Below are 56,823 nucleotides of genomic sequence, written 5' to 3' on the forward strand. Positions count from 1 at the left end.
ATTGATATATGAGAAATTTTTAATAATCTTTTCATTAACCCTTCATGAAAACGTGGCTTATATACTTTACTATAATACTTATGAGAGACATAAAAAAGTTGAAATAGCAATCCCCTATGCAAATAAGGTATAATCTACACATAGTGAACCTTTTATGTGATTAAATAAAAGGTTCTTATACTCAAAAATTCATAAACTAGAAGGTGCAACAATGTTAAGTAGTTTTATTCATTCAGTATTAACGTTTTTTGAAGGATTAGGTTATTGGGGCATTATGCTTGGACTTATGATTGAGATTATCCCAAGTGAAATTGTCCTTGCTTATGCAGGATACTTAGTATTCAATGGAAGTATCTCATTTATAGGCGCAGTTGTATTCGGTACAATTGGCGGTGTTATTGCCCAAATCTTTATTTATTGGCTTGGACGATACGGCGGACGCCCTATATTAGAACGTTATGGAAAATATATTTTCATACATAAAAAACAAATAGATGCTGCAGAAGATTGGTTTAATCGTTACGGAACTGGCGTCATTTTTACAGCACGCTTCATTCCAGTAGTGCGTCATGCGATTTCAATTCCTGCTGGTATTACAAAAATGCCATTACTACGTTTCACTACATTAACAGCACTTGCGATTATCCCTTGGTCTATTATTTTCATTTATTTAGGTGAAAAACTAGGTGAAAATTGGGAGAATATTAACGATATTGCTGGTCCGTATGTGAAATCATTCGCAATTGGTGGCGTCGTACTTATACTTTTATACTTCGTTATAAAAAAATGGACAAAAAAGCGTAAAAATCTTACTTAAGAATATAACAAAAACCGCTATAAATTCATTTGGAGTTATAGCGGTTTTTTATTTATATTAATCTTCAGGAATTATATAACACCTTTCCATCTACATTTACATGGATAAGCAACCATTCAATCATTTCTTTCGTATATTATCTCAAAAAGGAGTGATTCCTCTATGCATTGGCAGCAAAAAATACCATACTTAATCGGACGCCCTATCGGTATTTCCTTCATAAATGGACAAGGAACTTCTGGTGTATTATGTTCAGCGCACGATGGTCAATTATATGTGTATGAATACCTTTATCAAGCCCAGTTCGCAATGAAACATTATGATTATAGACAGGTTCAAGATATACATGCATTCCCAAATTGTCCTCACCAAAATCCTCTATACTAAAAAAATCAGAACGGCTCATAGCCATTCCGATTTCTATACTTTATTTCTCAGAATTAAATTTCTGCACTGCTTCATCAAAATAAATCCAACCTTTCCAGCCCAAATGAATTGTATCTTTTAAGAAATACTTATCATATTCATGACCAGAGAAATCAACTACTGGATATCCTGCTTTCTCAACCTGTTCTCGAACTTTTTTATAATACACTTCACGGCGTTCTTTCGGGAAGCCAGTATAATCATACCAAGGCCCATTTACAGGTACAGAAATAAAGAGTGGTTTGACATTTTTCTCTTTAAATAAATCTAAAATAATTTGTAAATCATCGTATTCTGGTGATTCATCATATGTTTCATTTGCTCTAAAGTTTTTTAAACCTTTTAGTTTTTTCTTCAGATTATTCTTATGATAATACGGATTTTCAATTCCGAATGTATTTGTAGTAGACTCCGCTTTCCCTTCTTGTTCTGCGTGTTTACGTGCGTCTTCCCAAGAAATTGAACGCAGTCCGATATTTGTTTTCTCTTTCATCGGTTCGATTTTAAATAAAGAGTTAAATAAATCTCTATGATCTAAAATATTTCGATGCATATAAGCAAGTGGTTTAACTAAACCTGCTTTTATGTTATGTTTCGTATCATTATATACAATACCTTCTAATGAATTTTTTAATATATCATCTTCTTGAACAACTTTATAATCTAATAGCCGTTTCGCGATTTGCTTCTTCATTTCTGGATTTATCTCATCATTAAAAATAAAATGATATGCTTGTTGTTTGGAGAAATTATTAGTGAAATCCCCTTGTGATACACCAGTCTTTGTAAACCATTGTGGTGAAAGAACAAAGACTACTTTTTTACCTTCTAATTCATCCATAGTAGATGTCATATTTAAAATATGAGCTAAACTTTGTGTACCACCAGTTCCAATTAAAAACGGTGTAAAACCAGCTGGATTTACTTTGAAATAATTAGACGGATGATATGCATCCATTCGTAAAAATTCTGATGAACCGTACATCGGTAAATACTGTGAATTCTCTAACATTTTTTGCTGTAAGAAAACACTTTGTAATTTCTCTTTTTGTAAAGAAGTTGCCGCATCTTCTACCTTCTTATCACTAATAAGCGACACTAAACTTTTCGATGGGATTAGAATGATAATGAAAAAAAGCACACACGCTAAAATTATAGGACCAAAAGCATGCTTCATTTTCATCTTCTGTCCCTCTTTCTATCGTTATTAAATTGTAACCCTTGTTTTTGACACGTCATCTTTTCTCTCCTTTTTCTCTATACATGTTCCATTCTATTTATCTATTATATACATGTATGTATTTCCTTACTTGTTCTATTAAGTCCTATATAAATAGCACAAAAAAATGTTTCCATAGAAACACGTTAATTATACAAGATTCTACATAAATTTCACACTGGAATTTTAGTAATAATTTTATTTTTTAACAATGAAAACACATATGAAATGTCTAGAATTCTTTGGATGATGTATGGAGTTCAAAATATGATAATAAGCGCCCGCTATGATCAACTTCATGGGTATATATAAACCCGAGCTTTCGTAAAAGTTTTTTCGAGCTCTCATTTTCTACTTTAACTCTAGCAATTATTCTTGTTACATTCAAAGTCTCTATTGCATATTTGATGGAAGCCTCTGCTGCTTCTAATGCATACCCATTCCTCCAATGTTCTGGGTCAAGGAGATACATAATTTCTATTTCACCTGTTTCATCTACCTTTCTTAAACCACAATGTCCTAAAAGCTTTCCTGTTTCACTATTAAATAACAACCATACTCCGAATTCAAACTGTTCCCAATGTAAGATAAGTTGCCCGATATAGTCATTTGTTTCTTCCTTCGACATTCCTCTTGATTTAGCCAGCCATTTGCCAACAGTATCTTTTTTTAATATGTTATAAAACTGATCAATATCTTCTACAATTGGTTTCCTCATGAATAATCTTTTTGTATAAATTACTTTCTCTTCTTCAAACATAGACATCATTTTCCCTCCAAATACTGTTTACAGACTAATAAATTATACCATGAACTATTTTTCTAACTTTAAATAAGAAAAAACAGACTATCACATACGTGAAGTCTGTTTCCCCATTCTTTTATTTTTGTAAATCTGCCCATTTTAAACTTGTAGCTGGACCAAATTGATGTACATATAAATCTTTCACATATGGTTTTTGTAAGTATGATAATCCGCGCTGGAATACCGGTGCAATTACTGCATCATCAAGTAGCATTTTTTCAGCATCTTGCATTGCTTTCCAGCGAGCCTTTTCATCATTACCTAATTCTGTTTTAATCTTCTTAATTAATGCATCATATTCTGGATTTGCATATTCTGTATTATTGACGCTACTTCCAGAAAGGAATACTTCTAAGTAAGTCATTGGATCCGGATAATCTGGTAACCAGCGTGATAACGACATTTCATATTCTTTCTTCTTCTCAAGTGCTAATTTTTGCGTATGTGGTTGTAATTTCACATTCACTTTTAATCCTGGTAAGTTTTTCTCAAGCTGCTCTTTAATGTACTCTCCAACTTTTTTAAAGTTTTCTAAGTCATAATTTAATAGTTCTAACGTCACTTCATTTGTACCTGTCTCTTGTTTCGCTTTCTCCCAATATTCCTTCGCCTGTTTTACATTTGTCTTATTAAACTCGCCAGCCGTACTTCTAAAATCTTTCTGATCTGGGCCCTTTAAAAATCCTTTTGGTACGTAATAGTTTGCTGCAACCGATCCATCATTTAAAAATGAATCTGCGAGCCCCTTCTTATCAAAAACTGTACTTAGCGCAAGACGTGCATTTTTATTTTTAAGAATTGGTACATTTTCATTAAATCGGAAGAAGTACATAACTGGATCTGTATATTGTTTTAGCTCTTTATTATTTTTATATTTATCTACGAATTCTGTAGAAATAACAGCTCTATCAACTTTATCTGTTTCATATAAATTTACCGCAGTTGAAATTTCTTTTACAATTTGATAGTTTACTTCATCTAACTTCACTTCTTTTTTATCCCAATACTTATCGTTTTTCTTCATTGTAAAGCTAGCTTCATGCTTCCACTCTGATAATGTAAACGGTCCATTATATACCGCTTTATTTGCTTCTAAGCCGTATTTATCACCTTGCTCTTTCGCATATTTTTCGTTAATTGGATAGAAGGATGGTAAAATTAATAATTTCGTAAAATACGGTACAGGGTGTTCTAGCTCTACGACGAATGTTTTATCATCCTTCGCTTTTACTCCTAATTCATCTAGACCTAGTTGTTTTTTATTTATCTTCTCAGCATTTTTTACATCGTACGCAATGTATGCATATTGAGAAGCTGTATCTGGATTAATCAATTGCTTCCAAGCGTATACGTAATCATGAGCGGTTACTGGATCTCCGTTAGACCATTTCGCATCACGCAATTGGAATGTATATGTCTTTCCATCTTTACTCACTTCATATTTTTGTGCGCCGGCTTCAATTACTTCATCATTTTTCGATAGACGGAATAGTCCTTCCATTACGTTATTCAAAACGTTAAACGAGACTGCATCTGTTACTTTCCCTGAATTTAACGACGGAATTTCACCCGTTTCTAGTAACTGTAATACTTTCTTCTCATCTTTCGGCTTTGTTGCAGTTTTTTCTTTTGCGCAACCAACTAAAAATGAAGAAACTAATAGAGTACTAACTAATGAGTAACGAACAACTTTTTTCATTTAAAAACCCCCTCTATTTTTAAGGTAAGTAACGACGAGCACCAGCGTATTCTTCTATATATCCTGGTGTATTTAGCGGTATAATCTCTACCGATCTTTCAGCTCTTGGTGAGTGAATCATATTGCCATCACCAATATACATTGCAACGTGATGGACACTACCTTTCCCTTGATCATGTGCAAAGAAAATTAAATCACCTTTTTGTAGATTTTCTTTATCAACTGCAACTCCTGCTCTTGATTGCGGTCCAGAATCTCGCGGAATTGTAATGCCGTGCGATTTGTAGATTGTATGCGTGAAGCCAGAGCAATCAAATCCAAAACCACTTGTACCAGCCCATATATACGGTAATCCTAAAAACATTTTCCCTGTGTTAATTAAATCATCAGCCGCCGGAGTTGGAATATCAGTTTGAGATTGGTAAACTGTTCCATCATTTTTACGTATCCATGCTTTTTGACCATTTGGCAACAATACACGGTATGAAATTGTGTCTTCACTTAATAGCGGCAGTCTTGTATTATAACTGACTTCAAGTGATTTATGTTTTTCAGAAGGGTTTATATATAAAATCGCTGTTGGTTTGGTTATTAAGACAAAAGGTTCATTTGTTTTATCTGCAAATTCTTGATTATATGTTAATTGTTTTTCAGGTATCCAGCCCGGATAACCTTCTTCATTTCGTGGTGTTGGCTGTCCATGCACTAATACCTTCACCCATTCGCCTTTCTTATCAATAACAGTTACTTCTTGACCGAGTAACGCTTGTGTTTCTAATTTATTTGCATTTGTTAACCATAGTTTCTCGTCAAGTGTCATTGATTTCGTCCATTTCCATAGATCCACTGGATTTGTTGCACTCGGTGTATCGATTGGCCTTAATGAATCAGGTACTGTCCATAACGTTGCAGCAGATACATCTATAAATGCTTTATTATCCTTCTTTTCTTCAGCATTTGCCGATGTAAACGATGAAAATATAAATAAAGTTGTTAAAAATGCAGTTCCTACTTTTTTCATATTTATCCCCCTTAAAAGATAGTTTACTAGTCTCTTCTCCTAAAACTTACTATTCACTGCCGATTGAAGGTTTATCTTTGATCCAGAATAAGTCATTCCTTCTGGCTCTTCCATTAACCAAAGCGGTGCATCAAGATCAAAATAATGAATATTAGGATGCGCTGCCGCTAAATGCGCAACAGCACTAACGGAAAGTGAAGACTCCATCATGCTGCCCACCATACACTTCACACCAGCTGTTTCTGCGATATCTGCAATACGCCATGCTTCACGTATGCCACCACACTTCATTAATTTAATATTAATGAAGTCTGCATATCTTCCTTGAACGAGCTTTAATGCGTCACTTGCTGAAAATATACTTTCATCGGCCATAATTGGCGTTTGCACACGATCTTTGACGTACTTTAACCCATCCCAATCTTTCGCGTGTACTGGTTGTTCAATAAATTCTATATTTAAATTACGATTTTCCATCTCTTGAATGATAGAGACCGCTTCTTTTGGACTCCAACCTTGATTCGCATCTAAACGTAATGTCGTATTTCTTGGTACCACATTTCGAATTGCCTCAATACGTTCCAAATCTAAATGCGCCTCTTTACCCACTTTAATCTTTAATGTTTGAAATCCTTTTTCTATATGTTTCTTCGCTTCTTTTGCCATTAATACAGGTTCATCCACACTCACTGTAATATCGGTATGAATTTTTTTCTTCCCGCCTAACAATGCATATAACGGCACATTTTGATATTGGCAATATACATCATATAAAGCGATATCTACCGCTGCTTTCGCACTTGAATTTCCAATACAACTCATTTGAATGTCCTGTAATAACTGCTGAAACTGAATGATATTTTGACCAATTAAACATGAACGCATCGGTCCTAAAATCGCTTCTTCTATTCCGCTGGTGAAATCCCCCGTAATAACTGGCGTTGCGGCTGCAGCCCCCTTACCAATCACTCCTTCGTCTGTATGAATATAAACATCTATACTTTCAATTTCTGTTACAGTACGAAGTGCGGTTTTAAACGGTGTATGCAGTTTTACACGTCTACGATTTACTTTTACATCTGTAATTTTCATTTTGTTCATCCTTTCGTTCCCCAATGAAGTGAAATCTTAATCCACCGGAGATTTATACCCACGAATTATTAGGTAAACCCATTGGACATTTACTCTTCTATCACTCTACTTTGTTTTCGTTTACTTTTGATGTAGAACGATAATGTGAAATAAAAAAATCCAGCCATAAGAATGATTCTTACGGCTGGATTTTGTCTATGATTGAGTAGACAAAGCAGCAATCTGATTATATTTTTTCTGTGCATCTTTTAGCGCTACAAGTAACGCTTTTTGAGAAGAACCGAAATATCGGTTCTTTACTTCCATTACTAATGCCGGGTCATTTATATTTTTATGTAGAAATAAATATTTAACAAATTGAGATGTTAATGCAATTGTCGCTGAGCAGTCTGCATCTACAATTTCCCCTGTATCCTTAACAAGTATAAATGCTACAAAATAGCTTTTAAACTTTTCAGTAATGGGATTATTTTGAGGTGCTTTCGCATCCCCTACGATATAAATTGTATTTGAAGCGTACACAGCTATCTTCCTTTCTTATACGAGGATAACGGGTTTCTTAATAGTCGTATGAGCGAGGAACTCAACGTTGATTAAAAAATGTATCCGCTTACCTTTTATTATAATATAATTGACAGAATTTTAACAACATTTATTTCAGTGCATATTCCATATTTATGAAAATAGCTTAAACTCTTCATTTCTACAATATGTGATTGTTCCTTGTACCATGACATTCATACATAAAAAACTGCACCCCCAATTGTTAGACGGCGTCTAACAATTGGGGGTGCAGTTCAATAGCTAACTGTTTTTTATTACTTTGGCATCACAAATATAGTTTCATTTGACTTAGAAAATTGATACTCTTTTCTCGCTAACTTCAAAATTTCTTCCTCATCGTCTGTTAAATTTTCTATGTTAGTCTTTAAAGAATCTTTATCTTTCTTTAAAGATACTAATTGTTTCTTTTGATCCGTAATCGTATCTTTCTTTTTATCAATTACTTCTTGTTGTTTCGTTAAAATATATTGAACATATAGAGTAGTTGCCGCAATAAAAAGGACCATTAAAATAAGTCGCCTTAACTTCTTTTTATTTACCCTACGCTTGTCACTAGGTTGTGATAATTGCTCTGGTATATTAGGAACATTTACTCGCTCGAGTTTCCTCATTCAAATCCCCCTAACCCATATTTTTCACTACCATCGGCACGTTTTCTTACTAAACTAAATTCTATTCTTATAAAATAAACTCCTTCACAAAAATATCCCATAAATTAACCAATTAAAGATAGCATTCGACGACATTTCCATATTTACACCGATTTTTTTTATACATGCTGCTATAAAATAGTAGTTTCTGTAATTCTTTTTCTACTATTGTAGAAGAGTTTTTTCACACACAAAATTCCTTCCCCACATATCCATGTTATAACATGCTTACAAGGAGGGGGAATATGCATTACCGCACATTAGGTAAAACTGGAATAACTGTTTCTGAAATAGGTTTTGGCGCATGGGCAATCGGTGGTGATGAATGGGGACCTGTTAACGATAAACAATCTATAACCGCTATAAAAAAAGCAATTGAATGTGGTGTGAATTTTATTGATACTGCGGATGTGTATGGTTTAGGACATAGTGAAAAGTTGGTGGCTACCGCGATTAAAGGACATCGTAATGATATTATCCTATCAACAAAAGGTGGTTTAATCGGACATCACTACGACCTTAATGGAGTTCCTGTATATGATACTCCCGAAAAAATCATCGCCGTATTCGAAACAAGTTTACAACGTCTTCAAACAGATTATATTGATCTTTATTTTTGTCATATTTGGTGGCATAATCGTAGAGAAACAGAAGCATTTCTACGTGCATTTGACATATTAAAACGTGATGGCAAAGTAAGAGCAGTCGGTGTTTCGACTCATGATTTACAATACATTCATCATTTCAATAACAACAACGAAATTGATATCGTACAACTTGATTACAATATATTAAATCGAAAACCGGAAAAAGATATATTACCATTCTTACAAGAGAAAAATCTAGGAGCTGTTATTCGTGGTCCATTAAAAATGGGCATTTTAACTGGAAAATTCACAAATAAAACAATTTTTCCAGATGGAGATTTACGCAAAGATTGGCCAAATGAAACTTGGTTTCAAGAAGACTTACAAACCGTAGAGAAACTTCGGTTGCTCTCAAATAAAAATCAAACCCTAGGGCAACTTGCACTTCGCTATGTACTCTCTCATCCGGCAGTAAGTGTTGTAATTCCTGGTGCAAAAACAGGAACACAAGCACAAGAAAATGCAAATGCATCTGTTCGCCCTATTTTGAGTGATGAAGAGCTTAACTATATTCATTCAATATAAAAAGCCCAATCCGGGCTTTTTATATTGGCAAACTAATATCATACTCCATTCGCTTCGCTGTGTCCTCCGCAACATACACACCTAACAAGTTTTTCACAATATGAAATGCCATATTAATTCCAGCTGAAATTCCGGCAGATGTTATAATATGTCCTTCATCTACAAACTTTACATTTTCTATAACTTCAACATTTTGAAACTCATTTTTAAACTTTTCAATACTAGCCCAATGTGTTGTTGCTTTTAAACCTTCCAGTAAACCTGCTTTCGCCAGTAATAGCGCTCCTGTACAAACTGAAGTCATCAGCTTTACTTCTTTCATTTGTTGGCGAATCCATTTTATTACTATTTCATTTTTTATTTCATATTTTCTAGCACCTAGCCCACCTGGAATTATTAAAATATCCACTGGTGGTAAATTTTCAATACTATAATCTGGCTGTACCTTCAATCCATTCCTTGCTGTAATCATTTCCCCATTCTCGCTAACTGTATAAACAGTAAATGTTTTTTCTTCATTCACCTCAGTTACAGAAAAAACTTCAAATGGCCCTGCAAAGTCTAACACTTCTACTTCATTAAATAAAAATATACCAACACTCCATTTATTCATCATAAGTTCACTTCCTGTTTCAAATGATGTAAAAGGTGATTATATCCTTTTTCTAATGCAATATCATACGCTGTTTTCCCATCATTTTTCTTAATCATCTTATTAGCTCCATTTTTAAGGAGCAACATAATTATTTCTTCATTTCCTAATAATGCTGCTTCGTGGAGTCCTGTCCAGCCACCACTTTGCATAATATTTACATCTGATCCTTTTTCAATTAAGAAAGCGACAAGTTCACTTTGCTTGTTCGCAATTGCCGCTTGCAAAGTTGTATTTTCATTTTCGTTTTTCGCTCTACTATGTATATCTGCACCGCTTTCTAAAAGAAAACTCGCTATTTCTTTCTGTCCAAAATAAGCTGCTAAATGAAGTGGTGTCCAGCCATCTTCACTACATTCGTTAACAATACTTGGACTCGCCTTTATAAACTTCACTACTTTTTCCTTATTACCACTTATAACAGCTTGTGCTATTGATTGTAAATGCTCCATAATAATCTCCCATCCTTCAAAATATTTAAGCATCTCCTTCTACATGTTCTATTAATTATTATATTTTCCTTTTAAAATCTTAAGTTTACATAATAATATTATATATATTACTTTTTTGTGCTTAATGCTGAATAGCAATAATGTTAAAAATACTACCTTTAAACAATGAAGACCATGATTTCATTAGAGTTACTGAAAAAGCAAGCAAAAAACTATACACATAGTTTTCATCATATTTGTTCAGTTGCATGAACTAAAACAGGTAATGTTTATTCTGCTATTTATGCTTTCAACATATCAAATAATATTATTCCAATAAAAAAACAATCCATTTTTAAAATGGATTGTTTTTTTATTTCTGTTTTATGCGGTTTATTTTATTTTTGTATTTTCAATGATGAAATAATTACATTTACAAAAATGAAACGCTACTATCTTAGCCCCTCTTATAGTAAGTTTTTCGTTTGAAAACAAAAACACAATTTCACCTTACGATTGAAAAAACATATGTAAAAGTTTCTAAAACAGCTGCCTTATCATACTAATCTATAGCAATTCTGTCTTCTTCCCTTACCTGTTTCCTTTAACACATACGATTTTAAAACTAGCGCCGTTAATGAATCTGTTAATGTTTTATATGATAAATTTGATAATGCCAATAGATCGTTCGTATATAACATTCTATGCTTCTCTAATAATAATAGTACTAATCGTTCAGACGGTTTTAATGCCTCATCACTTTCTAGTATAAAGTCTATATTTTTCATTTCTCTAATTATTACTCCTTATATAAAAAAATACTTTAGACGCTTATTTAATATAAAAATAATACATAACAAAATTATAAATATATTAAAATAGCACCATCTAAAAACACTATTATACTATAACATAGAAGTAGTGTTTACCCAAATAGGAAATGCTTTTTTATATCGCTTATAACATTTTTGCAAACCTACATAATATTTTGTACCATTACCCGCCAAGTTTTCTTCTAATTTTGCTGGTCATCCCGATGTATTTGTAATCAATGAAGTTCTTCTAAATTTATAAACAAATAAAAAACGGTTCGTCTATCATGCCCTAAACATGAATGACAACCGTTTTCCAGCTTCTTCTTAATTAACATGTTCTATCTTAAATATTTCTTGCAATATGCGGCTTACTGTAATGACTTGTTTCACCGCCACCTACTACTACTTTACCGCCTTTTTCGAAAATTAATAATTTACTTGAACCATCTGCAAGAAGCACTATTACTTCAGCATTATTACTTGTTGCTACATAAATTACATAACCACTCTTTGATATACAAGTTTCCCAATTCGAATCAAATTCTGATCTTACTACACGATTTGAATACACTTGATTTTCAATTCTATCTTGTTCTACGTTTTCCAAATTGATTCCTCCCACTTCACTAAAATAGCATTTATAGGAAAATAACAGCCCTATATAAAATAGTAGCCGACTTTAACATAAATAGTATGTGTAATTAGTAGGAGAATGCTTGGACAACGAAAACGAAATAGACTTCAAAAATTTCACAATTGAAACTTCTCTTTAATCATTTCCGCTACTTCTTTTGCACTCAAATACGTGTTATTAATTTTTATATACTCTTCTTTTTCAATTTCACCATGAAGAGAGTTTAATCTATGCTTTTTCATCGTTTCTTTCAAATTATTTTCAGACCACTCAATATCTCTTTTTTTCGGTTTATGTTCTAATCTATTCGGGCTTTTATTTCGTTCTAATCTTTCATCTAATTCCGCTTCCAGCTCTACAAAATACACTGTCCCACCTTTTGATTCAAAAATACTTTCTACATGATGTATATAATTCCAATCCGCTTGGAGGTCAAATGCCCATATATACGTAAAAATCATTCCAGATAAATCACTTTTAGATACTTCTTCAAATATTTCATTACGAAATAAACTTACTAGTCTTTTTGCTTCTTTCGTACTGTAATCAAAAATTGGACTTACTAAATCAATTGTCATGTGGTTATGAAAAAGTTTTAAACCGGTTAATGTTGCTAATTCTTGCCCCACTGTCATTTTTCCAACTGCTTGTGGGCCAAATATTAATATAAGTTTCATTTATTTCCCTCCAATCTTTCTCTATAAACCATTACATAAAATTAAAAATAAGGCAGCCGATTTTAAATCGATTGCCTTATTTTTTATTCATAGTTTTAGTTCTATTCTTTTCGCATAGCTTCAAAAGTAATCATTTGATTTGCATTTGACGGTTCTTTTTCATAATCATATTCAGCAGAGCAAGTAATGTTAGAGAAACCTATACTTTCTAACAGAAGTTTAAACTCTTCTATTCCACACCAACGTACCGCAAAGCGTTGTAGTTCTGTTTGTACTAACTGTCCTTTACTCCACTTTTCATATTTCAAATATGATACAGTAACTTGGTTCAGCCAATCTATTTCAATTGATTTATTTTCTAATGTGATTCCGTCTCCACTCGGCAAAGAGAAAGTCGATGTATGAATTTCCCCAGTCTTCCAGTCATGCGGAAGCATAATATCTACGATTAATCGTCCATCTGGATTAAGATGTTCATAAAAACATTTCAATGCATTTATAGAATCCACACGATTTTCAATTAAACAAAAAGATCCAGTAGGAATGATAATTGCGTCATATTTATGCGGAAGTGAAAATTGTTGCAAGCTTCCTTCATATAAATTAGGATGTAAGCCTCTCTCTTTACAGCGCTTACGGCAAGAATCTAGCATTTCAGGTGAATAATCTATCCCATCCACTTTAAAACCAGCCTCTAGAAGCGGAATGATGACACGCCCTGAACCTACTGCAGCTTCGAGGATTCTTCCTCTACAATCTTTTAAACGTTCTTTGTAATACTCAATATCACCATTTAAAGAATAACCGACTGGTTTTGTGTAATCATACAGTTCCGTACAAAGTGTACTATAAAAGCTAAACATTTATTTTCTCCTCCGTTTTTACGTACGGAAGATTTCAATTCAACTAATCTTCCTGTACCTCTAATTTTAATGATATTTCGAAAGAGCTGACTGTCATAATATATCACTCACTTTCCATAGAATATAATGATATTGTATTACATAACCTTCCAATTTAAAATATAAAAATTAAAAATTCAGACTACAAATTAAAGAGCTTACTTTAGTAAGTTCTTTAGAAAAAATATTTATTTCACAATCGGCAATGTCACTTCACTTAATTTCACTGTAAGTTTCGTGCCAGCTTTCGGTCTAATTGTATAATCATAATCACTTGCAATTAAAACAACTCCGATTTGATGCCCCACTTTAAATACATAATCATCTGGCTGCATGTCCCATGTAAATGTATAATCTTTGCCCGGTTGAATCGCTGTTGAATTTTCTATACTCTTTAAGTTTTGTGGATCCATCCAGCCTCTCGTTACGATTTCCGGCTTCGCTCCTCCATAGTCAACAAGTAATGCTGTTAAATTTGATACAGATCGATCAATATTTCCTGTAATTGAAATCTTTGGTGTACCACTTATACGCGTATCTTTTTGCAGTACAGGCATTGTATATACTAATCGATTTGCTACTTCTAATTCTGGGTTTGCTACTAATTGGTTTGATTTCATTTGTGCATCATCTAAGACTGAGAAAACTTTATTAGCCGCTCCCATACTTAATGGTAAATTGACTGATTTATTACTTAAATACATACGGATTTTTGAAGGTACAGCCGCTGGATCTGGCCAATTTTTTATCTTTTGCCACGTTTTATTTTCTCGTTGCACATCAACCATTGGTTCATCCATAATTCCATTTTCAATTCCGTACAACCAATAATCTAACCATTTATTTTGTGTTTGCTGCCAGTTATTACTTGATGTCCCACCATGACCACCTTGGTGTAGCCACATTTTACGAGGAACATTATTTTCCGCAAGTGCTTCCCACCATTGCGCGAACTGTTTCGTCTTAACATTCCAATCGTTTAAACCATGAACAACAAATACACTCGCTTTTACATTTTTAGCATCTTTTACATAGTTACGTTTATCCCAAAAATCATTATAATTACCTGTTTTTCGGTCTTGTCCAGCCGTTAATTCTTTTATAACTTGTCCGCAAACTTCAGGATTTTCCCTTGTCAGTACTGCTTCTGCCATATTATCTGTATCTTCTCCTTGATATCCGCCTGGAGCAATGACTGCACCATTTGCACGATAATAATCATACCAACTACTAATTGCTGCGATTGGAACAATTGTTTTTAAACCTTCGACTCCAGTAGTCGCAACAGCATTTGGTAAAGTACCATTATAGGAAACTCCAGTCATACCTACATTTCCTGTAGACCAATTTGCCTGAACTTCCTCACCCTGTTCTGTAAATGCTTTCGCGCGACCGTTTACCCAATCAATAACAGATTTTGTCCCGAGTATCTCTTGTTCATCTCCAGTTGTAGGGCATCCATCTGATTTTCCAGTACCGATACTTTCGCCTAGAATAACTGCATAACCTCTTGGCACGTAATAGTTCCCATACGAACCAAGATTAACCGCTCCATACGGTTTTCCTTCATACGCATATAATTCTTCATCTACATTATATACAGGAACAGCTTTTAATCCAGATCGATATGGACTCATTTCATAAATAACAGGAACTTTCACATTCGGATCTGTCTTTGGACGCATAACTTTTATCGATACTCTATCTTTCTTACCGTCTCGATCACTATCAACTTCTGTCTCTACATATAAATTTTCGATAATAGCTTCATCGAGAGAATAAATCGGCTTTGTCATCCCATTTTCTAATTCAATTTTCGTATTTTTAATCTCTTCCTTCTTCTCTGCATGCACATTCATAGTAAAGCTAGGTATAATTGTTGCAGATAGCATTGCTGACAGTGTAATTGCCATTTTCTTTTTACTCAAAATGTTCCCTCCCCTTATTCGTTCTCTTTTACTATATAACAAAATAACTGAAAATTCAGTTTTATTTTTATATAAAAGTTGAGAAACTCAAAGATTTCTTATTAAGTAAAATTTAATGCAGGTATGAAAGTATTTTCCCGCTTCCTCCTTCTTTATAAAGTAAAACTTTAATCAGCCCTCACCAATTGGGCGTTTACGAGCAGCAGGGTCACTTCTTTGCTTTCGCTGAATTTTGAGGTGGGGTCTTACTGCCCGGCAAATAGCGGGATAAATAGAGAAAAAGACAACCGATATTTCTATCGCTTGCCTTACATTCCATTTATTATTTTTCTAACTCTTTAAAGGTATCTTTCAAGTCTTTATCAGATACCTTTATATCTGCATTTTTAAGCAGTTCTCTAGTAACTTGTTGATGGAATTGAGGATCTTGTATACGTTGCTGTTCTAATTCTTTACGAATATTCTCTTTCTCTTCCTCATACGGTTTAAGCTCTTTTTTATCCGTTAGCTTAATAATATGATATCCGAAAGAAGATTTAACAGGTTCACTCAATTGACCAACTTCTAACTTATACGCAGCATCCTCAAATTCTTTCACCATCATACCAGGTCCAAATTCAGATAGTTCCCCACCTTTTTCTTTAGAACCTGGATCCTCTGAATATTGTTTAGCCAATGCCGCGAAATCTTCGCCACTATTTAATTTTTCTTTAATTTCTTTTGCTGTCTTTTCATCTTTTACTAAAATATGGCTAACTTGAAGCTTTGGCTTATAATGATCTTTAATATCTTTTTCCGTTACGGTTGCTTTAATAGCTTTTTCAAAAGCAAAAGTAAGCTTTAATTTCTCTTTCAACTGATCTTCATTTTTCACACCATTAGATTCCATATATGTATTAAAATTATCGCCCATCTTGTCTTTTAATTCTTTTAGTTGTTTCGTTACCTCTTCATCCGTAACTTTATATTTATCATTTAATACTTTTTCTACTACCATTTCAGATAAATTCTGTTTACCGTAGTTTTCTTTGAATTTTTTGTTAAAATCACTTTCTGAAATGCTTCCTGATTTTGTCGTTACAATATTATCTGATGAACCACATGCAGATAAAGATAACGTCATACCCATTAAAATGCTACCAATTACTAATTTCTTTCTTTTCAAATCTGAATACCTCACTTCATTAAATTCAAATATAACTATGTAAATATAACGTTTTCCTGTGAACTTCACGTGAATTTAATGAAAGTAGAACATTTGCTAATTCTCCATTTAATACATCAATTTTGAAAATTATGGTGATTCATCCTGTATCGCTAATCTCTAAAGCTGCAAAAAGGACTAATATTTTCATTAGTCCTTTTTCACATTTATATAAAATTGAATTTCTCTATCTATAGAGGAAACTCCATATTCAAAACCATGCCTTTCTAAAATACTTTTCACTATCGCTAGACCTAATCCTGTACCTGATTTTTCTTTACTACGAGAAGATTCTAGTACATAAAAAGGCTCCCAAATTTTCTCGATATCCTTAATTTTATCCGTAGGAATGCCATTTTTTATTTGGAAATATATACTTTTATTTCTATCTTCTAATGTAATTATTATGTTTTGATTTGCTGTATATTTTATCGCATTAGAAATTAAATTTTGAAACACCATTCTCATTTTATTTAAATCTGCATAAACGATTGTATCGCCCGCATTACAATTTACTTGCAAGTTAATTTCTTTCGAATCCAATTCAATCTGATGCTTATCTAATATACTCTGGACCAGTGGTTCAATGGGGAATTCTTCTTTTTGTAAAATATCTCTTTCTAGTTTAGAAAATCGTAATAGTTCTTCAATTAAGTTTGATATTTGATCTGTTTGTTTAATAATTGTATCTACATAAGTCCCATCATCTAATCCATCTTTAATCCCCATAGAGTATGCTTTTACTAATGCGATCGGTGTCTTTAATTCATGCGTTATATCACCCATAAATTGTTTTAAATGTTCATTACGATCAGTTAAGTCTTGATGTGCTTCATGTAGTTTTTCACTCATGATATTAATACTATTGGCCAACTCTCCTATTTCATCATTCGTTTTCACTTTCGTTCTTTTAAACTGCAAATGTGAAATATCCTGAGCCACATCACTTAACTCTTTCAGTGGTGTCGTTATTATTTTTGAAAGTATCCACACAAGTAAAATAATAAGAAGGAGCGAGAAACATAGGATATATAAGTAAAATGTATTTAACGTATTTATAATTTCATTTGAATTCGCAATGGAAGTCCCAATTAAAATTATCGTATCATCTTTCGCAATATATTTAGCAAAAAAACTCGCTTTTACCTTTCCTTGATCGTACAGTTTATTCGATTGCCCTTCCGTCTTCACTTTCATAACTTCGTCTTTCGTAATCCAAAGCTTATTTAACGTTACTTTCTTTTTCGTAAGTTGCATGCGTAACGCGTCGTTCATAGCATCTTCTGACTGATTAATTGGCGTATACGCAATTGTAACATTATTTTCACTTTCAATTGTATGAATAACATCTTCTAAATCATTGACTAGCGCATTTTGTATTTGAGTTGTAAATTCATTTAAGTTTTCACGTGTTTTATAAATATTATATTTCGGCAGGAGAAAGTTAATTAATAATAAAGAAATTGTAAATATAAGAATAACGGTTAAAGAAATGCTGAGAAATAGCTTTTTCCCAAGTTTATTCACTTTGTTCCTCCAAACTATAACCCAGCCCACGATGCGTCTTAATAATATTTTCTCCAATTTTTTTACGCAGCCTTCTTACATGTGTATCAACCGTTCTCTCTTCTCCAAAATAGTCAAATCCCCATACAATGTCTAACAATTTTTTACGAGTTAAAATAGTTCCTTTATGATTTAAAAAGCATTTTATTAATTCGAGCTCTGTTTTTGTAATTTCTAACTCTATATCATTTTTATATACTTTATTTTTGGCGAAATTTATCTTTACATCTTGTACTTGAATAATATCATCATGCTGAATAAGTTTTTTCGCTCGTGTAATTAGTACTCCTGGATGAAATGGTTTTTTTACGTACTCATCTGCCCCACTTTGAAGCGCTGCTAATTCATCTTCACTTTCACTTTTCGCCGTAAGCATTAATACTTTTACGCTTGAATTCTTTTTTATTTCCTGACAGACAGTAATACCACTATGTTTCGGCATCATCCAATCCAAAATAGCTAAATCAATTTTTTCATCATAAAATATTTGAAGTGCTTCCTCTCCGTCTTTCGCTAATAATACTTCAAAGCCTTCTTTTTCAAAATAAGCTTTTAAAATCCTTAACATATCTTGTTCGTCATCTGCAATTAAAACTTTCATATTTTTTCCTCCATTGCCTTTAAACAAAAACCAATTGTATCATACAACATCTTTGTTACATGAATGTGACAGAAAAATATTTAAAGCTTTTGAGGGGATAGTAATGGTGAGGTGTTGTACTATGATAAAAAAAATCGGGGTCATTTCTCTTCTTCTATTTCTATTATCAACAAATGCGTTCGCAAATACAAATCAACAAATTGAAGTATTTGATTGTCAAAAAGAAATGGTCATTCAAAAACAATCTTTAGATCCAGTAATCCAAAAAGAAGCAGTTCAATACGCTAAATCAATTACTGGTCCATTTAAAAACTTAAATGTCGTTCCAAAAGATGGCTATATGATAAAAATCCCTTTATCTAAGCCGGTTTCTATTACTAATCAATGGTTACACACTACAATAGACGAAGTACTTATACTACTCCCACTAAAAGAAAAGCCTTATATTATGCTTTATGATGATGAAAATAATCCGCATTTTTATTATGTAAAAGGTAAACCAGGATTATTATTGAAACAAATGAAGGTTAAAACGTAATTGACTGAAAAGGAGTCACCTTATAAGCTAAATTTTAAAAGCTAAGGTGCTCTTTTTTATAATAACAATTTGGTAAATGAAATTATAAAAGTTGTTTCTAATATAAGGGTCGCACCTTCATATATATCAGCGATTTTTTAAGATATATCGATTTATCAACGAAAATACCTTTCCGTAGCTATTGTTTGGATAGCAATCTCTATAATACTTTGTAGTGACTTGATCCCTTATATAATCCCCCTTTCACAAATCCATTTGCAGTATAAAACACATCCCCTTGCTTCGTGTCAGTATGTAAAACAATCACTTCAAAATACTTTTCCGCATGACCTAATAGCTGGTTTAATAATAAGTTCCCTAACCCTATACGCCGATAATCCCTTAAAATATAAAATCTCCTTAACCGCCCAATCCTATTGTCTTTTATGTACGAATCTTTATTTAAACCTCCAACTCCGACTAACATATCCCCTTGGAAAATACCATATAAACATTCTCCAGTTTTATTGAATACATTTATTTTGTTTTTATATTCATTTATTAGCCTTATAAGGAAATTAAAGCCCTCTTCTTCACTGTCTTGAACGAGATGACTGAATTCATATTCCATTAAATTTTCTATTTGTTGAATATGTATATCTTTCAAGTCCACTCCCCCTAAGTACGAAAATACATAAAAATGCTCGAGAACCATTTATTCTGAGCATTTTTATGCTTATTACTTTATTTAATTCATAGTATGCATATACTTCACTTCATATGTAAATCGATAATACAGTCGATTAATTTTATTATGAAAATATAAGAGTCTTGTTACAATCTAGTGTGTCGTAAGGCTCTTTAAAGTTGTTTAATTCTTATTGAACTAAAGCATCTGTTTGTTTAAGTGTATACATTCACCATTTATAATTTCTCTCAAATATACTATCAGTTTATATATTCCTCATTCTTCTCTAACAGGTTCAAGATAAATTATAATTTGTTAATCGATATGTTTGTGTAACCACTGTTCAAATATCTTTAACTGTTCTTCGGTATGAAAGTAATGTTCACCCGTCTCCATAACTTCTAATTCACAACGATGTTTTTTTGTAAAATAGTTAATAGTTTCAAGTTCACACAGTTCATCCTTAGCTCCGTACATAATATATGTATCTGTATTCCATGTACTAATAGGATGCTCTTTTACATAGCATAAATAATCCCAATATAACTTTTGACCAATAGGTGTCTCTATAGTCATTTCTTTTTGCAAAAGCTCCGGTGTTACATTAAACCATTTCATCATATTTTCAATAATTCGTTCCATATTAACTACTGGTGATAAAAATAATGCCTTTTTTAGCACATCATTTTGATAAGCTAAAAGACTAAAATACGCCCCCATACTACATGCAAATACGTTTATTTCTTTCCAATGTACTTTTCCATAGTTCATAATTATAGATAATTCATTAACACAAAACTGTACTTTACAAGGAGTGTTATCATTTTTTCTTTCTCCATGCTCAGGTAAATCAAAGCTTAATACTTGATAACCTTTTCGATTGGCTTCTTCAGCTAATATTTGAATAACTGCATCTTCCTTATTTGACATATTTCCATGTACTGCAATAAAAACTTTTTCACTCTTCTCTCCCCACAAAACCGCAGGAATATTACTAATTTTAAAATTATTTTTAAGCATACTCCCTCCATAAAATAAGACATATAGGACTTGGAAAAAATGCACACACTTTATTTATCTCTGTACAGCAGGCAGTATCCGCTTTAACTCTATTAAATCATCTATTACTATATCAGCGTGAGCAAGTTCATCTTCTTGCGCAAAATCAAAATTGCACCCAATTGCAAGTAAACCGTTGTCTTTCGCTGCATTTATATCAGATAGCCGGTCACCAACTACCGCTGCCTCTTTTATATCATATTTGTTCATAATACTTTTAACTAAGTCACCTTTATTTAGCGATTGTATTTGTTCAATACTAAACGTTTCTGTCACCCACTTGTCTAAAGCATAATACGTTACGATTGCTCGTAAATATTCTTTCAAACCATTACTAGCAATGTAAATTGAACAATTATTTTCTTTTATATATGTAAATATTTCTTTTACATTTGGATATAAAGCGCCTTTTCCGCTTTTTATGTTTTCAATTAGTCTATCTAAAAAATATGCATCTGTTTGTTCTCTTATTTCAATAGAATGGTCCGGTAATAAAGCTTCCCAAACTTTCGGTAGCGGCACACCCATAATTTCACGGTATTTTTCAATCGGTGTTACCGTATCCCATAATTGAAGTGATCTTAAGTGATCAAAAGTATCATCTAACGATAATTCTAAAATTTTATCTGTTTGAAATAATGTTCCATCCATATCAAAAATTAATGCTTGTAACATTCCTATCTCTCCTTTTGGACTATAGTTTTACCAGATATATTTTTAAGCATCTCAATAATAATTTCTGAGCAATAATTCGCAGCAGTTTTCGCGAAGTCATCATAAGAAACTTGAGCTTCATCATCTGCGCTGTCAGAAATACATCGTATAACAAGAAACGGTATATCATTTATGTAGGCGACATGTCCAATTGCTGCCCCTTCCATTTCTGTACAATGAGGTGCATATTCATCTATTAATTTTGCCTTTAACTTTGAATCTTCAACAAAACATTCACCACTTACAATTCTTCCTTCGTGAGCTTGAATATTTGAACTATTACTGTTACATGCTTTACGTGCTAACTCTATCAATTCCTTACTTGCAATAAACTCCTCTTGAAACGGGAATAATTTTTTCATTTGATTTTTACTTACATCATGATGGGTAACGTTAGTTGAAATAACTAAATCGCCAACTTTTACACCTGGATGTAATCCACCAGCAACGCCCGTATTGATGATAGAGTCTACATTAAATTTATGAATTAATGTTTGCACACATGCAGCAGCATTTACTTTCCCTACACCAGAACGTGTAATAATTACTTCTGTTCCCATGAATTCTCCAATATAAAATGGCATTCCCGCAATTGTCTGTTCTTCTTGTATTACTAGCTTTTTTAAAAGTAAATCTATTTCAATTTGCATTGCTCCGATAATGCCGATTCTGTTCATGTATGTAGTCCCCTTTATTAATTAATCCCTTTAATCCTCTCAGACATAACCGATAATAAAAATTTCGGAAGTACAAGTTGTCGCTTTAATCTTTTCGGCTGTGAGAGTAACCTATACAGCCATTCAGTTCCAGTATCCCTCATTATTTTTGGTGCTCTTTTTACAGTACCAGATATTATATCAATCATACCTCCGATACCAATAGATAGCGGAACGTTTAATGTTTGTATGTTTTCATAGATGAACTCTTCTTGTTTTGGTGAGCCTAGTCCTACGAGTAGTAAATGCGGCTTGAACTGCTTAATTTTCATTTTTATTTCTTCTATTTCTTCACCATTTACAAATCCATGCTGTCCTTTAAATTGTGCTCCTGGGAACTGCTCATTTAATTTTTCTAATGCCTTTTTATTACTTTCTGGCGCAGCTCCAAAAAGAAAGACACGATATTCATTGTCGTTACAATATTTTATTAAATCGTGAGTTAAATCCGCCCCAGTAACACGTTCTTTCAAAGTTCCTTTTAATATTTTCGAGCCAATTATGACACCAATCCCATCCGCTGTTATTAAATCCGCAGATAGTAACATCTTTTTAAACTCCTTTGATTTTTCCGTATTTTCCTTTGCAGACATAACAATTTCAGGATTTGCAGTTACTACAAACCTGGGTTTCTCTTGTTGTTCATGTAGCCAACCTTTTAATAAACTTATAGCTTTTGCATATTCTAAAGTTGAAAAAGGTATACCTTTTATAAACTGCTGATCCACTGTACTCTCCCCTTACATAAGCTGCAAATATTTATCAATGTCTTTAGAAATTTGAATAAAAGCTTTATTCCAAAATTCATAATTTCTTATATCTATTTCAAAATGTTTTTTCATAAGCTCTTCTACTGGAGCCTTTCCTGTTTCTCGTAAGAACTCTTTATATTTCGAATGAAAAGTACTTTTACCTTCTTGAGCTATTTCTAATAAGCTAAAACTTACTAAATATCCAAATGTGTATGGATAATTGTAAAAAGGAACATCTGCTATATAAAATTGAATATATTTCATCCATACAAACGGCTGGTATTCACTTAAAGCTTTTCCATAAGCTTCTTTTTGTGCAATTATAGATAATTTCTCAATTTCATCAGCACTTAAAGGACCCTCTTTACATTTTTCATAAAATGTTTTTTCAAACTGATACGATGCTCGTATTGCCATTACATAATTAAAACTATTTCTTATTTTCCAGCTAAGTAATGACTTTTTCATATCTTTACTATCCGTTGTTTCAATTAGATAATTTAAGAGTACCGTTTCAAAGAAAATAGATGCTGATTCAGCCGTACTCATTGGCAAGTAATCATCTAAAAAAGATGTAGATTGTTCAAAACTCATATTATAAAAATGCCAAGCATGTCCTAATTCATGAGCGAGCACTCTTACACTATCTATACTCCCATCATAACGAATGGAAATTCGCGATTCTTTCTCACTGAAAAATGGAGCACAAAACCCACCTGGTGGTTTATTCTCTCTCGGTTCAGCATCTACCCAACCACTTTCTATCGCATTACGTGCAAATTCTGCTAATTCTTCATCAATATTCTTACATGCATCATAAACGTTTTGTATTGCTACTGAAAAAGGAATCATGACCTCATTACTTTCCTTTACCGTCATAAGTTCATGCCATGTAATTGAAGCTTTTCCTTTCTTATACACGTTTAAAGCACTTACTAATTTATCAAGGTTTTCTTCTGTCGCATTCCACATTTGGAATAATACAGTTTCTGAAATGCCATTCGCATGAAAAGATTGTGTTAAAATCTCTCTATCTTCTATTTCATTACTCTTTGCATTACGCAATCTCCCTATTTGATTTAATACAGTAGCAAAGATTTCTTTTTCCTTATGTAAAGTACTTGTAAGTAACTCGAATACTTCTAATCTTTCCTTTTCATTATCACTATTCATTGCAATAGTATTTGCTTGTCCAAAGGATAATTGTCTATTATTGCGCTCTATTTCTATCCTATCCCGTAATTGTATGTACATATTTTCCCACGCATTAAGCTCATCTTTTATTAACTTAGTATTATCTGAAGTTTCCACTTCATTATGTTTTATTACTTGCTGTAATTCATTTTTTAGTTCCTTCACTTTCACGGTCAATTTAGTAAGGTCAGATGGTACACTTTCTTCAACTGATCTACAGTACAAATAGTATTCTGCTTTTTCAATAGCTTGTATTAGCTTTGAAAGAACCTCTACATCTTTTGTTACAAAATATTGCTCTTTCAACTCCAAAATCGGAAATAGAATATCCTCATTCGAATACAATCGATTTAAATCCCATCTAGCAATTTCTTGCATTTTTATAGCCACCCCCTATTTTTACAAATAGTTACAGATATTTCTCCCCACACAATTATATATGAAATGGCAAAATTTCGATATCTTCAAATATTTAAATTCCTACAAATACATTCTTATTTATACTCTTTTCTTCTACCATTAAGTATCATTCCACATATAAAAAATACTCCCTCTACAAGAGAGCAATTCATATAGGAAAACTTCAAAGATTTTATCTTCACCAATACCATATCGACCGGTAATCACAGATTAAAGAAAAAAGGATTGATCAAATGATCAATCCTTTACTCTACTTCATTTAAGAAAAATAACGTTATAACGCCAGGTCCTGTATGTGCTCCGATTGCTGCACCAATTGTATTTACGATAAATACTTCACAACCGAATCTTTCCGTAATTAATGATTTTAATGCTTCCGCTGTTTCTAAGTCATCACCATGAGTCATACCGATTGTTTGACCTTTAAGGTCTTTACCACGTTCTTCCATAATATCAACAATTCGGCTTAATACTTTCTTTTTCCCTCTTACCTTTTCAAGTGGTACAAGTTTTCCTTCTTCCACGTTTAAGATAGGCTTAATGTTTAGTAAACCACCGATAAAACCAGCTACTTTACTTAAACGTCCACCTCTAACAAGGTACTGTAAGTCAGCTACAGTGAAGATGTGCTCCATATGGTTCATTAGAAAAGCGACACGGTTTAAAATATCTTCTTTTGATGCGCCGTCTTTTGCCATTTTAGCAGCTTCTAAAACGACAAGACCTTGACCAAGCGAAGCGCATTTTGTATCAATAATTTCTAAATCTAAATCTGCATATGTTTCTTTTACTTCCTCTTTAATGACAACTGATGATTGATATGTACCAGACAGTTCAGATGAAAAAGCTAAATATATACAAGGATTACCTTCTTTTGCATAAGAAACAAATTTTTCTTGGAAAGTTTCAAGCGAAGGCAATGACGTTCTATAAACAGCGCCTTCTCTCATTTTTTGCAATAATGTAACTGACTCTAATGTTACTCCATCTAAATACTCTGTTTCTGCTTCATCATATACACGGAGTGGAATTAAATCAATATCATATGCTTGCAGCAATTCTACTGGTAAATCCGCCGCACTATCCGTAATGATTTTAACACTCATTTTTAAACCTCTATTCTGTTATAAATATAAAATAATAAAATAAAAATAGTACTTTTAAATTATATACGTAAAACTTAAATGAAGAAAGGAAAACACTTTATATTGTATGCACTATTCTTCAAAACTTGAACTATTAATGAAAATGATTCTATTTTAAACATCCTTTTCTTATTATTTTTCTATAACACGAGTAATTTTATAAGTATTTTGTATCAGTATATTTTACTTCTTTAACTTAATATTATCTTTTCAAATTTATACTGTTTAAAATTTAAAAGCCAAATCCAATAAAGGAAATGGCTTTTAAATTTTCGTAAAATAACCAAACTTTATTTTCCATCACATTGTTTGTTTACATTCATACTTTGGTGATGTTGAATATTAGTCCAGTTATGATAAATATTTATAGCCTGTACTATAATTAAAACAGTGAATATTTACCTGTAAGATGCACTATATCTAAAAAAGGTTAAACATTTTATAAAATATTTAATTTTACTAGTAAAGCTAATAAAATTTGGAGAAGAATTTGAACATTTACTGCTATGTCTGTATCTGTAGTCGTAACTGTAACATTTCTAGAATTTCTAATAACAGTTTCTTGTTTATTAATTTGTTTAATAGATGATTTTTGAAACAATTCTTGTGCTACACGGTCAGCTTTTTCACTATCTGCTATAGAAATACTTATTATAACCACGATAGCTGCTTGTAATGCAGCTTGAATAGATAACGCAGCTTTTGTATCTGTAGTCGTAACTTCTACATCTGCTGAATCTATAATTGTAATAGATTCTTCAGAAATTTGGTAAGTTTTACTTTCTTGTGCTGCAGCTTCTGAAACGGTATCATTTTTAAAAGATGGATGAGGATTTGAGGAGTCTAATGCACTCCACCTTTTATTTTCATCTGAATGACATGTTTTTTTCATACATTCACCCCCTTTCAATCTAAATAATTATTAACTTGTGATTGTATTTCAGAAACAATACTTTTAATTTGCTGCTTTTTTTCTGGCGATAAATTTTTTAGTTTTTCTTCATTTATCCCATGCCTATTAAAAATATCTGAGAGTAAAAGGTCTATAATTATATTCTTTTGATCCTTATCAAACTTAAAAGAAGAAAACTTATTTAAATCATCCATTTACAATATTCACTCCTATCAGTTTTCTATAAAAATTTAGATTAACTACCAGCATTATATGTATTTAAATAAAAAATGCTTGGACAAGTAACTTAATCTTTTATTTTCACGGCTTTTTACTAATAAAATTAAAAAGCTGTCTTCTAATACGAAGACAGCTTTCCTTTACTTCACATATATAAGTTTTATTCACTGTTAAATAATAGGTTCACCTTTGTTATTGTGTAGTTTTCCACACTTAATTTCCCATCAATCTTGAATATTAATTCGGTCATAATGAGAAAGTCCAAGCTTGTACCACATATTACAACAAAAAATATTTACTTAGTGTGAACCCTTATAGCTAAATATAAATAGGATAGACACTTTATAAAATGTTTAGTTTAACTAGTAACGCTAATAAAATTTGAAGCAGAATTTGAATATTCACTGCAATATCTGTATCAGTAGTTGTTACGGTTACGTTTCTGGAATTTTTAATAAATGTTTTTTGTCTATTAATTTGTTTAATAGATGATTTTTGAAACAATTCTTGTGTTATTTTATCTGCCTTTTCACTATCTGCTATAGAAATACTTACTACAACCACAATAGCTGCTTGTAACGCGGCTTGGATAGATAGTGCAGCTTTTGTATCTGTAGTCGTAACTTGTACATCTGCTGAATCTACTATTTCAATATATTCCTCAGAAACTTGATCGATTTCATCTGTTTGTATAGCTTCTTCTAAAAAATTTGCATTTTTACTAAATGAATAAGAATTCACTGATTCGGAATCCTGTTTTTTTGGTTCAGAACCCCGATTTAATGGATCACGTTTTTTCTTTCTTCTACAAACTTCACAATCACACATAAAATCACCCCTTTTAGTCTAAAAAATTAGCAATATAAAAATATTGGCTAACTACTAGCATTTTATGTATTTTAAAAAAAATTGTTTGGACAAGTAACTGAATTTATATTTTATTTCCAATTCTTTTTTGTAATAACAAAAAGCTGCCTTCTAATAAGAAGACAACCCTCTTTTATTTCACATTTATATAAAAGACCCATACTTAAATACACTTAACTTCATATGATATATTGCATCCTTTCTTTTTAGAATGAGTAGTCGTTACTGAAGGGCACTTTTCGAAGTGCTCTTATCTTTAATCCCCCTCTTTTTCAGGAAGAATTTTTTTTACTAAATCCTAATATGATTTGTATCACTAGGGCTGGCGATTACCACATTTCCTTAATAGCTTCAATGAATACAGTAGCTACTAATTAAAATAACCCTATGATTTTCTCTACACTTAAACAATCGTACGTTACCGAACACATAAACTAATTTTTATTTTGACTATGTAACACTAAATTCACAAGATTATTATCCTATGTTTGGTGAAGCCATGATTTCAATGCCAGCAATCCCACACTTTTAACTAATAACTTAAACAAATGTGCTATCTCAAGGTTCTTTTGATATAGTATCTTATGTTCTATATAATGAAGAGAGCGCTAGTATTCCGAAGGAGGATGTATATGAGTATTCAATTGGCCACATCTAACGATTTAGAATGGATTAATAACCAATATGACTCAATAGGATTTGTACGGAGTGATTTAAAGAGAGATAAAGTTGCAATTATTACATATAACAACGAGTATGCAGGTGTTGGCCGATTAGTCCAAATAGATGAAGATACTTTAGAAATGGGCGGAATTTTTATTCTGCCTCAATTTAGAGGGCTACAATTAGCTGGTGAGCTTGTTTCATTTTTAGTAGAAACTGCAAAAAAATCACAAATACAAAATGTATATTGTCTTCCTTTTGAGGAATTAGAAAACTTTTATAAGAAATATGGATATACTGAAGTCGATACTACGAAAGAAGCAGTCCATCCAATCATTCTAAAAAAATATAATTGGTGTTTGGAGAATTACGATAAACACGTTCTACTCTTCAAATTGTAAATGTAATAAAAAAATATATTCTCAATCGTTTTTCTATCAGTACTCCTAATTGGAGCTAAGGATTAATCAAAGATATTTTATCTCTCCTTTTATAAATGGCTGATTAAAACTCAATGTTCTGTCAATACTATAGGTAACATGATTGTATTTCTCCATTCCCCCTTGGAGAAGAGCAGTTAGCTTTTGCTAGCTGCTCTTTTATTTTTTCAAAAAGTCACATAAATATCTTTAATTCCAAACATTCAAAAGATGAAATATGATAAAATTGTTATGAAGATATTTACCAACTAATAAATACGCCCTAGACTTACGTACTAGGGCGTATTTATTTTTTAGTATGTAACTCCTTCACTCATCTATTATCTACAAAATAAGTATCATATGCCTTATCAAATTCATATCCTAACTTTTCTGCTAGTTTAGCAGCTGTAGTATTCGCTGCGTCCCAGTTTGGATACTTTCCATTTTCTAAGCAATCCAATATAATAGCTGCACTAACTACAGTTGCCAAGCCCTCTCTTCTATGATTGTGATCAGTCGCAACTTCAATTTCAATCCCGTCATTATAAATACTATACGAGGATGCACCGCATACAACTTCTCCGTTATATAAAATGCTATAACCTATACCACGGTTTATATAATCTTCTACCGAATGAAATTGACTTGTAAAATCTTCAGATATCTTATGTAATTTGGGGCTATTTGCGATATGCTCATCTATTCTTCTTAACTCATATTCTTTTGGAAGTGTTGATATAAAAGATTGTAATTTTGAACGATTAAAAACTTCTGGATTTCGTTTGAATTTATAACGTAAAAACTTATCTATTTTTCTTTCATGGAATGTTTCTAAGCGTTGTTTCCACTCTTCACTATTTACGATAACTAAAATTCTTTCTGGAATATTACGTAATAACTCTTCTGTTTCTTTCGTATTTGGGTCTCCAGCGTAAAATGTAAAAATCCCTACCGTAACTTGTGCTACTTTTGGATTTTCAAGGTCATTTACCCAAGCAGTACCCATATGCCCTTGTAAATAAGAAAGTAAAACAACGTTATTGAAATCCTCAAACATAGAAACTAGTTTTTTTCTTGTATGTATATTCGCTTCATATATCATTTACATTCCCGCCTTCTTTAGAATCAACTACTCTTAACATTTTCATGAGCGCTCCATAATTCGTATTCATATACATACCCACCTGTTCATCATAAAAGCAATTGACTATTAAATTAAAACTTCGAATATTTATAAAATATCAGTAAACATAAAATGATTATAACATCTACTAACTATGAAATGATCAACCTATAAAATAAGTCAACAATAAATATATTTCTTACCCGTTAACAAACGGTTTGAAGGACCAACATAATTAATTATGTAACAACCCTCAACAATAGTTTGAGGGTGCATTTAAATACATGTATTATAACTCATTTTTATAAATAAAAGATTCCGTCTCACCGTTCTTATATACTTTAGTCAATTTAACAACTGATTTGTACGTGTTAACGTCATCCTCTATCATTTTTTTATCTCTTCTATTTCGGCATCACCAGTTCCGCCCTCTATTTTTAAACAGTTCGAAATGGAAAGGTATCCGCTTGATGCCAATATAAAAATAAAAATCGTATCAGGAAAATTAATAAATAATAATCCGTAGTTTAAAGGGTCTCCAGCTGGATGTGATAAAAGTAATCGAAAACCTACCAGTTCAGGTACTTGAACAAAATCTCTAGAAACTCTCGGTTCACAACCCACTTACACTCCATCCCTTCTCTATATAGAATTGCTACTACATATATATGAGAAGAAAATAAGAAAAGCTTGGACAATATAACTTTAACGTAACATTATCGTTACCTACTCGTACATTTATATGGAAATTACACCAATTTTGAGTAAGGACACATAATTTTTACTATAAATACATATAACAATTTCATCTTTCATAAAAAAAACGTTATAATGAGGTGTAGCCTCTACGATTACGTTATAAAGGAGATTAAAATTATGGCTAAAATTAAAGTGTACCAAGCAAAAGAAGAAAATATGGATGCAGTAAAAAATATCATTGATGTTGAGGAACAAAACCCAACTACTGAAAATTTACAAAATCTATATGCGTGTGTATTAGATACTGAAGATATGGCATTGCCTGAATCATATATTGAAGAAGATATCTTAATTGATTCTATTGAAGTTATGGTTAACGCTTCTCAAAGCAAAGTAAGAGACTTAGGCGCATACGATGTAATCGAAGTTCAAAACAAAGGCAAGAAAACGCAAATTTTATTACTTGCAGACGAAGAATACGAAATTATCGAAGGCTAATCTAACACCGTACATACGAAAAAGCTCCTTTCCAATTGGAAAGGAGCTTTTTCATTACGCTTTTGATGTTTCACTCTTTTTATTCATTTGTTCTTTCTTAATTACCATACGCTCATTTCCCATAAAGAAAATGAATATGAATGCTAATCCAGCTGGTACCAATGCCCACATGAATGTTTGAACAATTGAACTAGAAAGAGCGTCAATAATTTTATCTAATATTTGCGGAGGGATTTGAGATCTTGCCGATTCTGATAAAATGGCTCTTGAATCCCCTAATTTTGTATTCATTTCCCCGCTCATCCCTTTAAATGCTTCTTCTAATTGATCTTGGAAACCTGTTCTTTGGATCATTCCGAAGATTGTAATACCTAGTGTCATTCCTAATGAACGAATGAAGTTACTCGTTGAAGTCGCAGATCCACGCTGTTCCATACCGAAGTTATGAATTGAAGCCATACTTAGTACAGAGAATGAGAAACCTACTCCAAATCCGATAATAATCATATAAACTGTTAATAATACACGACTTGTTTCTGGCGTTAATGTACTTAATAAGAATAATCCGATTAACATAATAACAGCAGAAATAATCATAATGTTTCGGTAGCTCAGCTTAGTCGTTAAAAATCCACCTAACTGCGCTGTTACGACTGATCCTAGCATCATAGGTAAAAGTAATAATCCTGAGTTTGTTGCAGTCCCGCCGTATACACCTTGAATGAATAACGGAATGTAAACAGTTGCTGACATAAATGCAGCACCGTAACATAATGCAATAATTGTACTCATTCCGAATAAGCGCTGCTTAAACATCTCAAATGAAATAATTGGTTCTTCTACTTTTCGTTCAATAAAAATGAATGCGATGATTAAAATAGCGAATCCACCAAATAAACTTAAAATAAAGCTAGAATCCCAATCATATTTTTGTCCGCCTAGTTCAAGCGCAAACATTAAAGAAACTACTGCACCAACTAAAGTAATTGCGCCAAACCAATCAATTTTTTGCTTTCTATGAACGCGTGATTCTTTATAAAAGAATGTAATAAAAATAAGTGCTAAAATGCCAAGTGGTAAGTTAATATAAAATACCCAGTGCCAGCTAATGTAATCGGTAATATATGCGCCAAGTAATGGCCCGAAAATACTAGATAATCCAAATACAGCTCCGAATAAACCACCCATTTTCCCGCGTTTTTCAGGTGGAAAAATATCAAAAACGATAGTAAACGCGATCGGCACTAATGCCCCGCCACCAATACCTTGAATGGCACGATAAATACCTAACTGTGTAATATTTTCAGCAGTACCACAAAGTGCCGAACCAATCATAAAGACAATTAAACCGAAAATAAAGAATCTCTTTCTACCATACATATCTGATAGCTTACCGGAAATCGGCATGCCTGCCATTTCTGCGACCATATAGGCAGAAACGACCCATACAAAGTTTTCAAGGCCTCCTAAGTCACCAACGATTGTTCCCATCGCCGTTACGACAATGGTATTATCCATCGATGCCATTAAAATACCTAGCAATAAGCCCGCCACAACAAAGCCGAGCTTATTATTCTTCTCAACCATATCTCTTGCTCTCCCTCATACTACTTATATTTGTTTATGTTCTTTTACGACTGCATTACCTTTTTGATTAAAACTAGTATGATATTCTACAACACTAATTTCACATCCAGGACCAATTGTGACGTTGTTGCCTCTTACCACTTCAGCGATCGTATGTTCTAAATAGATATCATCTCCTTCAACAATCGAAGTTTGGAGGCTCCCAGCATGACTAGTAAAAGGAATAAATCTCGCTTTTTTACGAACGGTAATTTTTTTACCACCAATTTCTCTTATCTTACTGCCTTCATAACGAAGTGAAATTTCAATATTTTCAGCATTAAGTAATCCATCACTTTCAAGACCACCAGTTAATGATAAATCTTCTACTTCAATATCTCCCTTTACATTTAAAGCACCTTTTACATCTACGAAATCACCTGAAAACTTTCCTTCAATATTTATCATACCTCTAACTTTTGTTTTTTCAATATGGGCATCACCATGAATTTGTGTATTACCATATACTTTTACATATTCCGCATCTACATTTCCTTGTACTTCGTTATCTCCATACACGACATAATTTTTCACTTTCATATTACCGCGTACATCACTCGTTCCGTACGTTTTAAACTCATTACAACTCATATCATTCGTAATTGTTCCTTCACCGCGAATCTTCACTTTATTATAATCTCCGCCTGCTGAATTACCAGAACCATTTACTGTCAGACTATGTGGATGTTCCATACTGATTTCTCCCTTCCGTTAAACCTGCTTAATTTCTTTTACATTTGCATTTTTATCAACAGTAAGAACACCAGTATATTCAATCAGTTCAATCTCACAGTTTGCTCCTACTGTAACATTGTTTCCTCTTACTGTTCTTATGTGAGCATAATCAATATCGATATTGTCACCTTCTAATAGTTCAGCTTCTAACTGCAAGCCAAACACTGTTTTAAATAGCCTACTAAATGTACCTGATCTATGTCTTACTTTAATCGTTTGACCACCAATTTCTTTCGCTCGACATGTACCGTGAATATTTATATTAATTTCATCTGCGTTTAATAAACCACCGATTGTAAATTGTCCTTCTGAAGAAAAAGTATCCACTTCACAATTACCGTCAATTGTAGCTTGACCATTGACTTTAAATTCTTCACCAGTGACATTTCCACCTATCGTACCTTTTCCTGCAATTTTCAAACTGTTTGCTTTTACATTTTGCGTAATTGTTGCTTTTCCATCAATTCGCATCGTTTCAGCATGAACTGTGCCATCAACTTTACCAGATCCGCTAATTCGTGCACTACTACTTTTCAAATTGCCAGTAACTGCACCGTAACCGTTACATTCAAATTGCTCACATTCAACATTTCCATTCACAGTTCCTTTTCCGTTTAATTGCACTTTATGAAACTCGCCGCCATTCGATGAACCGTAACCATTTATAATCAAATTATCTGTACGCATACTTTCTCCTCCACTACAACAATTTAGTTTTTAATGCTTCGGTATATTTCATAATCGCTTCGCGTAAAACGATTTTGGTGCCTTTTTCAAAAATTAAATCGTCCACGTTTGAAACTAATAAACATGTAGAAATCCCTAACTTTCGGACAATGATTAAGTCACAAGTTTTATGTTTAATTGCTTCATAATTTTCACGTAAAACTTGCAAGACCATTTTTCCTTCTTCTAAACTAATCTCTCCTGATTGTAGTAATTCTTCTAACATGTACACATAAAGAATATCTACAAATTGAAAATCTGCTCTTTTATTCGTTTGTTCTATGAAAAATTGTAAAACTGGTTCTGATGCAATCCCCTTGCGTAAAATGTCTTCCTTTGTTAAAAGAATTTCTCTCACACTCGGTGAAAACATGTTAGCTAGTTCATCAAGTGATAAATCCTCTTTCATCGTTTGGATTTTATCGATACGCTCTAATATCTTTTCTTTCGGAAAAAATGTCTCTTGACCTGTAAACGTTGATTTTCGTACAAACCAATCTTCCGGAATTAAATTTTTTCTTTTCCACCTATATAACTGTCCATATGAAATACCAGTTAGTTCTAATAAATCTTTTTTTGAAATTAAATCTGTACTCAACTGTATAACACTCCTTCCTGATAATAATGTAACATAACACTGTTACGCTGTAAATAAACTTTTATCACAAGTAGCGTAACAATGTGTAAAACAAACCTATTCCTACATATAAAAAAGGCTCTTACACACCTTATGAAAATGTGCAAAAGCCCTTATATATCAAGACTTAAACCAAATATTATAAAAATCAATCCAACCTTGTGAATTAATCATTATATTTTGAACTTTTTCATGTGTACTTACCTCTTGTTTATTACGATATAAAGGAATAATATGAATTTGACGTAACAAAGTATCCTCGATATCACGTAACAGTGTAACTCTTTTCTCTAATTCTTCTTGTCTAAAATAAGGAGACAACTTTTCATGAAAGTCCATGCTGCTTTGTCCATGAATAAAACTATTTTTTGTAAGAAACATATATAATAGACTATCTTCTATTCGTTCACTAATTGTGGCACTATCATGCATCATATCGGCCTTTTGTATCGTACTTACTTCCAATAGCTCTTCTATATCAAGAAAATTATTTTCTACACGAATCCCATATTTCGCACACTCTTTTTGTATCCACTGTGCATCTTCAACATGATCTCGTCCTGTAAATGTGTAGAGTTGTAGCACTTCATTATGATAAGTACTCCTTTTAATTAAACTTTCTACATCTTCCTCAATCTCTACAATGCTTTCACCTGCTAATATTAGTTTTTTTGCCACTTCTCCACGTTCTCCGCCGAGTTCTTGAACGATTGTATAACCATGAATGATGTTATATAACGCTTTCCGAAATAACTCATCTTGCATTGGTCCTTCTTTCGTAAGATTACATGTTATATATGTCACGTTCGACTCAAGCCGAGACAATTCTTTATTATGTTTTTCTTTATCTTTATACTGCGCCTTTACTAAAACATCGTATGTACCTACACCTTGTTCTACATTCCACAACTCAACACGATCTAAAAAAGGTCTTTCACGAAAATATAAAGGATGTCCTTCTAAAATGAACAGATTTTCATTACTTTTATATAATTGAAAAGGCCCGGTTCCAATTAGCCCTCCTGCTTCATCTTCATTCACGATAGAACACTGTTCTGCACTTAGCATATGTAAAAACATTCGATTTTCTGTATGTAATTGAATTTCGAAAACGTAGTCATCCACTGAACGGATACTTTCAACGTGTTGTAACATCCATGCGTGTGCATTATTTTCCAGCTTCATAAATCGATTCAACGAGTATATAACATCATGTGCAGTAAGTTGTTTTCCATTATGAAAGTGAACTCCTTTTCGTAAGTAAAACGTCCATATTTTTTCAGCGTCATTATATTCCCAGTGAAATGCAAGTCTTGGCTCTATAATGTTTGTATTACCGTCTACATACACGAGTGTGTCGAATATATGTTTTACCATATGGCATTCTGAGCGCATTGTAGCGTATACAGGATCTAATGTGATATCTAAATTCATTTGTACTTGCAACCGGAGTACATCTCTTCTCCCTTCAGATGTCATTTCAACCTTATGACCAAATATTGAATCCACCCAGGAATGATATTCTCCCTTTACTGATGGAAAATGTGAGCTATAGCGTTCCACAAATATACTTCCGCTTTTCACATCCCCTTTTTTCGTTATTTCTTTTCCTCTATCTAAAATTAAAGATATCGGGTGCTTTTGAAATATTAACTTAGACCGATTTCCTCTGCCGCGACCTGGAAACCACTTGATCCAATTTAACTCATCTAATTTTTTTATAATTAACTTACTATTGCGCTCTGTACAAAATAATGTACCAGATATATTTTGCACTGTTACTTCCAATCGTTCTCCCTCTTTTTTTCCTTTTCCATAAGCAATCCATAGTTCAATGTATTGATCTAAAATAAACATCATACTCCCCCTAAAAGGTGAAAAATCCTCCCTATAGTCTCTACCCTTTTTCCAACTCTCCTTTCATCTTATCATTTCAATATAGAAAGGAGGAATTAATATTGAATTATCTCTTACTTCGTTACAATAAACCTATTTTTATTAGATTGTGTGGTGAATTATTAACCCGAACGACTGAATCTATGTTAGCTCTCATTATGATTATTTACGTCAATAAAATGTTAAACGGCAATGTAATAATAACTATGCTAATTTTCGGATTACAGCCACTTTCAGACATTTTATTTACGCTTATTGCTGGAGGAATTACTGATAAATATGGCCGAAAAAAGATTATGTTACTCGGATTATTACTACAAGGTGTTGCAATCGGCAGTTTCGTTTTCGCTCAATCTGTTTTTATATTTGCACTGTTATATGTCATTAATGGTATTGGCCGTTCCTTATACATTCCAGCTCAGCGTGCACAAATTGCTGATTTAACAAAACAAGAGCAGCAAGCAGAAATTTTTGCTCTCCTACAAACGATGGGAGCAATTGGATCCGTAGTCGGCCCTTTAATCGGTGCATGTTTTTATAATACTCACCCAGAATATTTATTTATCGTGCAAAGTGTAACCCTTACGATATATGCCGTTGTTGTTTGGACCCAGCTCCCAGAAACCGTTCCACCTATGAGTAAGTCGAAACAAACAGTTGAGGCAAGTTCACCAAAGCAATTTATTTTTAAACATTATGCTATATTCGGTCTTATGGTTTCTACACTCCCTATTAGCTTTTTTTATGCACAAACTGAGACGAATTATCGTATTTTTGCAGAACATGTATTTCCTAATCTCGTATTCATACTCGCATTTATTTCAACATGCAAAGCCATTTTGGAAATCATACTACAAATCTTCCTCGTAAAATGGTCTGAACGATTTTCTATGGCGAAAATCATCCTTATTTCTTACGCCTGCTATACAATAGCTGCAGTTGGCTTTAGTTATTCAACGACGATATTGTCGTTATTCTTCACCTTACTCTTTTTAGTCATTGGAGAAAGTATTGCTCTAAACCACTTATTACGATTCGTTTCAGAAATTGCACCTCACAATAAACGTGGTTTATATTTTTCAATTTACGGTATACACTGGGATATATCTCGAACGTGCGGACCAGTTATTGGTGCAGTTTTATTAAGTAAGTTAAATGGAAGTATGCTGTTTTATATTTGTGCTAGTTTCTTATTAATTGGAGGTATTGTTCAAGCACTGTTTGTTCAAAATTTAGAACGTAAAAAAATCACGAACCAGCCTACACATAATTTATAGGTTACTACTTTTTCAGTAGATCAATATTTCTTATTGGATGAATATTAAAAAACAAAAGTGAAGTATTTCGCGTATGAAAGTATGTTTTATATGGCAGGAGACGTTCCTTATTTACAACTAAAAACACCTCATTTAAGGAAAGTGAGGTGTTTTTGAAATCACTTAATTTCTTATCCTGCCATTTTATTAATACTATCCTCTGGTGAAAATACAGAAATATGATCTACCTTACCAGTCGATTTTGGAATGACAAATTTCAGCTCATACTGGTTATTTACTTTGTATACATATATTTTATCTTCACCATTCTCTTTAACTGAAGATGGTTTTCCTAATGCTTTTTCAATTTCTTGTAATGTAATCAATTTTAGTTCTGCATGATATGAGCGTACATCAAAAACTTGTGACCCTTTATTAAATCCGAAAACAATATTTTTATTTGTAAAAGTTGCGTACATTCCGTTCCCTGCATATTCGGTTTTATTTGCTTTCCCCCACGCTTTTTCAATTTCTTCAATATCCCCTGTATGGGCTCCAAATGGTACATTAGGTACTTTTCCTTCTTTTGCGAGTTCAAACAAATCTTTAACGTGGTTAATTGATTTTTGATTAAGTGTTCTATTTTTCGAATCTGGGTCAGGCGATGGTTTTGTTGTTTTTTCATTGCTTGGTTTTGCTTCAGGATTTTTCTGTTCTTCTGAAAAATTACTTTGTTCATTTTTATTATTTTCCGAGGTTGGATTTGTTTCCTTTTTTTCGTCTGTCTCTTTACATGCGGCTAGCGCAAACATACATGTAAACACCAAAAATAACATAACTATTTTTAAATATATTTTCATCATCTTTACCCCCTATTGCATCTTATTCATTTCGTTAACCAACCCATTACACTACTTTTCAAATTATGTTTGTTCCAAAAAAGTCAGTGCTTCACTCTCTCCAAAAGCTTGTACAAAATATATTACAAAAGCTGTTTCTAAAAAGTAACCAAGTCTGTTATATCCGAAGTAACTACCTCCTGATAAACGAAACCATTTTCATCTCCTTATTTAAACCTTCTCTTCTCAATGATAATATCCTCTATCTATAACTTAAAACATGCTCTCACAACAGCTCCTTGAAACAGAAAAAAACCAGTAGGAAGTGATTACTCTTTTCCTACTGGTTAAAATAAAATTATACGGTAAATCTTAGCTTCTTAAAAAATGTAGCGATAGTATTTTTTACAGTTTCAAAATTATAAGCAAACGTGTTATCTCCACTTAATGATGAAATACATGTTAAAACTGCAGCTTTAATAAAAGCTTTTACATCTACAAGCATAAAATTAGCCTCCATGAATTTAATTACAATCATTATAACAGGTGTTTTACGATGCTAACATGAAAGTAACAAATAAATTTCTATTATTAATTTATCCCGCTATTTGCCGGGCAGTAAGATCCCCACCTCAAAATTCAGCGGAAACAAAGAAGTTAGGTGGGGGCCCTGCTGTCCGTAAAAGCCCGATTGGTGAGGGCTGATAATCAGTGGGGATGAACACCCCACTGATTAAAGTTTCACTTTATTTAGCTCACAGTACACCATTCCAATGTCATATAAAAAAGCTGCCCAAAAAGGGCAGCTTCAAATATGTATATTACACTTCGATTGATTTACCATCTTCAACAATATGATAAAGTAAATGCGCTAAATGATGAATTGGACCGTATTCTTCCTCTTCCTCATCTGTTTCACCTTGGAACTCAAGATCGTTTAAGTACAGTGCTAAAAATTGATAGTATAGTTTTAAATCAAATCCGTAGCACGCAGTTGGCTCTTCATGATCACCTTCGTATTGTAACATTAAGTATTGATCGTTTCCTTCTGCATCTTCTGCATCAAAGAATACGAAGAATCCAACGTTTGTATCTAAATCAAATAGATGACGAGTGCCTTTTTCTGTTGCTTTGTTAAAGTCCTCTTCACTTAATTTATGTACTGTTGTCGCTTTAGCATTATCTTCTTGATGGAAATTTACTGTGAATGTTTTCAATGCTGACACCTCCTGATTGTATAATACTAGCATAACATATAAAAAGGACTGCTTACAAATGTAAACAGTCCTTACATTCATTTTCGCATTGCTCGTAATAAGAAGCTTACGATGAAAATTAAAATGATCGCACCGATTAAAGCTGGAATAATTGCATATCCGCCAATGACTGGACCAAAACTACCAAGTAATTTCGAACCAACCCAAGAACCGATAATACCAGCAATAATATTACCAATTACACCACCAGGTACGTCTTTTCCAGTAATTAAGCTCGCAAGCCATCCTAATATACCACCGACGATTAAAGACCAAATCATATAATAACCTCCTTTACATTTCACCAATCAAAATATAATTAGAAACAATTGCTTACCATTAGTTATGTGACATTTTTCATAAGTTATTCATGTTGTTCAACTTTAAGATTTTTGAGAATAATACACACAGATTAAACCTTTTTTTGAACTAACAATTTATCCGACTTGTTATTACACACATTAAGGACAATCTGGCTTCAATATTGTTCGCATAAACTCTTCTTTAAAAGCTGCATAGTTAAAACCAACAGCAATTCTTTGAATCGGCCGATCATCAAACCTTGTTGGCTCAGCTATTTTTCTAAAGTCTGCTACACTTTGGCCCCTAGTCACATCATTTGTCGTACTAATCCACACTGCCGATTTTTTATATTCGAAAATACTGTCATTTATAAACGAGATAAACGGTAGTAAATCGTGTATAGGACTTCCACCAATACCCGGATATTCTTTTTTATAAAAGTTCTCATAATAAAAATCAATCATTGGTTTAATGAGTTTCGCCTGTCCAGTTCCTTGTTTATCTATTATATTGGCCATTTCAGGTGTTATAAGCGCGCCCTGTGTTACATTTAACGGGTATATGCTAGCGTTTTTCGCATATTTCATAACAATATTTGCTGCAATTGGATCACCATAAAAATTCGCTTCAGATACTGGTGTAACATTACCTGGAAATAGGAAAGCGCCGCCCATTATATAATACGAACAAATACGATCCATTATATTTGGATACAATAAAAATAACGTAGCAAGCGTCGTTAGTCTCCCTGTCGCCACAATTATAATATCTTCTGGACAAGGTTCGATTAATTTGATTAATTCACAAAAATTTTCTCGTTTACAAATTCTCATCTCAGGTGGAATAATAGGACCTAAACCGTGATCCCCGTGGATTTCAGGGAAAAACAAAGGCTCTTCAGCTGTCATCGGTCTACTCGCACCTTCAATAATTTTCACTTGTGTAGCATAGTACCTTTCTAAAAAATAAACATTTTCCGTAACGATATCTCGTGATACATTCCCGTACTCAGCAACAATACCTAGAATATCTAATTTACATGTTTTATTTGCATAAATTAACGCTACGGCGTCATCAATACCAAAGTCTCCAAAAAAGATAATTTTCTTATTAACTATTCTCACCCCTCTTGAGCATAATCTACTATTATTATTATGTAAAAAAGACAAGGCGGTGAAACAGCGCAAACTAAAAAAGCCGCCTATTTATTGGCGACTTCAATCTTTTTATAAGACAAATATGCAAGTACATTTTTACTTGAATCGTATTTCGGGTTATTTCCTTTTCTCGGCTCTCTCATATGTGTCTTTTCAAATCCAGGAATGTCTGGCATTTTCCCCATAAATTCAAGCATTTCTTCCTCAGTACCTTCAATGCGTACACGAATCATTATAACTATTCCTCAATTCTCAGTTTCTCTGTACTAAGTATATCGTACTTCAGAAAGACTGCAACACATTTATCTTTTTAACGTTGTACTTTTTTTACATATAAACATAGCCATTTCAGTATAGAACGATTCTACTTTATTATTTTTAAATTGAATATTAAAATATCCCTTCATTTCGTTTGGTGCTTTCATCATACATTCTGTTAATTTTTCACGCTTTTGTAAAGGGACATCCATCATATTACACCACCAGTCAAAATCAAACTTCTTATCAAAAGTAAGACATGACTGCATTTGCAAACCGTTTTTTTCTAATAAAGTAAGCCATTCTGTCTTTTTTAGAGCTCGTTCATGACTTGGGTCACGCTTTTTTTCTATAAAATTATAAAATGTATCATATTCATTATTTTCTGGCGAAACATTATCTATTAAGATGAATAATCCATTATCCTCCAACGTACGATTTACTTCATAAATAAATTGAGCCGGACTCGTAAAATGATGGGCTGCAATCCGGCATGTAATTGTATCAAAAAAATGGTCTGCAAATGGTAAATTCTCTGCATTTCCTGCTACAAAAGATACATTTTCATGACCATTCTGCTTTATAAAAACTTTTGCTTTTTCTAACATCTGTTCTGTTAAATCAAGTGCAACTACTTCTTCAAACATAGGTGCTAACATATTTGCCACATGCCCGCCACCAGTAGCAACATCAAGAAGACGATTATTATGACGAGACTCAACTTGTTGAACTACATATTGTAAATCCAGTCCTTTAGCATGTATTTTACTATTTACATATTTATCTGCATTGCTGCCAAACTGTTTTTTCACAAGCTCTTCTTTACTCATATTAGCATCTTCTTTCTATTGTTATTTACATATACGACTCATATAATTATTACAATTCTCTTAATGTATTTTCAAATCCTCTTTTCATCTCACTTCTTATCATATTACCTTTCATTAAAATAATATAATTTTGCATTTTATTATTAAACAAAAAAAGCTATGGGAACTTCCCCCCTAACCTGAATAAATATTTACTACATTTTTATTTCTTCGTATATATCTATATAATATAAATCCTCTTTCAACTTCATAATAACATCTACTTCGTTATAAGTAGCCTCACGAGCATGTAAACCAAATTGATCCATACCAATCCATATCCACCCAGGTGTAAGATATAAAACATCTATATTAAAATAATCTAACTTAGTAAGCTCCGATGTAATAAATTTATCTTTATTAGCGATTTGTTTATCTATTAAACCGTATTCTTTCCCATTTTCAAATAGCGATATAAATTTCCCTACAATCGGATGTTCACGAACAATAAAATGATATTCTTTTTCTTCTATATTTACCACAATCAAACGAGAAACAGATAAATCAGGCCCTGAATTCGACATATTTGTTTATTCACCTCCTTATATAGGCTTCTTAAATATGATAACAAATGAATATTCAAATTAAGTTAATATAATGTAAAAAATAAAAAAGCTGATTTCTCTTTAGAAATCAGCCTTTATAATTTGATCAACTTTATTCTTTTACAAATTATTATAATGTTTCTTTTTCCTCATCATTTCCAGAAACTAAATTTCCTATAGCATCCGCTGTTACTTCCACTACAAATTCACAAATACCAGCTACAACTTCTCCAATTATTTCATCCATCTTTTTACCCCCTTATTTTATGTAACCTATTTGCATTATAGAAGAAACTGGTAAATACAAACTATCGAAAAAGGTGACATAAACCTTACAGAATTGTAAGCTCTTTCATCCCTTTACTTATCCCCTTTGAAACTCCAAGTATTTTTAGCAGACATATAGGCCATCATAATATGAAGCAAGTAATAATCTAGTGTCAGGAGGCGTTTAATATGTATTACGTAAAATTAATTAAAGGTCAATCTTTCTACGCTTTTGATCATCGTTTCTTAGTGTCTGAAGAAGAAGAGGTTTCAGAGAAAATTTATAATTACTTACGACGTAATGAATTTTTTGAAGTACGTAAAGAAGAATATTCTGCTTAATTACAAAAAGCATTAAGAAAAATATCATCTTATTGTGATATATTCTTAATGCTTTTATGTGAATTTCTTCTTTTCAATAATTATTGTTGACTCTATTAAATAATCTAGTATTTGTCCAAACTAATTATTCACTATTTTCATATTCTAGTATATGAGGAGGTGAAGAATATGACTCATATCATTGATTACCAAGCTACTCAACCTATTAGTAAAACTGGTGAAACAACTTTTGCAATCCCATCTTCTCCAAATAAAGCAATTTTAGCAAATTTGAAATTGCGAATTTCAAGTAGAGATTCACGTAATAATCGAGTAGAATTAATCGCTACAATTGGTATAGAAGGTATAACTGAGACTTCACAAGTTTTATTCCGAATTTTCCGTGATAATATTGAAATTTTTAATGCACAAGTAGGTATTGAATCTACAGATTCTGAACAATTCTATGTACAAACATTTCAAGCTATAGATCAAAACGTTAGCAGTGGAACACACGAATATTCATTAACTGTAGAAAACCTTACTAGTGGTGCAAGCGCAGAAGTTGTTGGCCCACTATCTTTTAGCGCTTTAGCTATTGGACAAGAGCGTAAATGTTGCTAAGTGAATCTAATATTTAATTTTGTACTTGAGAAAAGCGAGGCGTAGTTATACGTTCTTGCTTTTTTATATGTCCCCTTACTTTCTATTAGCTTTAATCATAAATTTTTTACGTTTTGATTCACTTATTTCATCAATTAACACATCAAATTTTTGACAAATCAAAAAGATTGAAATCCAATTATGAAACACGTAATATAGACTCTGACTCTAAAAAAGTTCGTATAAAAATACTACATAAATAAGGAGGTTTTATATACGCGTTTTTCATTTTAAAAGACGGAGAGGTTTTATGTTATGTGGCGTAATAAAAACGTTTGGATTGTTTTAATTGGGGAGTTTATTGCAGGTCTAGGATTATGGCTTGGTATTCTTGGCAACCTTGAATTTATGCAAAAATATGTCCCTTCTGATTTCATGAAATCAGTTATATTATTTATCGGACTATTAGCCGGTGTTCTAGTTGGACCTATGGCTGGCCGTGTCATCGATCAGTATGAAAAGAAAAAAGTTCTTCTTTACGCTGGGTTTGGTCGAGTTTTAAGTGTTATTTTCATGTTTTTTGCTATTCAATTTGAAAGTATCGCATTTATGATTGCATTTATGGTTGCTCTTCAAATTTCAGCAGCATTTTATTTCCCTGCATTACAATCTGTAATTCCACTCATCGTACGTGAGCATGAGTTATTACAAATGAATGGTGTACATATGAATGTTGGTACAATCGCTCGTATTGCAGGTACTTCACTAGGTGGAATTCTTTTAGTTGTGATGAGTTTACAGTACATGTATGCCTTCTCAATGGCAGCATACGCCTTATTATTCCTCTCGACTTTCTTCCTACAATTCGAAGACAAGAAATCAACAACACCAAGTAAACAAGCTGCAAAAGATAATAGCTTTATGGAAGTATTTCGTATTTTAAAAGGAATTCCTATTGCTTTTACAGCACTTATATTAAGTATCATCCCTCTATTATTTATAGCTGGGTTTAATTTAATGGTTATTAACATTAGCGAAATGCAACATGATCCTACGATTAAAGGGTTCATATATACAATTGAAGGTGTCGCATTTATGTTAGGTGCCTTCGTAATTAAACGTCTATCTGATCATTTCAAACCTGAAAAATTACTATATTTCTTCGCAGTTTGTACTGCTTTTGCACATCTGTCATTGTTCTTTAGCGATATAAAATGGATGGCTCTTACATCATTTGGTTTATTTGGGTTTAGTGTTGGCTGCTTCTTCCCTATTATGTCGACGATTTTCCAAACGAAAGTGGAAAAAAGTTATCACGGTCGCCTCTTCTCATTCCGTAATATGTTTGAGAGGGTTATGTTCCAAATCGTCTTACTTGGAACAGGCTTCTTCTTAGATACAATTGGGTTACAATATATGGTTCTCATCTTCGGAGTCGTTTCATTATTGATTATTTCTATTTCCCTTTCTAAGCAGAAACATTATGAAAAACAGCATTCGCAATCTGCGAATTTATAAAATAAACAAAGAAGTATGGATCTAATATTAGATCCATACTTCTTTGTTTTATAATACGCCTATTTATTACGTTTATTGAAATTACCTAAAGGAGTATCCCCCTTTTATTTCGAATAGATTATAAAAAGTACTCTTTATAAAAGGAGTGGTAAAATGTCTGATGACATCCAAGTATTTATTGTCCTGCTCTTTGCAATTGCTCTGTTTAGCATCCTAAACTTTTTAGCCATTTCCTTATCTGGACATAGTTTTAAAAAAAGAATCGTGGCAGGTTTCATATTTTTACTACTGACTCCCATTATCTTTTTGACTATCGCAACATTTGCTTCTATATTCGATAAAGCAGGATTTGGCGCAGGTACGTTAGCCTTTATGATCGCAAGCGTATATATATTAAATGGAATAGTAATTCTGCTTTCCTCTTTATTTATCCTCAAAAAAGACATAACATAGGCTATAGTACTAGCATGAATCTGACTTTACACTAGATTCATGCTTATTTAATTTCTCCTAAATTTTTATATGAAATTAAATAATTCTTTAAAAAAATTTAAACTTTATTTATTATAATATCCCTATCGTATTCGCACGTTTATTCAAATTTAAAAGAAAGGAGCACAAAATGAAAAAGGTTCTACTTACAATTCCTATACTAATCATCCTACTTAGTGGATGCAGCAATAACGATATATACGGTTCTTGGGAAGTCGTTGACAATAAAAAAGGTGAATGCCCTGTATATTATAAATTTGAAACAGTTGTCAAAAAAGAAAATAAAGAGGAAATTGTGCAAAATTTAGTAGAAATGCAAACAACAAAGAATAAAGACGATTTATATAAAGGCTCATTTGTAAAAAATTCTAATGTATATCACATTGATTATGGTAATTCATTTACATCGGACCAAACTTTAAAAGTTGCCGACGGTACATTAAATGTATACTTTTTGACAGCCGAAAAATTATGCACATATAAAAAGAAATGATTACATTTCAGAGGAGACGCAGAAAATATTTTCTGCGTTATTTCACTTTAGAAATCGTCCACAAAAATAGCCCTTGTTTTCGTATTCTTTTTCATTCAAAACATGAGAAATATACTTAATAAAAGCTAGAAAATACCTTAAGTTATATAAAATGAATCATATAATACACATTTCAATTAATATATCTACGCTATTTACATCGTTACTTTTCAAAATAGGCTAATCCTCCCTCTAAATGTGTCAATCGTTTTAATTTTCATAAAAAAATGATAAAATGTAAACATGTGTTTTCAGAATAATTAAAAACGCAGAATGAAAGCACTGTTTTTAGGAGGGGTTTTGATGACTTACACGTTAGCAACTAGAATGAAAGCATTCCAATCTTCTATATTTAGTGAATTAGGAGCCTATAAAAAAGAAAAAATTGCAGCAGGTCATAACATGATTGATTTGAGCATCGGAAATCCTGATATGCCGCCCGCTGATTTTGTAAGAGAAACAATGGTACATACAGCGAGTGAAAAAGAGAGCTACGGGTATACATTATCCGGTATTCAAGAATTTCACGAAGCTGTAACTGAATATTACAACAACACTCATAACGTTTTATTAAATGCGGATAAAGAAGTTTTATTATTAATGGGTTCACAAGATGGGCTCGTTCATTTACCTATGGTTTATGCAAATCCAGGTGATATTATATTAGTTCCTGATCCAGGATATACAGCTTATGAAACAGGGATTCAAATGGCTGGTGCAACATCTTACTACATGCCTTTAACGAAAGAGAATGATTTCTTACCAGACTTAGAAGTCATCCCTGAAGAAATTGCCGATCAAGCGAAGATGATGATTTTAAACTTCCCAGGGAATCCCGTTCCAGCAATAGCTCATAAAGATTTCTTTAAAGAAGTAATCGCATTCGCGAAAAAGCATAATATTATCGTTGTCCATGATTTTGCTTATGCTGAATTTTATTTCGATGGTAATAAGCCAATTAGCTTCCTCTCTGTACCTGGTGCTAAAGAAGTTGGTGTAGAAATCAATTCTTTGTCAAAAAGTTATAGTTTAGCAGGTAGCCGTATTGGATATATGATTGGAAACGAAGAAATTGTTCGTGCACTTACTCAATTTAAATCTAATACCGATTACGGTGTATTTTTACCAATTCAAAAAGCGGCATCCGCAGCACTAAGAAATGGCGCTGCATTTTGTGAGAAAAACCGCGATATTTATCAAGAACGGAGAGATACTTTAGTTGATGGATTCCGAACATTTGGCTGGAATGTCGATAAGCCAGCTGGTAGTATGTTTGTCTGGGCTGAAATTCCACAAGGATGGACTTCTCTAGACTTCGCTTATGCATTAATGGATCGTGCGAATGTCGTTGTTACACCTGGTCATGCATTTGGGCCTCATGGAGAAGGCTTCGTACGTATTGCACTCGTTCAAGATAAAGAAGTGTTGCAACAAGTTGTTGAAAATATTAGAAATAGCGGCATTTTCGTCCTTGAAAAAGTAGATGAATTAGTTCAAAATTAGTTCCCACTCCCCTGCTTAACTTTAGCAGGGGTATTATTAATTGGAGGTACTTTCATATGCATATTAAAGACACGCTTCCCCATCGTTATCCATTTTTAATGATTGATAAAGTAACAAATGTAAAACAAGGTGAATCCGTTACAGGATATAAACTCATTACAAATAACGAATGGTTTATAAATGATAGTCAAAAACATATGCCTCATATGTTAATTGTAGAATCACTTGCCCAGCTTAGTGCATTTGTACATACAAGTGATTCTGAAGGACTAGGATTCCTCTCCTCTTTAGATGGAGTTGAATTCCACGGAAAAGCATATCCCGGTGATAAACTTGATTTACATTATGAGCTAACGCGCAATCGCCGAGGTTTTATTCTTGGTAAAGGTATTGCAACTGTAAACGACCAGCCTATTGTAACTATAGAAAAACTATTAATATATCAAGCAGATTAAAGTGTTCCTTATATCAGTTGGAAATATCTATTCTCAACCAATTAAGTAAGTAGGAAAACATATTACGTAGTTAGGAGCAGGAAAATGGAACGTACTATCGGTATCGATGCTGGAGGCACATTAACGAAAATAGCTTATTTTAACGAAAAAAAGCTATTAACTTTTGAAAAATTTTATTCGCATGAACAACATAAAATAATAGATTGGATTAAAAACAACAATGGCATAAAACAAATATGTATTACGGGTGGTAAATCGAAACTATTACAGCATCTGCTTACAGCTTCATATAAAATAATAGAGCTAAACGAATTTGAATCTACTCTTGCAGGTGTCCAATACATATTAAAAGAAGAAAAACACACTATAAACAATTTTATTTTAACCAATATCGGTACAGGTACTTCTATCCATTATGTTTATAATGAACAATATATTCGCGCTGGTGGAACCGGAGTTGGCGGTGGGACTATTATGGGACTTTCAAAATTGTTAACAAATATAGATCATTTTGAAGATGTAATCCCTCTAACAAAAGTAGGATCTAGAAAAGAACTAGATATTACGGTTGGAGATATTTATAGTGGTATTCTCTCACCTATTGATAATAGCTTAACTGCTAGCAATTTTGGTAAAGCCGCTATTTCAGAATCGAAATATAATAGCTCAGACATACTTGCTACTATACAAGGACTTGTCGGTGAAGTCGTTACTGCATTAAGCCTTCAATTCGCTGAAACAAAAAACATTGAACATATTATTTATATTGGTTCGACTTTATGTAATAACGTACAACTTCAACATATTATGAGTAGCTACACCGAATATCAAAATAAAACACCAATCTTTTTACAAGATGGTGGTAATAGCGGTGCAATTGGTGCATTACTTCATGCTACGAAATAAAAAGCTGACTTTTGTCAGCTTTTAAAAAATGGCACTTCAAATTCAATAATTGATTCCCCATTCTCTCCAATTCGCTCCACGCTTATTCTATCAATCACACAATTTAACTTCCCATGAAAACTAGGAATCTCCTTCACTACTTCAGCAGCTAATTCGGCACTTTCTTTTCTTCCGACTGTTACATGTGGGATGTACGGAATGTCTTCTTTCAAAAATTGTAATAAAGGTCCTGTATACAGGCTATCATGTAGTTCTTCTATTTGTTTTCTTCCTCTATCAACTTCTAAAAACAAATAGTTTCCTACGCTAGTGATACGATTTGCAAACTCAATTTCAATTTTGCCTCCCCCTTTTGATACATTAAAAATATGAGATTTTAATTCATCATTTGAAATATTACTCTTAAACGGGAATACGATTGTTATATGCGGTGGAATTAATCCAAATAAAGGATCATGTTTATGTCTAATGTTCTCTATTTTATCGATGGACATGTTGTTTAGAAAAAGTAAAATTGTACGCATTTTTATCCCCTCAACTTTTCCTCATTATAATATGTATCATATTCTATGACAGCCTGCCCTTCAACAACTTGTTTTGCTTACCTATAAAAATAAAAAAACTTCTCAAATGAGAAGTTTTCATATAGCATGATTATTATTTTCCCGCCAAACTTTCCTAAACTTTATATAACAAGCAATTCTCCATGGAATAATATACGAGACAGCAACAACGTAAAATAATAAACCAATCGTTTGTTGATCTAAATCAACGATAAATTGTCTTGAACCATATCTTAAAACGACAAGTGCAATAAAAGTAATTAAAAAAGCTGCACTTTTTTTCGTATAAATATTCCCATCATCTCTTCGCTCATAATTTGTTAGTGCTATAAGTGGTACAGAGAAAAGAATCCCAATAAATGCTGCTATAGCCACTTGTAGTACAGCTGGATGTACGGGACCTAAAAACCATACAATACCTGGTGTTAAAAATAGTAATGGCCATAAAATACGTTTTCCCGATCCCTTTATTGGCTTATACATGGAGCGATAACGACGCCAAAATATTAGTAGTGCAATGCATAAAAAAACGGTTATTAATGAAGAAGTATCTCCCATTTACTCTTCCTTCTCCCCTAAAATAATTGTATTTAAATTGTATCTTCAAACGAAACCTTACGAATAAATAGAGCGCTAATTACAATATATATGCAAATAAGAACTATCGAAACTAATATGAAATTAGGTATTTCTAGTAACATTTTACTATTAATAAACACCAACTCTTTTATACCTATCCCTGCATACATTGTACTCGCCAATCCGAATAAAACTATTATACTAAAGGCCAATCCGAACCAATTAAATCTTTTCTGAACAATAGTTGTTGATTGGAATAAACAAGCTAATGTACTATAAAATATGAATTGTACAAAGAATTGTTCAATTGCAGATGCTCCTAAATTTACATGTTCTGTTTTATAAAATGTATCCTGTAAAAACAAAGCTTGAAGACATGAAAACAATGCTGATTGCAATAAATTAAAACATATTGAACCAATCAAAAATTGCAACCTAGTGACACCAAACGAGACGACTGTAGGAAAAATATCAAGTTGAATAAGAAACACGCTTATCACAATAAACATTACGATTACAATTGATGAATTATTGAAAATATCATGTAAAAATGCTACCTTTATTCCCTTTAAATCAGTTGCAGTCATTGTCCCTTTTATAAGTAATGCCACAGTCCAAAAGATAAGAATGGCTTTATACTGATATTTTATATGTAACTTCAACTGCTTCATTAACATCGTCATTTTATTTCACCACCAGTTATATGAATAAATAGTTTTTGTAATGTAATTCTATCAATTGATAACCCTTCTTTTTCAAGAGAGTAATAATCTTCATTAGAAAGTTCTTCCCATATAACAGAAATCCCCTTATTTCCATAAACTTCTCGATTTATAACTTTTTTATTAATTGAAAACTTACCTACTTTATCTTTTTTCCCTGAAATAATATGACCTTGTCGTAATAAATCTTCCACTGATGATTGAACAACAAGTGCACCTTCTTTTATGATGATTACATCTTCGATAACATGGGTTACTTCTTCTACTAAATGAGTTGATAATATAATTGTTCTTGGATGCTCACCATAATCTTCTAATAGTAAACTATAAAACAGCTCTCGATGTGCTGCGTCTAAACCGGTAGTCGGTTCATCAAAAATTGTAATCGGCGCCCTACTTGCTAATCCTTGAATAATTCCTACTACAGTTTGCATTCCATGTGATAATTTATGGTATTTGTCTTTCAAATTAAGTTGAAATCTCCTAGCAAGTTCTTCAGCAAACTCTTGATCCCAGTTTTTATAAAACATGTTACATAAATTAAAAATATTTTTTACTTTATCATTTAAATATGCAGCTTCTTTAACTCTAACAAAACAAATATTTTGCATTGCTTTACTATTTTCAAATACATTTTCACCAAATATTGATACACTTCCACTACTTGAAGTAATTTGACCTGCAAGTAAATTTAATAGTGTCGTTTTCCCTGCTCCGTTCCTTCCAAGCAAACCATATATTTTATGCTCTTCCAATGAAATCGTTACTTCATTTACAGCTATTTTCTTTTTATATTTTTTCGTTACATCTTTCGTTTCAAGTGCAATCATCCCTCTTTCCCCTCCTTCGTAATCTTTTGAATCATATCCATCAATTCATTTTTTGATATTTCTAGTACTTTCGCTTCTTCCCACACTTTAGGTAAATATTCAGTCATAAAAGTATTTTGTCTTTTTTTTAGTACGACTTCTTTCGCTCCCTTTGCAACAAACATTCCAATCCCTCTCTTTTTATATAAAATCCCCTCATCCACTAATACATTTACCCCTTTAGCTGCAGTAGCCGGATTTATTTGTAACATCTTCGCAAATTGATTTGTCGATGGAACTTGTTCTTCTTCAAGCAATATGTCTTTTAAAATATCAGATTCAATCGTTTCTGCAATTTGTAAGTATATTAATTTATTTTGCTCCAGAGTAGGTTTCACACTTTCACCACCTTAGGTTCATAGGTTCATTACTTGTGTAATTAACCATATCACATAAAAATGTTTTTTCCATAAATTTCTTTTACAAAAAAAGAGAATCATTCGTTTAAGAATGACTCTCTTTCTAAAATTTCGAAGTTTCAACTCTTGTTCTCAAATTCTTTTCATTTATACCATTTTGACAAAAGTTAAATTGTTGTCCCTTTATTGACTTTGTACGATCTACTATTTGCCCTAAATGATAACTTGTATGCTCCACTAAATGTAATAAACTATGAAGTTCAATATGCCTTTTTTCTTCCCATACTTGTATATATACTTTTCCCCACTCATCAAATATTTCTTCAACAGTTTTTAACAAAGTTTCGGAGCTTAAATGTTTTATTGGAAAATATTCTTCAATTCCATTTTCAAAAACTATATTGGGATCCTTATAACGCCTTGTATTTCTCTGTAAATGTTCACAAATATGTAGTACGATTCCACCAATTGAATTAACAGAAGTCTCTTGTTTCCACAAATCTTCTTCACTAACGAGCCTAATTGCCTGTACTAACTTAGGTAAATAATGATCCTGCATTCTATGATAAGAAATTTTGTATACTAACTCCATCTTCTCCCCTCCATTATTTCAACTGGCTCACTGGATATTTAGCAAATAAAGATTTCCGAAAATCTTTATCTTCCACAAGCATTTTAATTTTTTCTTCATTGCCGTTAAAGAACTTTATAACTTTATTTTTATCCCATATATCTTTTTCTTTTGGAAAATCATCGAATATACTATGCAAAATTGATAACATTTCTTCCCTCGTTATCTTAAAGTTTTTATTCTCTACCTGAAACTCATAACTTTTTGCATTTGGCACTAAAATTACTAAATATATAGCATTAAAGAAAAAATTCTTCTTCATCGTATCCTTCTCATCAAACCAATACGTCTCAATCATTTCTTCTGTAAGAGCCCCACTTTCTTTTGCGCCATAGTTCACTTTTATATTTTCATTTTCTAAACTTATACTTTGAACTGTTCCACCACCGGGTAAATGATTAACAATTGCAACCACATCTGAGTTATTACCAACATATGTTCCAGCATATTTCTTAAAGTCACTAGGTTTCACATCACATATTTCTTTTATTCTTTCTCCGCTAGAACAAGCAGTAATAAATAAAAAAATTGTTAGCATAACAACTACATTACGATGCATATATTTCATTTAGCATCCCCCATTTTTATCGATATTTCGTTAATTACAATACATCTTCTCAAAACCCTTTAAAACATACGCATTTTAATCAAAATTAAAAATTTTCAATTTTTCCGTTTACAATTATCCATTAATTGTATATAATTACTAACGTAAGAAAAATATTCTAAAAGGAGGTCGAAGGAAATGATGAAATTACAATTACATGCATTAACTTTAGCGTTAACTGCACCTGTGGTTTCTGGACAATTAAATATGAATTCGACCACCCTAATGGAGAATTGAAAATCGTACTTTATTTCATTTAATTCATAAATTCGCCACAGGAGGTCGTATACTTTCCTGTGGCTTTTTCACGCCCAGCCATAGGAGAACTGTATCTTCCTGTGGTTTTTTTGCGCGATTTTTTAGTCTCTTACATTATTTTTCTAAGAAAGGAGCAACATTCAATGACTATTAGCGTATTGTTTTTAAGTATTACGATTCAAAGAAATACAATTTCCAAAGATGAAATTCTTCATAATGAGCAAATTGAAAAAGCTATGAATGATGTTAAGGAGCGCCAAGCACTTTACTGTGATCACCTGTAATTCCTTTTCGAAAGGAGGAATTCATTTATGACTTTTCATATTTTCTTTTTTACGACTGTACTTCAAAAAAATACTTTATCTGAAACTGAAATTAATCGTAAACAACAGTTAAAACAACTAACTGATAAAATAACTGACATTAAAAGTTCATACTACACTCAAATGTATTAAAAATATATTTTAAAGGGGTAATATATTCATGAAATTTAAAGCATTCTTTTTAACAATCACCATTCAAAAACGTAAACTTTCACAGAAAGAGATTTTACGTGAGCAACACATCCAAAATATTATGGACGAAGTAAAAGAACGCCAATCTTCTTATTACACTCGTCTTTTCTAAAACACTTATAAAGGGGCAATTATTTTATGAAATTTAAAGTATTCTTTTTAACCATTACCATTCAAAAAAATAAATTTTCCGAGTCTGAAATGCTTCATGAGCGACAAATTAATCAGGCTATGGATTCTGTAAAAGAAAGACAAAGTCATTACTGTAGTCACCTGTAATTTCTTATTACACTCGTTTTTTCTAAATCACTTATAAAGGGGCAATTATTTTATGAAATTTAAAGTATTCTTTTTAACCATTACCATTCAAAAAAATAAATTTTCTGAGTCTGAAATGCTTCATGAACGACAAATTAATCAGGCTATGGATTCTGTAAAAGAAAGACAAAGTCATTACTGTAGTCATCTGTAATTCCAATTCGAAAGGAGGAATTCACATATGAAGTTTCACCTATTCTTTTTAACGATTACGATTCAAAAAGAAACAATATCTCAAAATGAATTAAAACAAGAAAGACAATATAAACAAGTTATTGATGAAATTCGAGATCGTAGAAGCAAGTACTACACTCACCTTTAATCGTTTAACTATATAGAATTGAAAGGAGTCGATTATGATGATGATAGCACGCTGTAAGGAAATGATTTGGATAGTTCAGAGGGATTCCACATAGTTTTATAGAGCTTATATCACACAAGTTCATCACTGAATTTGATGTATAAAAAATATATAATAAAATCAAATCAACCCGCTTTTAATTATTTTTTATAAACAAAAGATACACCACTTAAAAAGAGGTGTATCTTTCTCAGGTTTTACTATTTCCGATTACTTCTCTTCGTCTTAAACAATCTCACTAAGTTCGAAACAACTGTTTTTGTTACTGCATAAACTGGTACTGCTAAAATCATTCCGATGATTCCAGCAAAGTTACCTACCCCTAAAATTAGGATAATAATTGTTAATGGGTGGATGTTTAATTTCGAGCTCATAATACGTGGTGAAATAATATTACTTTCAAACTGTTGTACAATTGTTACGATAATAATTACGTATAAGGCTTGCATCGGAAATACGAACAGTCCTACAATAACAGCTGGTGCTGCTCCGATAAATGGACCTAAGTTAGGAATGATGTTTGTAAATGCTGCGATAATCCCTAAAACGAAAGCGTACGGTAAATCGATAATTAAATAACCGATAAAAGTAAACGCACCTACAAATATACAAACGAGCGCTTGCCCTTGAATATATGCAGATAATGTTTCGTTCGTTTCCTTAATGATACGAAGCCCCTCTTCACGGTAAGACTCTGGTAATAAACTTACCGCTTTCCCTGGAAAGGCATGTCCATCTTTAAACATGTAAAATAAAATGAACGGTACAGTAAATACAACTAATGCAACGTTCGTGATAATACCAAATAAAGCCGTTGCACTCGACGTAATTGTATTTGGTATATCTTTTAAGTATTC

Annotated in this window: 70 protein-coding genes and 2 pseudogenes (1 of these 72 only partly in view); 21 read left to right on the top strand and 51 right to left on the bottom strand. The window is 32.4% G+C overall.

Going from position 1 to position 56,823, the window contains the following annotated elements; genetic code table 11:
- Positions 1-211: 211 nt before the first annotated feature.
- Complete coding sequence (gene uptA / locus EBQ15_RS06805) at positions 212-817, top strand: undecaprenyl phosphate transporter UptA (protein WP_000952914.1); 606 nt, start codon at positions 212-214, stop codon at positions 815-817.
- A 162-nt stretch (positions 818-979) separates the two neighbouring features.
- Positions 980-1,204: a hypothetical protein gene (locus EBQ15_RS06810; RefSeq protein WP_000558692.1), complete on the top strand. Its 225-nt coding sequence runs from the start codon at positions 980-982 to the stop codon at positions 1,202-1,204.
- 40 nt (positions 1,205-1,244) lie between these two features.
- Here the strand turns inward: EBQ15_RS06810 and dltD are convergent, their stop codons facing one another.
- From dltD to EBQ15_RS06845, 7 genes are all read right to left on the bottom strand, one after another.
- Positions 1,245-2,426, bottom strand: coding sequence for a D-alanyl-lipoteichoic acid biosynthesis protein DltD (gene dltD, locus EBQ15_RS06815; protein WP_000782300.1), 1,182 nt, complete (start codon positions 2,424-2,426; stop codon positions 1,245-1,247).
- A 268-nt stretch (positions 2,427-2,694) separates the two neighbouring features.
- The gene (locus EBQ15_RS06820) at positions 2,695-3,228 is read right to left on the bottom strand and encodes a GNAT family N-acetyltransferase (protein WP_000061611.1); all 534 of its coding nucleotides are present in this window, start codon (positions 3,226-3,228) and stop codon (positions 2,695-2,697) included.
- A 115-nt stretch (positions 3,229-3,343) separates the two neighbouring features.
- Positions 3,344-4,966 (bottom strand): peptide ABC transporter substrate-binding protein, encoded by a 1,623-nt coding sequence (locus EBQ15_RS06825; RefSeq protein WP_000758259.1) that lies wholly within the window; start codon positions 4,964-4,966, stop codon positions 3,344-3,346.
- A gap of 19 nt (positions 4,967-4,985) precedes the next feature.
- Positions 4,986-5,987, bottom strand: coding sequence for a C40 family peptidase (locus EBQ15_RS06830; RefSeq protein WP_000755427.1), 1,002 nt, complete (start codon positions 5,985-5,987; stop codon positions 4,986-4,988).
- A gap of 39 nt (positions 5,988-6,026) precedes the next feature.
- Positions 6,027-7,088 (bottom strand): dipeptide epimerase, encoded by a 1,062-nt coding sequence (locus EBQ15_RS06835; protein WP_001038455.1) that lies wholly within the window; start codon positions 7,086-7,088, stop codon positions 6,027-6,029.
- Positions 7,089-7,274: 186 nt separating this feature from the next.
- On the bottom strand, positions 7,275-7,601 hold the full coding sequence (locus EBQ15_RS06840) for a DUF3870 domain-containing protein (RefSeq protein ID WP_000271312.1): 327 nt from the start codon (positions 7,599-7,601) through the stop codon (positions 7,275-7,277).
- Positions 7,602-7,897: 296 nt separating this feature from the next.
- Positions 7,898-8,254: an FtsB family cell division protein gene (locus tag EBQ15_RS06845; protein ID WP_001228374.1), complete on the bottom strand. Its 357-nt coding sequence runs from the start codon at positions 8,252-8,254 to the stop codon at positions 7,898-7,900.
- Between the two features lie 284 nt (positions 8,255-8,538).
- Here EBQ15_RS06845 and EBQ15_RS06850 point away from each other — a divergent pair, with 284 nt between their 5' ends.
- On the top strand, positions 8,539-9,465 hold the full coding sequence (locus EBQ15_RS06850; RefSeq protein WP_000559352.1) for an aldo/keto reductase: 927 nt from the start codon (positions 8,539-8,541) through the stop codon (positions 9,463-9,465).
- A gap of 19 nt (positions 9,466-9,484) precedes the next feature.
- On the opposite strand, the gene EBQ15_RS06855 is transcribed toward EBQ15_RS06850, so the two are convergent.
- The 10 genes from EBQ15_RS06855 to EBQ15_RS06900 all read right to left on the bottom strand — a co-directional run bounded on the left by EBQ15_RS06855 (position 9,485) and on the right by EBQ15_RS06900 (position 18,875).
- A complete protein-coding gene (locus EBQ15_RS06855; protein WP_000981433.1) occupies positions 9,485-10,081 on the bottom strand; it encodes a DJ-1/PfpI family protein in 597 nt (198 codons plus the stop codon).
- A complete protein-coding gene (locus EBQ15_RS06860; protein ID WP_000400683.1) occupies positions 10,078-10,569 on the bottom strand; it encodes an ankyrin repeat domain-containing protein in 492 nt (163 codons plus the stop codon). Before EBQ15_RS06860 ends, EBQ15_RS06855 begins: the two co-directional genes overlap by 4 nt.
- A 536-nt stretch (positions 10,570-11,105) precedes the next feature.
- On the bottom strand, positions 11,106-11,336 hold the full coding sequence (locus tag EBQ15_RS06865) for a hypothetical protein (RefSeq protein WP_000789031.1): 231 nt from the start codon (positions 11,334-11,336) through the stop codon (positions 11,106-11,108).
- A gap of 370 nt (positions 11,337-11,706) precedes the next feature.
- Positions 11,707-11,970 carry a hypothetical protein gene (locus EBQ15_RS06870; RefSeq protein ID WP_000432428.1) on the bottom strand — a complete coding sequence of 88 codons (264 nt, stop codon included), beginning with the start codon at positions 11,968-11,970 and terminating at the stop codon, positions 11,707-11,709.
- 143 nt (positions 11,971-12,113) lie between these two features.
- Positions 12,114-12,674 carry an AAA family ATPase gene (locus EBQ15_RS06875; RefSeq protein ID WP_000767064.1) on the bottom strand — a complete coding sequence of 187 codons (561 nt, stop codon included), beginning with the start codon at positions 12,672-12,674 and terminating at the stop codon, positions 12,114-12,116.
- 101 nt (positions 12,675-12,775) lie between these two features.
- Positions 12,776-13,537, bottom strand: coding sequence for a class I SAM-dependent methyltransferase (locus EBQ15_RS06880; RefSeq protein ID WP_000490908.1), 762 nt, complete (start codon positions 13,535-13,537; stop codon positions 12,776-12,778).
- Positions 13,538-13,764: 227 nt separating this feature from the next.
- Entirely contained in the window at positions 13,765-15,504 is a 1,740-nt protein-coding gene (locus tag EBQ15_RS06885) for a Xaa-Pro dipeptidyl-peptidase (protein WP_000038314.1), read from the bottom strand.
- Positions 15,505-15,826: 322 nt separating this feature from the next.
- Positions 15,827-16,669 carry a peptidylprolyl isomerase PrsA gene (locus tag EBQ15_RS06890; protein WP_033683894.1) on the bottom strand — a complete coding sequence of 281 codons (843 nt, stop codon included), beginning with the start codon at positions 16,667-16,669 and terminating at the stop codon, positions 15,827-15,829.
- 189 nt (positions 16,670-16,858) lie between these two features.
- Entirely contained in the window at positions 16,859-18,235 is a 1,377-nt protein-coding gene (locus tag EBQ15_RS06895) for a sensor histidine kinase (protein WP_001037249.1), read from the bottom strand.
- Positions 18,228-18,875 (bottom strand): response regulator transcription factor, encoded by a 648-nt coding sequence (locus EBQ15_RS06900; RefSeq protein WP_000865979.1) that lies wholly within the window; start codon positions 18,873-18,875, stop codon positions 18,228-18,230. Before EBQ15_RS06900 ends, EBQ15_RS06895 begins: the two co-directional genes overlap by 8 nt.
- A gap of 121 nt (positions 18,876-18,996) precedes the next feature.
- Here EBQ15_RS06900 and EBQ15_RS06905 point away from each other — a divergent pair, with 121 nt between their 5' ends.
- On the top strand, positions 18,997-19,413 hold the full coding sequence (locus EBQ15_RS06905; RefSeq protein ID WP_000591772.1) for a hypothetical protein: 417 nt from the start codon (positions 18,997-18,999) through the stop codon (positions 19,411-19,413).
- A 199-nt stretch (positions 19,414-19,612) separates the two neighbouring features.
- On the opposite strand, the gene EBQ15_RS06910 is transcribed toward EBQ15_RS06905, so the two are convergent.
- From EBQ15_RS06910 to EBQ15_RS06955, 10 genes are all read right to left on the bottom strand, one after another.
- Positions 19,613-20,107, bottom strand: coding sequence for a GNAT family N-acetyltransferase (locus EBQ15_RS06910; RefSeq protein WP_002000032.1), 495 nt, complete (start codon positions 20,105-20,107; stop codon positions 19,613-19,615).
- Between the two features lie 288 nt (positions 20,108-20,395).
- Positions 20,396-21,100: an alpha/beta hydrolase gene (locus EBQ15_RS06915; protein WP_000916869.1), complete on the bottom strand. Its 705-nt coding sequence runs from the start codon at positions 21,098-21,100 to the stop codon at positions 20,396-20,398.
- A gap of 54 nt (positions 21,101-21,154) precedes the next feature.
- The gene (locus tag EBQ15_RS06920) at positions 21,155-21,814 is read right to left on the bottom strand and encodes an HAD hydrolase-like protein (protein ID WP_000938420.1); all 660 of its coding nucleotides are present in this window, start codon (positions 21,812-21,814) and stop codon (positions 21,155-21,157) included.
- Positions 21,815-21,816: 2 nt separating this feature from the next.
- Entirely contained in the window at positions 21,817-22,530 is a 714-nt protein-coding gene (locus EBQ15_RS06925) for a 5'-methylthioadenosine/adenosylhomocysteine nucleosidase (protein WP_001079732.1), read from the bottom strand.
- A 17-nt stretch (positions 22,531-22,547) separates the two neighbouring features.
- A complete protein-coding gene (locus EBQ15_RS06930) occupies positions 22,548-23,297 on the bottom strand; it encodes a WecB/TagA/CpsF family glycosyltransferase (protein ID WP_000372655.1) in 750 nt (249 codons plus the stop codon).
- A gap of 12 nt (positions 23,298-23,309) precedes the next feature.
- Positions 23,310-24,893 (bottom strand): M3 family metallopeptidase, encoded by a 1,584-nt coding sequence (locus tag EBQ15_RS06935; RefSeq protein WP_001155371.1) that lies wholly within the window; start codon positions 24,891-24,893, stop codon positions 23,310-23,312.
- Between the two features lie 287 nt (positions 24,894-25,180).
- Positions 25,181-26,041, bottom strand: coding sequence for a DegV family protein (locus tag EBQ15_RS06940; protein ID WP_000111646.1), 861 nt, complete (start codon positions 26,039-26,041; stop codon positions 25,181-25,183).
- Between the two features lie 478 nt (positions 26,042-26,519).
- Positions 26,520-26,972, bottom strand: a complete 453-nt coding sequence (locus tag EBQ15_RS06945; RefSeq protein ID WP_000750487.1) for a spore coat protein — start codon at positions 26,970-26,972, stop codon at positions 26,520-26,522.
- A 14-nt stretch (positions 26,973-26,986) separates the two neighbouring features.
- Complete coding sequence (locus EBQ15_RS06950) at positions 26,987-27,187, bottom strand: spore coat protein W (RefSeq protein WP_000342253.1); 201 nt, start codon at positions 27,185-27,187, stop codon at positions 26,987-26,989.
- A gap of 367 nt (positions 27,188-27,554) precedes the next feature.
- A complete protein-coding gene (locus tag EBQ15_RS06955) occupies positions 27,555-28,040 on the bottom strand; it encodes a spore coat protein (protein ID WP_000332786.1) in 486 nt (161 codons plus the stop codon).
- A 671-nt stretch (positions 28,041-28,711) separates the two neighbouring features.
- On the opposite strand from EBQ15_RS06955, the gene EBQ15_RS06960 reads away from it, so the two are divergent.
- The gene (locus EBQ15_RS06960; RefSeq protein ID WP_000027151.1) at positions 28,712-29,143 is read left to right on the top strand and encodes a GNAT family N-acetyltransferase; all 432 of its coding nucleotides are present in this window, start codon (positions 28,712-28,714) and stop codon (positions 29,141-29,143) included.
- 352 nt (positions 29,144-29,495) lie between these two features.
- Here the strand turns inward: EBQ15_RS06960 and EBQ15_RS06965 are convergent, their stop codons facing one another.
- Positions 29,496-30,266, bottom strand: coding sequence for a GNAT family N-acetyltransferase (locus tag EBQ15_RS06965; RefSeq protein WP_000638730.1), 771 nt, complete (start codon positions 30,264-30,266; stop codon positions 29,496-29,498).
- A gap of 310 nt (positions 30,267-30,576) precedes the next feature.
- A pseudogene (locus tag EBQ15_RS06970) lies at positions 30,577-30,902 on the bottom strand (BC_2878 family exosporium-associated protein); the annotation flags it as partial.
- 261 nt (positions 30,903-31,163) lie between these two features.
- Here EBQ15_RS06970 and EBQ15_RS06975 point away from each other — a divergent pair.
- Positions 31,164-31,484, top strand: coding sequence for a hypothetical protein (locus tag EBQ15_RS06975; RefSeq protein ID WP_001062731.1), 321 nt, complete (start codon positions 31,164-31,166; stop codon positions 31,482-31,484).
- A 54-nt stretch (positions 31,485-31,538) separates the two neighbouring features.
- Here the strand turns inward: EBQ15_RS06975 and EBQ15_RS06980 are convergent, their stop codons facing one another.
- From EBQ15_RS06980 to EBQ15_RS07000, 5 genes are all read right to left on the bottom strand, one after another.
- Positions 31,539-33,071, bottom strand: coding sequence for an MDR family MFS transporter (locus tag EBQ15_RS06980; protein WP_000229649.1), 1,533 nt, complete (start codon positions 33,069-33,071; stop codon positions 31,539-31,541).
- Between the two features lie 24 nt (positions 33,072-33,095).
- A complete protein-coding gene (locus EBQ15_RS06985) occupies positions 33,096-33,803 on the bottom strand; it encodes a polymer-forming cytoskeletal protein (RefSeq protein ID WP_000400904.1) in 708 nt (235 codons plus the stop codon).
- An 18-nt stretch (positions 33,804-33,821) separates the two neighbouring features.
- Entirely contained in the window at positions 33,822-34,532 is a 711-nt protein-coding gene (locus EBQ15_RS06990; protein WP_001258387.1) for a bactofilin family protein, read from the bottom strand.
- Between the two features lie 13 nt (positions 34,533-34,545).
- The gene (locus EBQ15_RS06995) at positions 34,546-35,169 is read right to left on the bottom strand and encodes a YhbD family protein (protein ID WP_000102244.1); all 624 of its coding nucleotides are present in this window, start codon (positions 35,167-35,169) and stop codon (positions 34,546-34,548) included.
- A gap of 159 nt (positions 35,170-35,328) precedes the next feature.
- Positions 35,329-37,065, bottom strand: coding sequence for an ABC transporter substrate-binding protein (locus tag EBQ15_RS07000; RefSeq protein WP_000470200.1), 1,737 nt, complete (start codon positions 37,063-37,065; stop codon positions 35,329-35,331).
- A 101-nt stretch (positions 37,066-37,166) separates the two neighbouring features.
- Between EBQ15_RS07000 and EBQ15_RS07005 the strand changes: the two genes are divergently transcribed.
- Positions 37,167-38,381 carry an MDR family MFS transporter gene (locus tag EBQ15_RS07005; protein ID WP_001108458.1) on the top strand — a complete coding sequence of 405 codons (1,215 nt, stop codon included), beginning with the start codon at positions 37,167-37,169 and terminating at the stop codon, positions 38,379-38,381.
- Positions 38,382-38,551: 170 nt separating this feature from the next.
- On the opposite strand, the gene EBQ15_RS07010 is transcribed toward EBQ15_RS07005, so the two are convergent.
- The 9 genes and pseudogenes from EBQ15_RS07010 to EBQ15_RS07050 all read right to left on the bottom strand — a co-directional run bounded on the left by EBQ15_RS07010 (position 38,552) and on the right by EBQ15_RS07050 (position 43,566).
- Positions 38,552-39,223: a YjgB family protein gene (locus EBQ15_RS07010; RefSeq protein WP_001987496.1), complete on the bottom strand. Its 672-nt coding sequence runs from the start codon at positions 39,221-39,223 to the stop codon at positions 38,552-38,554.
- 23 nt (positions 39,224-39,246) lie between these two features.
- Positions 39,247-39,418, bottom strand: a pseudogene (locus tag EBQ15_RS07015) (aminopeptidase); the annotation flags it as partial.
- A gap of 139 nt (positions 39,419-39,557) precedes the next feature.
- The gene (locus EBQ15_RS07020; RefSeq protein ID WP_000959554.1) at positions 39,558-39,704 is read right to left on the bottom strand and encodes a hypothetical protein; all 147 of its coding nucleotides are present in this window, start codon (positions 39,702-39,704) and stop codon (positions 39,558-39,560) included.
- A gap of 316 nt (positions 39,705-40,020) precedes the next feature.
- Positions 40,021-40,416: a hypothetical protein gene (locus tag EBQ15_RS07025; protein WP_000847587.1), complete on the bottom strand. Its 396-nt coding sequence runs from the start codon at positions 40,414-40,416 to the stop codon at positions 40,021-40,023.
- Between the two features lie 77 nt (positions 40,417-40,493).
- The gene (locus tag EBQ15_RS07030; RefSeq protein WP_000638306.1) at positions 40,494-40,736 is read right to left on the bottom strand and encodes a GlsB/YeaQ/YmgE family stress response membrane protein; all 243 of its coding nucleotides are present in this window, start codon (positions 40,734-40,736) and stop codon (positions 40,494-40,496) included.
- 180 nt (positions 40,737-40,916) lie between these two features.
- Positions 40,917-41,882, bottom strand: a complete 966-nt coding sequence (locus tag EBQ15_RS07035; protein WP_001223681.1) for a nucleoside hydrolase — start codon at positions 41,880-41,882, stop codon at positions 40,917-40,919.
- A gap of 77 nt (positions 41,883-41,959) precedes the next feature.
- Entirely contained in the window at positions 41,960-42,148 is a 189-nt protein-coding gene (locus EBQ15_RS07040) for a DUF3970 family protein (RefSeq protein ID WP_000621885.1), read from the bottom strand.
- Positions 42,149-42,217: 69 nt separating this feature from the next.
- Positions 42,218-43,003, bottom strand: a complete 786-nt coding sequence (locus tag EBQ15_RS07045) for a class I SAM-dependent methyltransferase (RefSeq protein WP_000031305.1) — start codon at positions 43,001-43,003, stop codon at positions 42,218-42,220.
- 194 nt (positions 43,004-43,197) lie between these two features.
- Entirely contained in the window at positions 43,198-43,566 is a 369-nt protein-coding gene (locus EBQ15_RS07050; RefSeq protein WP_000071478.1) for a hypothetical protein, read from the bottom strand.
- Between the two features lie 477 nt (positions 43,567-44,043).
- Between EBQ15_RS07050 and EBQ15_RS07055 the strand changes: the two genes are divergently transcribed.
- The 8 genes from EBQ15_RS07055 (at position 44,044) to coaW (ending at position 50,184) form a co-directional block, all read left to right on the top strand.
- Positions 44,044-44,196, top strand: coding sequence for a YqbF domain-containing protein (locus EBQ15_RS07055; protein WP_000291905.1), 153 nt, complete (start codon positions 44,044-44,046; stop codon positions 44,194-44,196).
- A gap of 168 nt (positions 44,197-44,364) precedes the next feature.
- On the top strand, positions 44,365-44,799 hold the full coding sequence (gene exsC / locus EBQ15_RS07060) for an exosporium protein ExsC (RefSeq protein WP_000148806.1): 435 nt from the start codon (positions 44,365-44,367) through the stop codon (positions 44,797-44,799).
- A 294-nt stretch (positions 44,800-45,093) separates the two neighbouring features.
- A complete protein-coding gene (locus EBQ15_RS07065) occupies positions 45,094-46,296 on the top strand; it encodes an MFS transporter (protein WP_000269261.1) in 1,203 nt (400 codons plus the stop codon).
- Between the two features lie 153 nt (positions 46,297-46,449).
- Positions 46,450-46,749, top strand: coding sequence for a hypothetical protein (locus EBQ15_RS07070; RefSeq protein WP_001278448.1), 300 nt, complete (start codon positions 46,450-46,452; stop codon positions 46,747-46,749).
- A 169-nt stretch (positions 46,750-46,918) separates the two neighbouring features.
- On the top strand, positions 46,919-47,281 hold the full coding sequence (locus EBQ15_RS07075; RefSeq protein ID WP_000757017.1) for a hypothetical protein: 363 nt from the start codon (positions 46,919-46,921) through the stop codon (positions 47,279-47,281).
- 342 nt (positions 47,282-47,623) lie between these two features.
- Positions 47,624-48,823 (top strand): LL-diaminopimelate aminotransferase, encoded by a 1,200-nt coding sequence (locus tag EBQ15_RS07080; protein WP_000222710.1) that lies wholly within the window; start codon positions 47,624-47,626, stop codon positions 48,821-48,823.
- A gap of 56 nt (positions 48,824-48,879) precedes the next feature.
- On the top strand, positions 48,880-49,278 hold the full coding sequence (locus EBQ15_RS07085) for a 3-hydroxyacyl-ACP dehydratase FabZ family protein (RefSeq protein WP_000547659.1): 399 nt from the start codon (positions 48,880-48,882) through the stop codon (positions 49,276-49,278).
- A gap of 84 nt (positions 49,279-49,362) precedes the next feature.
- Complete coding sequence (coaW, locus tag EBQ15_RS07090) at positions 49,363-50,184, top strand: type II pantothenate kinase (protein ID WP_000442489.1); 822 nt, start codon at positions 49,363-49,365, stop codon at positions 50,182-50,184.
- A gap of 14 nt (positions 50,185-50,198) precedes the next feature.
- On the opposite strand, the gene EBQ15_RS07095 is transcribed toward coaW, so the two are convergent.
- From EBQ15_RS07095 to EBQ15_RS07125, 7 genes are all read right to left on the bottom strand, one after another.
- On the bottom strand, positions 50,199-50,708 hold the full coding sequence (locus tag EBQ15_RS07095; RefSeq protein WP_001259207.1) for a 2'-5' RNA ligase family protein: 510 nt from the start codon (positions 50,706-50,708) through the stop codon (positions 50,199-50,201).
- A 117-nt stretch (positions 50,709-50,825) separates the two neighbouring features.
- Entirely contained in the window at positions 50,826-51,305 is a 480-nt protein-coding gene (locus EBQ15_RS07100; RefSeq protein ID WP_000502975.1) for a CcdC family protein, read from the bottom strand.
- A 32-nt stretch (positions 51,306-51,337) separates the two neighbouring features.
- Positions 51,338-52,009, bottom strand: coding sequence for a DUF4052 family protein (locus EBQ15_RS07105; RefSeq protein WP_000178179.1), 672 nt, complete (start codon positions 52,007-52,009; stop codon positions 51,338-51,340).
- A complete protein-coding gene (locus EBQ15_RS07110) occupies positions 52,006-52,878 on the bottom strand; it encodes an ABC transporter ATP-binding protein (protein ID WP_000560918.1) in 873 nt (290 codons plus the stop codon). The genes EBQ15_RS07105 and EBQ15_RS07110 overlap by 4 nt, the downstream gene beginning before the upstream one ends.
- A complete protein-coding gene (locus EBQ15_RS07115) occupies positions 52,875-53,255 on the bottom strand; it encodes a GntR family transcriptional regulator (protein ID WP_000805199.1) in 381 nt (126 codons plus the stop codon). Before EBQ15_RS07115 ends, EBQ15_RS07110 begins: the two co-directional genes overlap by 4 nt.
- Before the next feature lie 124 nt (positions 53,256-53,379).
- Positions 53,380-53,868 carry a DinB family protein gene (locus tag EBQ15_RS07120; protein WP_000424640.1) on the bottom strand — a complete coding sequence of 163 codons (489 nt, stop codon included), beginning with the start codon at positions 53,866-53,868 and terminating at the stop codon, positions 53,380-53,382.
- Positions 53,869-53,881: 13 nt separating this feature from the next.
- On the bottom strand, positions 53,882-54,475 hold the full coding sequence (locus EBQ15_RS07125) for a DUF4825 domain-containing protein (protein ID WP_000876559.1): 594 nt from the start codon (positions 54,473-54,475) through the stop codon (positions 53,882-53,884).
- A gap of 440 nt (positions 54,476-54,915) precedes the next feature.
- Between EBQ15_RS07125 and EBQ15_RS07130 the strand changes: the two genes are divergently transcribed.
- The 6 genes from EBQ15_RS07130 to EBQ15_RS07155 are packed head-to-tail and all read left to right on the top strand — an operon-like array spanning position 54,916 to position 55,927.
- Positions 54,916-55,056 carry a YrzI family small protein gene (locus EBQ15_RS07130; protein ID WP_000156193.1) on the top strand — a complete coding sequence of 47 codons (141 nt, stop codon included), beginning with the start codon at positions 54,916-54,918 and terminating at the stop codon, positions 55,054-55,056.
- Between the two features lie 27 nt (positions 55,057-55,083).
- The gene (locus tag EBQ15_RS07135) at positions 55,084-55,227 is read left to right on the top strand and encodes a YrzI family small protein (protein WP_000142729.1); all 144 of its coding nucleotides are present in this window, start codon (positions 55,084-55,086) and stop codon (positions 55,225-55,227) included.
- 28 nt (positions 55,228-55,255) lie between these two features.
- Positions 55,256-55,399, top strand: coding sequence for a YrzI family small protein (locus EBQ15_RS07140; RefSeq protein ID WP_000668963.1), 144 nt, complete (start codon positions 55,256-55,258; stop codon positions 55,397-55,399).
- A 26-nt stretch (positions 55,400-55,425) separates the two neighbouring features.
- Positions 55,426-55,566: a YrzI family small protein gene (locus tag EBQ15_RS07145; protein WP_000669805.1), complete on the top strand. Its 141-nt coding sequence runs from the start codon at positions 55,426-55,428 to the stop codon at positions 55,564-55,566.
- 52 nt (positions 55,567-55,618) lie between these two features.
- The gene (locus EBQ15_RS07150; protein ID WP_000669805.1) at positions 55,619-55,759 is read left to right on the top strand and encodes a YrzI family small protein; all 141 of its coding nucleotides are present in this window, start codon (positions 55,619-55,621) and stop codon (positions 55,757-55,759) included.
- 27 nt (positions 55,760-55,786) lie between these two features.
- Positions 55,787-55,927: a YrzI family small protein gene (locus EBQ15_RS07155; protein WP_000668497.1), complete on the top strand. Its 141-nt coding sequence runs from the start codon at positions 55,787-55,789 to the stop codon at positions 55,925-55,927.
- Positions 55,928-56,166: 239 nt separating this feature from the next.
- Here EBQ15_RS07155 and EBQ15_RS07160 read toward each other — a convergent pair whose 3' ends face one another.
- Positions 56,167-56,823: the 3' portion of an AI-2E family transporter gene (locus EBQ15_RS07160; RefSeq protein WP_000837891.1), read on the bottom strand. 429 nt of this gene lie beyond the right edge of the window; only the last 657 of its 1,086 coding nucleotides appear in the window; the start codon falls outside the window, past its right edge; the stop codon is at positions 56,167-56,169.

This window comes from Bacillus sp. 2D03 (genome assembly GCF_003946765.1).
In the GTDB taxonomy this organism is placed as follows: domain Bacteria; phylum Bacillota; class Bacilli; order Bacillales; family Bacillaceae_G; genus Bacillus_A; species Bacillus_A cereus.

What these genes read in the sequence shown, in the direction of transcription:
- EBQ15_RS06905 (WP_000591772.1), top strand. Translation starts at nt 18,997, where the DNA reads ATGATAAAAAAAATCGGGGTCATTTCTCTTCTTCTATTTCTATTATCA.
- EBQ15_RS07110 (WP_000560918.1), bottom strand. Translation starts at nt 52,878, where the DNA reads ATGATTGCACTTGAAACGAAAGATGTAACGAAAAAATATAAAAAGAAA.
- EBQ15_RS06900 (WP_000865979.1), bottom strand. Translation starts at nt 18,875, where the DNA reads ATGAAAGTTTTAATTGCAGATGACGAACAAGATATGTTAAGGATTTTA.
- EBQ15_RS06875 (WP_000767064.1), bottom strand. Translation starts at nt 12,674, where the DNA reads ATGAAACTTATATTAATATTTGGCCCACAAGCAGTTGGAAAAATGACA.
- EBQ15_RS06925 (WP_001079732.1), bottom strand. Translation starts at nt 22,530, where the DNA reads ATGAACAGAATCGGCATTATCGGAGCAATGCAAATTGAAATAGATTTA.
- EBQ15_RS06950 (WP_000342253.1), bottom strand. Translation starts at nt 27,187, where the DNA reads ATGGATGATTTAAATAAGTTTTCTTCTTTTAAGTTTGATAAGGATCAA.
- EBQ15_RS07020 (WP_000959554.1), bottom strand. Translation starts at nt 39,704, where the DNA reads ATGCTTGTAGATGTAAAAGCTTTTATTAAAGCTGCAGTTTTAACATGT.
- EBQ15_RS06980 (WP_000229649.1), bottom strand. Translation starts at nt 33,071, where the DNA reads ATGGTTGAGAAGAATAATAAGCTCGGCTTTGTTGTGGCGGGCTTATTG.
- EBQ15_RS07055 (WP_000291905.1), top strand. Translation starts at nt 44,044, where the DNA reads ATGTATTACGTAAAATTAATTAAAGGTCAATCTTTCTACGCTTTTGAT.
- EBQ15_RS07125 (WP_000876559.1), bottom strand. Translation starts at nt 54,475, where the DNA reads ATGAAATATATGCATCGTAATGTAGTTGTTATGCTAACAATTTTTTTA.
- EBQ15_RS06965 (WP_000638730.1), bottom strand. Translation starts at nt 30,266, where the DNA reads ATGATATATGAAGCGAATATACATACAAGAAAAAAACTAGTTTCTATG.
- EBQ15_RS06910 (WP_002000032.1), bottom strand. Translation starts at nt 20,107, where the DNA reads ATGGTTCTCGAGCATTTTTATGTATTTTCGTACTTAGGGGGAGTGGAC.
- EBQ15_RS07070 (WP_001278448.1), top strand. Translation starts at nt 46,450, where the DNA reads ATGTCTGATGACATCCAAGTATTTATTGTCCTGCTCTTTGCAATTGCT.
- EBQ15_RS07150 (WP_000669805.1), top strand. Translation starts at nt 55,619, where the DNA reads ATGAAATTTAAAGTATTCTTTTTAACCATTACCATTCAAAAAAATAAA.
- EBQ15_RS07080 (WP_000222710.1), top strand. Translation starts at nt 47,624, where the DNA reads ATGACTTACACGTTAGCAACTAGAATGAAAGCATTCCAATCTTCTATA.
- EBQ15_RS06915 (WP_000916869.1), bottom strand. Translation starts at nt 21,100, where the DNA reads ATGCTTAAAAATAATTTTAAAATTAGTAATATTCCTGCGGTTTTGTGG.
- EBQ15_RS06820 (WP_000061611.1), bottom strand. Translation starts at nt 3,228, where the DNA reads ATGTCTATGTTTGAAGAAGAGAAAGTAATTTATACAAAAAGATTATTC.
- EBQ15_RS06855 (WP_000981433.1), bottom strand. Translation starts at nt 10,081, where the DNA reads ATGATGAATAAATGGAGTGTTGGTATATTTTTATTTAATGAAGTAGAA.
- EBQ15_RS06935 (WP_001155371.1), bottom strand. Translation starts at nt 24,893, where the DNA reads ATGCAAGAAATTGCTAGATGGGATTTAAATCGATTGTATTCGAATGAG.
- EBQ15_RS07065 (WP_000269261.1), top strand. Translation starts at nt 45,094, where the DNA reads ATGTGGCGTAATAAAAACGTTTGGATTGTTTTAATTGGGGAGTTTATT.
- EBQ15_RS06845 (WP_001228374.1), bottom strand. Translation starts at nt 8,254, where the DNA reads ATGAGGAAACTCGAGCGAGTAAATGTTCCTAATATACCAGAGCAATTA.
- EBQ15_RS06945 (WP_000750487.1), bottom strand. Translation starts at nt 26,972, where the DNA reads ATGAAAAAAACATGTCATTCAGATGAAAATAAAAGGTGGAGTGCATTA.
- dltD (WP_000782300.1), bottom strand. Translation starts at nt 2,426, where the DNA reads ATGAAAATGAAGCATGCTTTTGGTCCTATAATTTTAGCGTGTGTGCTT.
- EBQ15_RS06960 (WP_000027151.1), top strand. Translation starts at nt 28,712, where the DNA reads ATGAGTATTCAATTGGCCACATCTAACGATTTAGAATGGATTAATAAC.
- EBQ15_RS07120 (WP_000424640.1), bottom strand. Translation starts at nt 53,868, where the DNA reads ATGGAGTTAGTATACAAAATTTCTTATCATAGAATGCAGGATCATTAT.
- EBQ15_RS07040 (WP_000621885.1), bottom strand. Translation starts at nt 42,148, where the DNA reads ATGATTCGTGTACGCATTGAAGGTACTGAGGAAGAAATGCTTGAATTT.
- EBQ15_RS07085 (WP_000547659.1), top strand. Translation starts at nt 48,880, where the DNA reads ATGCATATTAAAGACACGCTTCCCCATCGTTATCCATTTTTAATGATT.
- EBQ15_RS06990 (WP_001258387.1), bottom strand. Translation starts at nt 34,532, where the DNA reads ATGCGTACAGATAATTTGATTATAAATGGTTACGGTTCATCGAATGGC.
- EBQ15_RS06920 (WP_000938420.1), bottom strand. Translation starts at nt 21,814, where the DNA reads ATGTTACAAGCATTAATTTTTGATATGGATGGAACATTATTTCAAACA.
- EBQ15_RS07050 (WP_000071478.1), bottom strand. Translation starts at nt 43,566, where the DNA reads ATGTCGAATTCAGGGCCTGATTTATCTGTTTCTCGTTTGATTGTGGTA.
- EBQ15_RS07045 (WP_000031305.1), bottom strand. Translation starts at nt 43,003, where the DNA reads ATGAGTAAAGAAGAGCTTGTGAAAAAACAGTTTGGCAGCAATGCAGAT.
- EBQ15_RS06860 (WP_000400683.1), bottom strand. Translation starts at nt 10,569, where the DNA reads ATGGAGCATTTACAATCAATAGCACAAGCTGTTATAAGTGGTAATAAG.
- EBQ15_RS07010 (WP_001987496.1), bottom strand. Translation starts at nt 39,223, where the DNA reads ATGATGAAAATATATTTAAAAATAGTTATGTTATTTTTGGTGTTTACA.
- uptA (WP_000952914.1), top strand. Translation starts at nt 212, where the DNA reads ATGTTAAGTAGTTTTATTCATTCAGTATTAACGTTTTTTGAAGGATTA.
- EBQ15_RS06975 (WP_001062731.1), top strand. Translation starts at nt 31,164, where the DNA reads ATGGCTAAAATTAAAGTGTACCAAGCAAAAGAAGAAAATATGGATGCA.
- EBQ15_RS07105 (WP_000178179.1), bottom strand. Translation starts at nt 52,009, where the DNA reads ATGACGATGTTAATGAAGCAGTTGAAGTTACATATAAAATATCAGTAT.
- EBQ15_RS06955 (WP_000332786.1), bottom strand. Translation starts at nt 28,040, where the DNA reads ATGTGTGATTGTGAAGTTTGTAGAAGAAAGAAAAAACGTGATCCATTA.
- coaW (WP_000442489.1), top strand. Translation starts at nt 49,363, where the DNA reads ATGGAACGTACTATCGGTATCGATGCTGGAGGCACATTAACGAAAATA.
- EBQ15_RS06830 (WP_000755427.1), bottom strand. Translation starts at nt 5,987, where the DNA reads ATGAAAAAAGTAGGAACTGCATTTTTAACAACTTTATTTATATTTTCA.
- EBQ15_RS07100 (WP_000502975.1), bottom strand. Translation starts at nt 51,305, where the DNA reads ATGGGAGATACTTCTTCATTAATAACCGTTTTTTTATGCATTGCACTA.
- exsC (WP_000148806.1), top strand. Translation starts at nt 44,365, where the DNA reads ATGACTCATATCATTGATTACCAAGCTACTCAACCTATTAGTAAAACT.
- EBQ15_RS06880 (WP_000490908.1), bottom strand. Translation starts at nt 13,537, where the DNA reads ATGTTTAGCTTTTATAGTACACTTTGTACGGAACTGTATGATTACACA.
- EBQ15_RS06825 (WP_000758259.1), bottom strand. Translation starts at nt 4,966, where the DNA reads ATGAAAAAAGTTGTTCGTTACTCATTAGTTAGTACTCTATTAGTTTCT.
- EBQ15_RS07135 (WP_000142729.1), top strand. Translation starts at nt 55,084, where the DNA reads ATGACTTTTCATATTTTCTTTTTTACGACTGTACTTCAAAAAAATACT.
- EBQ15_RS07140 (WP_000668963.1), top strand. Translation starts at nt 55,256, where the DNA reads ATGAAATTTAAAGCATTCTTTTTAACAATCACCATTCAAAAACGTAAA.
- EBQ15_RS06865 (WP_000789031.1), bottom strand. Translation starts at nt 11,336, where the DNA reads ATGAAAAATATAGACTTTATACTAGAAAGTGATGAGGCATTAAAACCG.
- EBQ15_RS07155 (WP_000668497.1), top strand. Translation starts at nt 55,787, where the DNA reads ATGAAGTTTCACCTATTCTTTTTAACGATTACGATTCAAAAAGAAACA.
- EBQ15_RS07075 (WP_000757017.1), top strand. Translation starts at nt 46,919, where the DNA reads ATGAAAAAGGTTCTACTTACAATTCCTATACTAATCATCCTACTTAGT.
- EBQ15_RS06985 (WP_000400904.1), bottom strand. Translation starts at nt 33,803, where the DNA reads ATGGAACATCCACATAGTCTGACAGTAAATGGTTCTGGTAATTCAGCA.
- EBQ15_RS07095 (WP_001259207.1), bottom strand. Translation starts at nt 50,708, where the DNA reads ATGCGTACAATTTTACTTTTTCTAAACAACATGTCCATCGATAAAATA.
- EBQ15_RS07030 (WP_000638306.1), bottom strand. Translation starts at nt 40,736, where the DNA reads ATGATTTGGTCTTTAATCGTCGGTGGTATATTAGGATGGCTTGCGAGC.
- EBQ15_RS06835 (WP_001038455.1), bottom strand. Translation starts at nt 7,088, where the DNA reads ATGAACAAAATGAAAATTACAGATGTAAAAGTAAATCGTAGACGTGTA.
- EBQ15_RS07130 (WP_000156193.1), top strand. Translation starts at nt 54,916, where the DNA reads ATGACTATTAGCGTATTGTTTTTAAGTATTACGATTCAAAGAAATACA.
- EBQ15_RS07145 (WP_000669805.1), top strand. Translation starts at nt 55,426, where the DNA reads ATGAAATTTAAAGTATTCTTTTTAACCATTACCATTCAAAAAAATAAA.
- EBQ15_RS06810 (WP_000558692.1), top strand. Translation starts at nt 980, where the DNA reads ATGCATTGGCAGCAAAAAATACCATACTTAATCGGACGCCCTATCGGT.
- EBQ15_RS06850 (WP_000559352.1), top strand. Translation starts at nt 8,539, where the DNA reads ATGCATTACCGCACATTAGGTAAAACTGGAATAACTGTTTCTGAAATA.
- EBQ15_RS07000 (WP_000470200.1), bottom strand. Translation starts at nt 37,065, where the DNA reads ATGTTTATTTTAGATCAATACATTGAACTATGGATTGCTTATGGAAAA.
- EBQ15_RS06940 (WP_000111646.1), bottom strand. Translation starts at nt 26,041, where the DNA reads ATGAGTGTTAAAATCATTACGGATAGTGCGGCGGATTTACCAGTAGAA.